A 57,114-nucleotide genomic window follows, 5' to 3' on the forward strand; every position below is an offset into this window, starting at 1 on the left:
CAGCATCGCGGCCGCGGTGATCGGCAACAGCTTTTGCATCTTGATATTCATGTAAGTCTCCAGTTTCGGTCCCAATAAACGCCATCGCCCGGTGCCCCGCTGCCATCCCTGTGTTTGCAATCACTGGACGATTCGCCGGTTGCATCGTTCATGCACTTGGCCTCAAGCACGTGAAAACCGCCGCTTTTAGCAGCCGCCCATCCGTACTTGCGCGCAAGTGTAGGTGATCAAATTAATTTGTGGGACTTTTTTGGGGTAGTGGTAACACTACCGATATGCGTCCATTGGAACGACTACTCGAATATCGCCGCAAGCCCCGCCGGATAAGGGTTTCCGCTAATTCCAGGCGACTCGCTGAAAGGTCGTTTTAAAACATTCCGGGGGCATTTCGATTCGGTATTTTGTGCCCGCGATCATTGAATGAAACGCGCGTGACAACGCGCGTTTCGTCGTCCGATATGAACGATTCAGGCAGCCGCCGCGCGCCATTCGGCCTCGAGCGCGGCGACGAGCTGCGACGTCGTCAGCGCATCGCCGCGCCGCCGTGCGAGCGGCGCGCCCTGCCCGGCCCAGAGCGACAGGTAGTCGCCGTCGTTCGCGCGCGCGGCGGCCTGGCGCAGCGGCTGGGTCAGCGCGTTCTGCACCGGGTACGGCGCGGCGTCGGCCACGCGTTCGCCGAGCCGGGCCATCAACGTGTTGCGCAGCCCGCGCGCGTGGCGGCCGGTGATGGCGCGCGTGACCTGCGTCGACGTGTCGGCGCTCGCGAGCAGGCGCGCCTTCCAGTCCGCCGCGATCGCGCTTTCCGTGCAGGTGAGGAACGCGGTGCCGAGTTGTGCGCCCTGCGCGCCGAGCGCAAGCGCGGCCGCGATCCCGCGGCCGTCCATGATGCCGCCCGCGGCGAGCACGGGCAGGCCGGTCGCGTCGACCAGTTGCGGCACGAGCGCGAGCGTGCCGATCAGCGCATCGTCGGCGGCACCGATGAACGTGCCGCGATGGCCACCCGCCTCGGCGCCCTGCGCGGACAGCGCATCGGCGCCGGCCGCCTGCCACGCGAGGCCCTCGGCCACGTGCGTCGCCGTGCCGATCACGTAAGTGCCGGCGGCCTTCAGGCGGGCGACGTCGGCTGCATCGAGCACGCCGAACGTGAAGCTCGCAACGGGCACGCGCAACGCCACGAGTGCGTCGAGCTGCGCGCGGAAGTCGGGCGCGTAGCGCGCGGGCGCGGTGCCCGGCGGCAACCCGAGCGCTGCGTTCAGCGGGTCGATCGCGGCGAGCGCGCGGGCGACGGTCGCCGCGTCGGGCGCGGCATCGGGCAGCACGAACAGGTTGACCGCGAACGGGCGATCGGTCGCCGCGCGGATGGCGTCGACTTCGGTCGCGAGGCGCTCGGGCGCGAACGCGGCGGCGCCGAGACTGCCGAGCGCGCCGGCATTCGACGCGGCGGCGACCATCGCGGTCGTGGTCGCGCCGACCATCGGCGCCTGCACGAGCGGCAGGCGCAGGCCGAAGCGTTCGGAAAAGGGCGTGGCAAACAGACGGGCGGACATGGCGAATCCTTCGGTGACGATGCGCGAAAGCGCTTTGTAAAGGCCGGTACATCGACTCTATCGAAGCGGCGCAGCGCCGAAAAATGAATAATCGAGATCGAAACGATCGCTGCGCGAGAAGCGGGCGCGTGCGCTGCACCGTCACACGATCGGTGGCACACTAAGCCGCCCTCTTCCACCCCGGGGCGCGCATCGCGCACCCCGTTCGCCAGGAGTTCAGAACGTGACTGCCCAATGGATCGACATTCCCGCCGGTAACGACACTTTCGGCGGCTATCTCGCGCTGCCCAAGCGCGGCACGGGCCCTGCCGTCATCATCATCCAGGAGATCTTCGGCGTGAACGCGCACATCCGTGCGGTCGCCGACCAGTACGCGTCCGACGGCTTCGTCGCACTCGCGCCGGACGTGTTCTGGCGCACGCAGCCGCGCGTCGAGCTGACCTACGAAGGCGCGGATCGCGACAAGGGTATCGAGCTGATGAAAAAGACCGACGTGGGTCTCGCGGTCGCGGACATCGGCGCGGCAGCCGATGCGTTGCGCGCGCGCCCCGAAGTGGCCGGCAAGGTTGCCGCGATCGGCTACTGCTTCGGCGGCCAGCTCGCGTACCGCGCGGCCGCGACCGGCAAGATCGACGCGGCCGTGGCCTACTACGGCGGCGGCATCCAGAACGCGCTCGATCTGGCCGGCCAGATCAAGCAGCCGATCCTGTTCCACTACGCGGGACACGACCACGCGATCCCGCCCGAGGCCGTCGACCAGGTGAAGGCCGCCTTCGCCGGCCACGGCCACGCGTCGTTCCACGACTATCCGGGCGCCGAGCACGGCTTCAACTGCACGGATCGCGCGTCGTACAACCAGCGCGCGTCGGCGCTCGCGCACGGCCGCACGCTGGCTTTCCTCGCCGAGCACCTCTAAAAACGGCCGGCCGCGGGCCCCGCGCACCGGGCCCGCGTTATGCTGCTGTCATCGCCACGAGCCACCACGGGGATGACAGCGATGCACTCGGACTATCTCGCGCATGACGCGATCGGCCTCGCCACACTGGTACGCGAACGCAAGGCGAGCCCGCGCGAACTGCTCGACGCCGCGATCGGCCAGGCCGAAGCGGTCAACGGCGCGATCAACGCGATCGTGCTGCAGGACTACGAAGCCGCACGCCAGCGCGCGGCCGCCCCACCCGACGGCGGCGCCGACGCGCCGTTCGCCGGCGTTCCCTATCTCGTGAAGGATCTCGGCGCGGCGGTCGCCGGGCTGCCGCTGTCGATGGGCAGCCGGCACTACCGGTATTTCGTGCCCGCCGACGATTCGCCGGTGATCGCGCGCAGCCGCGCGGCCGGTCTCAACGTGTTCGGCAAGACCAACACGTCGGAGATCGGCCAGATGCCGTACACGGAACCCGAACTGTTCGGCGCGTGCCGCAACCCGTGGAATCTCGATCACACGCCCGGCGGCTCGAGCGGCGGTGCGGCGGCGGCCGTCGCGGCCGGCATCGTGCCGATCGCGCATGCGTCCGACGGCGGCGGCTCGATCCGCATTCCGGCGTCGTGCTGCGGGCTGTTCGGCCTGAAACCCAGCCGCAACCCGGTACTCGTCGACCTGCCGTCGAACGGCGAGCTGGTCGTCCAGCATGCGGTCACGCGCAGCGTGCGCGACAGCGCGCTGCTGCTCGACGTGACGACCGGCCAGACCTTGCCGGCGGGCGCGCCCGGCACGTTCCTCGGCGAACTCGACACGCCGCCCGGCCCGCTGCGGATCGGCCTCGTGCTCGACCCGATGCTCGCGCCGGCACTGGCCGACGACACGCGCGCGGCGCTCGACGACGCGGCCGCGCTGCTCGAATCGCTCGGCCACCATGTCGAGCCGGCGACGCTGCAGGTCAACTACGCGCGCGCGGCCGAAACCTTCCTCACGCTATGGGCGACGATCGCCGAGGAGATGGTGCTCGGCGCGCGTGCACTGACCGGCCGCACGCCGAAGCGCGGCGAATTCGAGGCCGCGACGTGGGCGATGGCCGTCGTCGGCCGGCGCCTCGCGCGCACGCGCCTGCCGGACGTGCTCGAATGGCAGCGCCAGCTCACCGTGCAGGTGGCCGGCCTCGTGTCGCGCTACGACGCGATCCTGTGCGCGTCGCTCGCGGGCCCGCCGGTGAAGATCGGGGAATTGCAGCCGACGCCGTTCGAAGCGGCGCAGATGAAGGTGCTCGCCGCGCTGCCGGTGAAGCCACTGCTGAAGGAGATGCTCGCGAAGTCGTCGGAAAAAGCGTTCACGTGGGCCGGCTGCACCGAACTGTTCAACCTGACCGGCCAGCCGGCGATGTCGGTGCCGCTCTACTGGAACGCGCGCGGGCTGCCGATCGGCGTGCAGTTCGCCGCGCGTCACGCCGACGACGGGCTGCTGCTCCGGCTCGCCCGGCAGCTCGAACAGGCGCGGCCGTGGTTCGAGCGTCGACCGCCGCTGATGCAGGCGCAGCGCTGACGCACGCGGCCGCGCGCCGCCGTCATCGAAAAAAAGGCCCCACCGATACAACCGGCGGGGCCTTTACGCATGCCTTCGCGTGAGCGCGCTTACATGACGAGCCGTTCACAGATCGTCCGCGTGGCGGCCGCCGTGTTCAGCGTATAGAAATGCAGCCCCGGCACGCCCGCGTCGACCAGACGCTGGCACAGGCTCGTGACGACGTCCGCGCCGAACGCGCGGATCGACTCGCGATCGTCGCCGAAGCTCTCGAGCCGGCGCGCGACCCAGCGCGGCACTTCCGCGCCGCACATCTCGGAGAAGCGCATCAGCTGCGAGAAGTTCGTGATCGGCATGATGCCCGGCACGATCGGCACCTCCACGCCCAGCTTGCGCGCATCGTCGACGAAGCGGAAATACGCGTCGGCGTTGAAGAAGTACTGCGTGATCGCGGAATTCGCGCCGGCTTTCACCTTGCGCGCGAAATTCTCGAGATCGGCCTTCGGCGAGCGCGCCTGCGGGTGGTACTCCGGATAGCCGGCCACCTCGATGTGGAACCAGTCGCCGTGCTCGGCACGGATGAAGCTGACGAGCTCCGACGCATAGCGCAGTTCGCCGACTTCGCCCATCCCCGACGGCAGGTCGCCACGCAGCGCGACGATGTGGCGGATGCCGTACGAGCGGTACTGGTCGAGGATCGCGCGCAGGCTGTCGCGCGACGAGCCGATGCACGACAGGTGCGGCGCGGCCTCGAGGCCGTCCTTCTGCATGTCGAGCACCGTATCGAGCGTGCCCTGCTGCGTCGAACCGCCGGCGCCGAACGTGCAGGACACGAATTTCGGCTTCAGCGGCAGCAGTTGCGCACGCGTGGCGCGCAGCTTCTCGACGCCTTCCGCCGTCTTCGGCGGGAAGAATTCAAACGAGAGTTCGATCGGTTTCATGATTCGAAAAGGTCAGCCGATGTCGCGCTGCCCGAAGATCAGCGCGGACAGCAGCCACGACACGATGCTGTACAGGATCGAACCGAAGAACGCGGACCAGAAGCCCGACACCTCGAAGCCCTTCAGCAGCGACGACGCGAACCAGAAGCACAACGCATTCACGACGAGGATGAACACCCCGAGCGTGACGATCGTGACGGGCAGCGTCAGCAGGATCAGCACCGGACGGATCACCGTGTTGATCAGGCCGAGCACGACCGCGATGATCAGCGCCGTGCCGAAGCTCTTGATGTGAATCGACGGCACGAGGTAGGTGATGATCAGCAGCGCGAGCGCGTTGATGACCCAGGTGAGGATGACGCTCATGGAGTGCTCCGGTTCGGTTGTCGATCGGTACGATCAGTGGCCGCCGCCGGCCGCCGCGGGTGCCCGAAGGCGCGCCGCCGCAGCCGGCGATCCCGCGCCGTGCCGCCGTGCCGGGTGCGCGCGGGTGACGCGCGCCCGGCACGGCGGCACGGCGCATCGGATCAGTAGCGGTAGTGGTTCGGCTTGAACGGGCCGTCCTTCTGCACGCCGATGTACGAAGCCTGCTCGTCCGACAGCACGGACAGGTTCGCGCCGATGCGCGCCAGGTGCAGGCGCGCAACCTTTTCATCGAGGTGCTTGGGCAGCACGTACACCTTGTTCTCGTACTCGTTGCCGCGCACGAACAGCTCGATCTGCGCGAGCGTCTGGTTCGCGAACGAATTCGACATCACGAACGACGGGTGGCCGGTCGCGCAGCCGAGGTTCACGAGGCGGCCTTCCGCCAGCAGGATCACGCGCTTGCCGTCCGGGAAGATGATGTGGTCGACCTGCGGCTTGATGTTTTCCCACTGGTACTGGCGGGTCGACGCGACGTCGATTTCCGAGTCGAAGTGGCCGATGTTGCAGACGATCGCGTTGTGGCGCATCGCCTTCATGTGATCGTGGTTGATCACGTGGTAGTTGCCGGTGGCCGTCACGAAGATGTCGGCCTTGTCGGCCGCGTATTCCATCGTCACGACGCGGTAGCCTTCCATCGCCGCCTGCAGTGCGCAGATCGGGTCGATTTCGGTGACCCACACGGTCGCGCCCAGGCCGCGCAGTGATTGCGCGCAGCCCTTGCCCACGTCGCCGTAGCCCGCGACGACCGCGACCTTGCCCGCGATCATCACGTCGGTCGCGCGCTTGATGCCGTCGACCAGCGATTCACGGCAGCCGTACAGGTTGTCGAACTTCGACTTCGTGACCGAATCGTTCACGTTGAACGCCGGGAACGGCAGGCGGCCGTCCTTTTCCATCTGGTACAGGCGGTGCACGCCGGTCGTGGTTTCTTCGGTCACGCCCTTGATGTGCGCGAGGCGCGTCGAGTACCAGGTCGGGTCCGCGTCGAGGTGCTTGGCGATCGACTTGTACAGCGCGACTTCTTCCTCGTTGGTCGGCTTCGCGATCACCGAACGGTCCTTCTCGGCCTTCGCGCCGAGGATCAGCAGCAGCGTTGCGTCGCCGCCGTCGTCCAGGATCATGTTCGCGAATTCGCCGTTCGGCCATTCGAAGATGCGGTGCGAGAACTCCCAGTATTCGTCGAGCGATTCGCCCTTGAACGCGAACACCGGCGTGCCGGCTTCGACGATCGCGGCAGCGGCGTGATCCTGCGTCGAGAAGATGTTGCACGAGGCCCAGCGGACGTCCGCGCCGAGCGCCTTCAGCGTCTCGATCAGCACGCCCGTCTGGATCGTCATGTGCAGCGAACCGGCAATGCGCGCGCCCTTCAGCGGCTGCTGCGCCTTGTATTCGTCACGGATCTGCACGAGGCCCGGCATTTCGGTCTCGGCGATGTTCAGTTCCTTGCGGCCCCAGCCGGCCAGCGCCATGTCGGCGACGACGTAATCGTTGGAAGCTTTGGAATCGATAATGGCGTTCATCACGCCCTCCTTTCTAAAAAGTTTCTAGATTGGTGACGTGAGCGCCGTTCAGGAAGCGGGGCCGACGCGGTTGTGCCGCACGGCTGCTTGGTGAAGCCTTCCGAGCCTGGCGGACGCAGGGTGGTCCGTCGCAACGCTCCTCGGAAAGCGGAGAGGATTGTAGCAAATCGGCGCGCAGAATGCGCAAGCGCGCATACACATGGCGCGCATCGGCACACGCGCGCGGCGTCGGCGCGCGCGGCCGTCAGTAAAGGGTCAGGACTCCGCGCCGACCCACGCCTGTTCGCGCAGCCGTGCGCGCAGGCGCGCGACGGCCTGGCTGTGCAGCTGGCACACGCGCGATTCGCTCACTTCGAGCACCGCGCCGATCTCGCGCAGATTCAGACCCCGTTCGTAGTACAGCGACATCAGCAGCTTCTCGCGCTCCGGCAGCCGCTCGATCGCCTCGACGAGCGCTTCGCGCAGGTGCTCGTCGAGCAGCGCCGACAGCGGATCGGCGTGATCGACGCGGTAGCGGTCGAGGAACGGCTCGTCGTCGGCCGCGCGGTCGAAATCCTCGTAGTAGATCAGCTGGCTGCCGTGCAGGTCCTGCAGCATCCCCTGGTATTCGTCGAGCGGCATGTTCAGGTGCTGCGCGATCTCGGTCTCGCTCGCGGAGCGGCCGAGATGCTGCTCGACCTGGTGCACCGCGTGCTCGACCTCGCGCGACGTCTTGCGCAGGCTGCGCGGCAGCCAGTCGTTGCTGCGCAGCTCGTCGAGCATCGCGCCGCGGATACGCTGGGTCGCGTAGGTCTCGAACTGCGCGCCCTGGTCTTCCTTGTAGCGGCCGGCCGCGTCCATCAGGCCGATCATGCCGGCCTGGATCAGGTCGTCGAGGTCGACGCTCGCCGGCATCTTCGCGACGAGCTGCAGCCCGAGGCGTCGCACGAGCGGCGCATATTGCGCGAGCACGTCGGCCTGGGACATCTTTCCTTGAGCGTTGTACATCATGGCTCTCTCCTTGCGGTGGCGCTCACGCGGCGTGTGCCGCGCCCGCCTCATACGACGGCTTGCCGCCCGCGTGCACGGCGCGGCCGGCACCCGAGTGCGGGCGCATCGGCCAGTACAGCAGGTCGGCGGCAATCTGCCGGTAGTCACGCGCGGCGGCCGACGACGGGAACGCGTCGACCGCGGCACGCGTCAGCTCGCGCGCATGCTCGACGAGCGGATCGGCGCTCACGCAGCCCGCGTCGGCGATCGACACCGTCAGGTAGCGGCTCGCGACGCCCGCGAGGTTGTCGAACGCGACCTTCGCGTCCGCGTGGCTGCCAACGTGATTGGTCAGCACGCGGAACTGCGCGAACGCGTGCGCGAAATGCAGCCGCTTCATGTATGCATACGCCTCGGTGATCGCCTGCGCGGCGACCCGCGTGACGACCAGCACGTCGTGCGCTTCGCGGGCGAGCGCCGAGAACGAGCCGTCGGCGCCGAGCTGCGCGTCGACGAGGACGATGTCGGCCGGGCCGTCGATGAAATCGCTCAGCTGCGCGTCGGTGTAGCCGGTGCGTGCGAGCCGCGCCGCGGCGCACAGGCCGAAGCCGGCCGCGACCCGCGTGCGCTCGCCGTCGCGCAGCCACGCGCCCGCCAGCGTCGCGCTGGCCGAATGCACGTCGGTACGCTCGTCGACGACGAGCACATCCTTGCCGAGCGACGCGAGCGCCGCCGCCAGGTTCACGACGGTGGACGTGCAGCCGACCCCCGCCGGCCCGCCCGCCACCGCGACGATGCGTGACGCGCGCCCGGCCAGCAGGCGCCGCAGCCCTTCGGCCTGGTCGATGATTCGTTTATCCAAATCGCACCTCGTGAAGCTCGGCGGTGGAACGTGCGGTCAGTGCGGAAAGCAGCGTCGGCATGTCCTCGTCTTGCGGCACGAAGGGGGAGCCGTCACGCGGTACGCAGAACGCGCTCTTCAGCAGGAATTTGGTCGACGCGACGTACAGGTTCTCCGGCACCTTCTGGCCGGTCGACACGTAATGGATCGGCAGCTTGTAGCGGATCACCGTGTCGAGCACGCCGCCGAGGTGGGTCGCCTCGTCGAGCTTCGTGAGGATGCAGCCGGCCAGGTCCGGATGCTCGCCCGCGCTGCGGTATGCCTGCACGACTTCGTTGAGCGTGTCGCCGTGGCTGGTCGCGTTGAGCAGCAGCAGGCGCTGCACCGGCGCGTTCGCCCCGTGCAGCATCGCGATCTGGTCGGACACCGCGCGGTCGCGCTGGCTCATGCCGATCGTGTCGATCAGCACGATGTGCTTGTTGCGCAGCTCGGACAGCGCGAGCGCGAGGTCGCCCGCATCCTTCACCGCGTGCACCGGCACGCCGAGGATCTTGCCGAAGATGCGCAGTTGCTCGTGGCCGCCGATCCGGTAGCTGTCGGTGGTCAGCAGCGCGACCTTGCTCGCGCCGAAGCGCATCACGCAGCGTGCGGCCAGCTTCGCGGTGGTGGTCGTCTTGCCGACGCCCGTCGGCCCCATCAGCGCGAACACGCCGCCGCGCTCCATCAGCGCATCTTCGCTGTCGAGCACCGGCAGGTTCGACGCGAGCACCGACTGCGCCCATTCGGCGGCCTGTTCGAAGGTCTGCGCGCCGTCGCCGGCCGGCATGTTGTCGACCAGCATCCGCACGAGCTGCGCGGAGAAACCGGCCGCGAACAGGTGCTTCGTCAGCGCGCCATGCACGGCGCTGCGACGCTGGCGGTCGTGCCACATCAGGCTGTCGAACTGCTCGGCCATCATCCCGCGCAGTTCGCCGAGCTCCTGCATCACCGTATCGTTGACGATCCGCTCGATGCGCGACTTCACGGCGTCGGCCACCGCGGCGGCCGCGTCGGCGGACAGGCGCGTGCGCTCGGCCGCCTTCGCGGCGTACGCGGCGCTCGTGTTCGTATCGGGCGCGCGGGTGGCGGCGGCCGGCATCCGGCGTTCGGCGTCGCGCACGATGTCGCGCGCCCAGTTGGGCGGCGTCGCGCTCGCGGCGGTCTGCGGGGCAGGCGCGCTCGCAGGCGGCGCGGCGGGCGTCGCCTGCGCACGCGCCATCAGCGCGTCGCGCTGCTGCGTCAGGCGCTTCGCGTGCTCGACGAGCCACGGCGCGGGTTCGGAGGCGGCGGCCGGTGCGGCGGCGGCTGGAGCGGCGGCCGCGGAAGACGGCGCTGCCGCTGCCGGCGCTTCGTCATCGAGCGCCGAAGGTTGCGCCGTCGCCTCGTCCGCGTCGGCGCTTGCACCGAACACCGACGAGAACACGTCCGGCAGCCCGCCTTCGCCTGCCGCATACGGATTGACCGTCGGGCGGGCCAGCGGCGCGCCCGGGCGCGACACGATGCCCGGCACGGCGGCAGCCGGCACCGATTCCGGCGTGCGCGACGCGGCGACGCGCGGGCGTGCCGCGGCCGGCGGGGCCACGGCGGCCAGGTCCGAATCTGCCAGGGCGACGATTTCCACGCTGCCGTCATCGAGCGTGCGGTTCGACAGCACGACCGCGTCGGCGCCGAGCGCCTCGCGCACCAGACGAAGTGCGTCGCGGCTCGTTGCGCCGGTGAATTTGCGAATGTTCAAGCGGAACCCCCGATGACGTTAACGACTTTGATCGTGCGTGTGTCCGGCACTTCGGCATACGACAGCACTTTCAATTGCGGCAGGCTGCGGCGCAGGAAACGCGCGAGCATCGCGCGCAGCGCGTGCTGCACCAGCAGCACGGGCGGCAGCCCGAGATTCTGTTGACGCAGCATCGCCTGTTGCGTGCCGGTCAGAAGGTTGTGCGCGAGGCCGGGTTCGAGGCCCGGGTTCGCGCCGGTGGCGAGCGCCTGCGACAGCACGCGCTCGAGATTCGAGTCGAGGCCCATCACCTGCATTTCGCCGGTGCCCGGATACCACTGCTGCGTGATCGCGCGGCCGAGCGACAGCCGCACCGCGGCCGTGATCTCGAACGCGTCGCCGCGGCCCGCGTGTTCGGACACGGCTTCGAGAATCGTGCGCATGTCGCGGATCGGCACGCCTTCCTCGAGCAGGTTCTGCAGCACCTTCTGCAGCGTCGTCAGCGAGATCGTCTTCGGCACGAGGTCCTCGACGAGCGACGGCGCATCCTTGCCGGTGCGCTCGATGAGCGACTGCACTTCCTGGCGGCCGAGCAGCTCGGCCGCGTGCTGGACGACCAGATGGTTCAGGTGCGTCGCGACGACCGTGCTCGCGTCGACCACCGTGTAGCCGTACACCTGCGCCTGTTCGCGCATCGCGACGTCGATCCACACCGCCGGCAGCCCGAACGCGGGATCCTGCGTGACGGCGCCCGGCAGCGCGGCCGTCACCTGGCCGGGGTTGATCGCGAGCCACTGGCCCGGGAACACTTCGCCCACGCCGATCTCGACGCCCTTCAGCGCGATCCGGTACGCGTTCGGCCGCAGCTCGAGGTTGTCGCGGATATGGATCACCGGCGGCAGGAAGCCGATTTCCTGCGCGAATTTCTTGCGGATGCTCTTGATGCGCTTGAGCAGTTCGCCGTCGCTGTTCTTGTCGACGAGCGGGATCAGGCGGTAACCGACTTCCAGCCCGAGCGGGTCGATCAGCTGCACGTCGTCCCAGGTCGCCTCGTGGCTGTCCGCCGGCAGCACCGCGGGCGGCGCGATGTCGGTCAGGTCGCCGGCCGCCTTGCGGGCCGCCGCGCGCTTGGTCTGCGTGCGGGCCAGCCAGATCGCGCCGCCGCCGAGTGCGAGGAACGCGAAGTGCGGCATGCCCGGGATCAGCCCCATCAGCACGATGATCGCGCCGGTGATGTTCAGCACGCGCGGGTTCGTGAACAGCTGGCCGGTGATCTGCGTGCCGATGTCCTCGTCGGTCGCGACGCGCGACACGATCACGCCGGCCGCGGTCGAGATCACCAGCGACGGGATCTGCGCGACGAGGCCGTCGCCGATCGTCAGCAGCGTGTAGTTCGTGCCGGCCGCGGCGAAACTCATGTCGTGCTGGACCATCCCGACGATCAGCCCGCCAATCACGTTGATCGCCATGATGATCAGGCCGGCGATCGCGTCGCCGCGCACGAACTTCGACGCGCCGTCCATCGACCCGTAGAACTCGGCTTCCTGCGACACGGCCAGGCGGCGCTTGCGCGCCTGCTCTTCGTTGATGAGGCCCGCGTTCAGGTCGGCATCGATCGCCATCTGCTTGCCGGGCATCGCGTCGAGCGTGAAGCGCGCGGACACTTCGGCGATCCGCCCCGCGCCCTTCGTGATCACCATGAAGTTGATGATCATCAGGATCACGAACACGACGATGCCGACCGCGAAGTTGCCGCCGACCAGGAAGTGGCCGAACGCCTCGATCACCTGGCCGGCCGCGTCCGGGCCCGTGTGGCCTTCGAGCAGCACGACGCGCGTCGACGCGACGTTCAGCGACAGGCGCAGGAGCGTGGAGAACAGCAGCACGCTCGGGAACGCCGCGAAGTCGAGCGGCTTCATCGTGTACATGCTGACGAGCAGCACCATCACGGACAGCGCGATGTTGAACGTGAACAGCAGATCCAGCAGCATCGGCGGCAGCGGCAGGATCATCATCCCCAAAATCATGCAGATGAGGATCGGGCCCGCGAGCGCGCGCAGGTTGGTACCCGCGAGCATGTTCGGGCGCTTCGCGAACAGGCCGGTCGGGGTGCTCATGCTGCCTCCTGCCGGGCCGCCCCAAGGGAGGCAGCCGCCCCCTCGGGGGGCAGCGAACGAAAGTGAGCGTGGGGGCTAATCATGCAGTGCCTCCCTTGCCGAGCGTGTCTTCCTGTTCTTCGCGCTCGTCTTCGGCGGACACCGACGCGCCCTTGTCGAGGTCGGCCGGCACCTCCAGATCGACCGGCATCGCCGGGAACGCGCCGCCTTCCGAACGGAAGCGCTTGAGCTGGTAGACCCACGCGAGCACTTCGGCGACGGCCGAGTACAGCGAGCCGGGAATCTCGCGTTCGAGTTCGACGTTGTGATACAGCGCACGCGCGAGCGGCGGCGCTTCGAGCAGCGGCACGTTGTGTTCGGCCGCGAGTTCGCGGATGCGCGCGGCGACGAGGTTCACGCCCTTCGCGACGACCTTCGGCGCGCGCATCTCGCCGTCCGTGTATTGCAGCGCGACGGCGAAGTGCGTCGGGTTCGTCACGACCACGTCGGCCTTCGGCACGGCCGCCATCATCCGGCGGCGCGCGATCGCGCGCTGCTGCTGGCGAATCCGCCCCTTCACGTGCGGATCGCCTTCGTTCTCGCGATGCTCGCGCTTCACTTCTTCCTTCGTCATGCGCAACTTCTTGTTGTACTGCCAGATTTGGTAAGGCACATCGAGTGCGGCGACCACCAGCATCCCGGCGACCGTCGTGCCGCAGCACACGGCGATCAGGTGCAGCGCATCGGGCAGCGCCACGCGCAGCGGCTGCGTCGCGAGGGCGAGCAGCTCGTCCTTGCTGCGCCAGATCGCGATGCTGCCGATGCCGCCGACGACCAGCGTCTTCGCGAACGACATCCCGAGCTGGATCGGCCCCTGGATCGAGAAGATCCGGCCGAGGCCAGAGATCGGGTTCAGGCGGTCGAACTTCAGCTCGAACGTCTTCGACGAGATCAGCCAGCCGCCGAGCGCCATCGGCGCGAGCAGCGCGGCGACGCCGGTGAGCGCGAGGATCGGCAGCAGCGCGGCGAAACCTTCGAGGCTCGCGCTGCCGGCCGCCGTCAGCATCCGGCTCGTGTCGAACGCGGTCGCGCGATCGAACGTGAACGCGCCGCGCAGCATCGCCTGCAGATGCCCGCCCGACGGGCCCGCGAGCAGCCACGCGCCGTAGAACCCGGCCGCGAGCAGCGCGAACGAAGCCAGCTCGCGCGAACGCGCGACCTGCCCCTCCTCGCGCGCCTTCTCGCGGCGCCTTGGAGTGGCGGCTTCGGTCTTGTCGAGATCGCTCTCGTCTGCCACGGGGCCTCCAGTCGGGTACGGCGGAATGCCGCTTTCCAGTGACACCGATTATTCATGGAGGCGTCAAACGCCGATCGGTCGAGCAAAGCCGGGAAAGGGGGGTATTTCGGAGAATCGGCGAGCCGGTGCGAACGCGGGCCGGACGAGGGACGGAACGGGGTGCGGCGCGGCGGAAAAACGTGCCGGCGGGGGCGATGACGGGTGTCGGCTCCGGGCGGAGCGGCGACGGCGTGAAGCGGGGAAAAACGCGGAAACGGTGAGGCAGTAAAGCGGTGCAGCGGGGGCGACGCGAAATCGGGCCCCGACGCGGCGGCGTCGCGCGTCGGGGCAGGCGTCGGTCAGGCCGCCACGATCGGGTCCGCGCCGAAGCGGTTCGGGCCTTCGGTGCCGCGCGAGCACGTCCATACCAGCAGCAGGATGCCGCCGACGACCGGAATCAGCCCGAGCAGCAGGAACCAGCCCGAGCGGCCCGTATCGTGCAGGCGGCGAACGCTGACCGCGATGCCCGGAATGATCAGCGCCAGCGAAATCAGGGCGAGCACGCCGAGCAGCAGCAGCGTGATCAGGCCGCCGTCGCGGCCGGCCACGCCGATGATCTGCGCGGCGATCGACAGCACCGTGGTCAACAGCACGAAATACCAGTATTCAGCACGACGCGCACGGCCTTCGAATGTTGCGTATTTATTGAGTACGGCACGAACGGCTTCGGAAAAATTCATTTTATTACCCTCATGTTTTATATAGACGACCCCGGAAACAACGCCGGCATTATATGTTTGAATGTCGGCGGACTCCATCTCTTTTCACATGCCGGGTAGTGCGCGCACCGGCCGTCTCGCCGCCCCGCATGGTGCGGGAATGGCTGCAATAGCGGAATCCGGGGCCATCGACTTGCATGCCGCGTCATTTTAATAATCTTGAAGACCTGACAGAAACGACAGCCCCGGATAATCCAGCATTTGATTACGTCCGCATGAAATCGAGTGCAATCGATAATCGGCGGCGAGTGTGCCGCATTCGATTAACCGGCCGGCATTACGCGGGCGTGCAAAGCACGCTACGCTTCGCCATGACTCGCCGATTCCGGTCGAACCGCACCCTGCTCCGTCATCCGCTCGTTACGTTGCTGTCGCTTGCCTGCGCGCTGGCCGCCTGCAACGGATTCCCGCCGCCTAGCCCGCCTGGCCCGCTGCCCGCTGCAGCGCGTCGAGATCGAGCTTCTTCATCGTCATCACCTGCGCCATCACGCGCTCCGCGCGCGCCGGATCGCCCGTCATCAGCTCGCTCATCTGCGCCGGCACGACCTGCCACGACACGCCGAAGCGGTCGCGCAGCCAGCCGCATTGCTGCGCACGCTCGTCGCCGCCTTCCGACAGGCGCGCCCAGTAGCGGTCGATTTCGTCCTGGTCCCGGCAGTTGACGACGAACGACACAGCCGGCGTGATCTGGAACGCGGGGCCGCCGTTCAGCGCGACGAAGGCCTGCCCGTCGAGTTCGAACGCGACGGTCATCACCGCGCCCTCCGCGCTGCCGGACGCGTGCGCGCCGGCCTTGCCGTAGCGTGCGACGTGCACGATGCGCGCGTTGTCGAACACCGATACGTAGAAACCGGCGGCCGCCTCGGCGTCGCGATCGAACCACAGGAACGGCGTGATGCGTTGTATGCGCGGGTTCATGGCGCTGCCTCCTCGATGTCGTGCCGGCATGGGTGCCGGTATTACATCGTAGGCGCTGTGCCCGCGCGCGGCGGCGCGCCGGTCGGACCCGTCGTGCCACATACGGCCGCCGAATAAAAAAAAGGGGGCGATCGCTCGCCCCCTTGGTCCTGCGTGTCGCCGTGCCGCGTCAGAACGCGACGAAAGGCGCCGCGCCGCCGCTCGCGGTCTTGTCCATCCCGAAATAGATCGTCCGGTTGTAGAAGTGCGGCATGCCGATGTCGAGCCAGCCGGACGAACCGAACGGGCCCGCGATGTCGTCGAACGCGAACGTCGACGGGTTCGAGAACAGCGAATCCGCGTTCGCGACGGGCATCGTCACCGTGCCGCTCACGCCGTTCTGGCCGGTCAGCGTCGCCGAATTGCTGATCGTCGTCGACGGGCAGTAGAACTGCGTGTTCTTCGGGCAGGTCGGCAACTGGCCCGACGTATCGTTGAAGAAGTACGCATTCGAACCCGTATCGAAGAACGCGGTCACGTTGCGCCCCTGGAACGTCGCGCTGACGTCGCCCGTCGTGGTCGACGTCATCACCGTCTTCCCGGTCAGGTCGGGCAGGCCGAACGTCAGCGTCCCGGTTGCACTGGCTTGCCCACTGTCCGAAATCTTCGACATGCTCACGCTCACCCCGCTGCTGTCGGCGAAGCGATGCACCGGGTTGGCCACCTGTTGCGCCACCGGCACGAGCGCGACCGTGCAGTTCGCGTTGTTGCCGTTCGGGCACGCGTAATAGTTGTTGTTCGTCGACGTCGACGTCGCGCAGGTCGTGCCGCAGTCGACCGGCGCCGGCCCGATGCCGAGGATCCCGTTCGCGCCGAGCGCGCTCGCCGAGTTGGCCGACGCGCCACCGTTCGTGCACGAGCTCGGCACGTTGGTCGTGCCGAGGTCGCCGATGATCTGCACGGGCAGCGAACTCGCCTGCTCGGAGCCGATCGACAGGTCGACCGTGCGCACCGAGCCCCACGTGTAGCTCGACACGAACTTGCCGCACTCGGCGACCGGCGCGCCGCCGCTCGTCACCTGCGGGAGGCTGCCGAGCACGCCCGACACGGCGCTGCCGACGAGCCGCAGCCCGTAGGACGCGGTATCGACGAGCACGTTGTTGACCACCTGGCAGTTCGACGTACCCGGCGCGCAGACCTTCAGGCTGATGGTCGGGATGTTGATCACGTTCGCGACGCCGGCGTTGACGGTGATGACGGCCGTGTTCCCGGAATTGCCGTCCGAGCCGCCGTTACCGTTGTTGCCGCCGTTGCCGTTGCTGCCCGAGCTGCTGCCGCCGCCGTCTCCGCCGCCGCAAGCCGTCACGAGGACGGCCGTCGCCGCCGCGAGGCCCAGCACGCCGAGCCAGCGCTTGAATGTACGAGGAATTCTCAAGATCGCTCTCCCGCTGTCACTGGATGTCGGTGCCGGTCAGGCCGGCAGGCAGCACCGCCGGCAGCCATGCCTGGCCCGAGAAGGCGCCCATGTGGCCGCCTGTCCGGATCACGAGGCCGCTGGTGTCGACGGACACGGGCGCGCGCCAGCCGCGCGCCTGGTGCGCCGCCTGGACGCCTGCGGTGTACTGCGGGAAATAGCTGCCGAGCAACGACGCGAGATCCGGCATCGTCGGCCCTTGCCATGCGAGGCCGAACACGCTGCCGGCGGCCGACGTGTATTCGTGGATGACGGTGCCCGATCCGAGCGTGATCTCGCGGACGGTATAGGCGGCCGTGCTCGTCTGCATGCCGTCTGCCGAACGCATCGCGCGCTGCAACGCGCGCACGGTTGCGGCCTGATCGTCCGCCGGCGGCGACATCGGCGCGCCGCCCAGTTCAGCGTATGCGTGGACGCTCCACAGCACACCCATTGCAGCCGTCGCGTGCGCGACGGCCCAGCCCAAGCGTTTCAGCTTCACGTTCCCCCCCAAGGGACTGGCTTTGTTGCCGGCGGTGCGGCCATCGCGCCCGCGCCACCTGCCAACAGATGAAATCGTACGAATGTCGCTACGTTGCTGCTGACGCGTAGTATGCCTGCTGAGGGTGTCGAAGTGTCAATTTGACGCAGGATCGCGCTGCGCAACGCGGGGCCGCGTGCGCGGTGAAGCAGTGGGGGAGGGGGTGAAGCGGGCATCGGGCGCCGCTGCGAGATGCGGCGCACCGATGCCTACGGCAGGGTCAGAAGCCCAGGCTGGCGAGCAGGTCGTCCACCTGCCCCTGGTCCTGGACCACGTCGGTCTTGCCTTCCGGCGCGATCTGCGGGCCGTTCAGCAGCGACTCGGGGCTGCCGGTCGGGCTGATCTGCTCGGCCGCGAGCAAAGCCGCGGTGGCCGCGAACTGCTCGCGCCGCTCGGGCGCGATGTTCTCGACGAGCACCGTGAGGAGCTGCTGCTCGATCAGGTAGACCATGTCCATGATCTTCTTGATCACCTGCCCGGTCAGATCCTGGAAATCCTGCGCGAGCATGATCTCGAGCAGTTGCGCGCGGGTGGCCGAAGCCGATTCGGGCAGCGTGCGCAGGAACGTGCGCGTATCGTCCATCAGCTCGCGCACTTCCGCGTGCTCGATCGGTGCCGCGTACCACTGCGCCCAGCGCGCGTCGAGTGCCTCGGCCTCGTTCTGGATGCGCTCCTGCATCGGCTTCGCGACCTCGATCGCGTTCAGCACGCGCACGGCGGCCTGCTCGGTCATCGTCGCGACGTAGCGCAACCGGTCGCGCGCATCGGGCACGGCTTCCGCCGCCCGCTCGACATGCTTGTCGAGCCCGAGCTCGCGCATCGAATCGCGCAGCGTGCGCGTGACATGGCCGATGCGCGCGAGAATGCGGTCGCTCGCGAAATCGGCGCCTTCGGCCTGGCCGTCGGCGCTGAACCCGGCGCCGGTCAGCGCGGCATGGATCGGCTCGTTCACGTCAGCTCCCGGTCTTCGCCATCTTGTCGATGATCTTGTTCAGCTTCTCGTCGAGCGTCGCGGCCGTGAACGGTTTCACGACGTAGCCGCTCGCGCCGGCCTGCGCCGCCGCGATGATGTTCTCCTTCTTCGACTCGGCCGTGACCATCAGCACCGGCAGGTGCGTGAGCGTCGCGTCCGCGCGGATTTCCTTGAGCATCGCGAGGCCGTCGAGGTTCGGCATGTTCCAGTCGGAGATCACGAAGTCGAAACCGCCGCCGCGCAGCCGCGCGAGGCCGGCCGCGCCGTCCTCGGCCTCGTCGACGTTCGAATAGCCCAGTTCCTTGAGCAGGTTGCGGACGATCCGGCGCATCGTCGGGAAATCGTCCACCACCAGGATTTTCATGCTCTTGTCCATCGTCGTTCCTTTCCAGATTCGTTTCCGTCGGGACGCGTATCGTGGCACGCGCCCCGTGACATTCCATTCAAACGCGCTGCACGCGGTCGCCCATCGTCGCCAGGCGCGCCATCACGCGACGGCTCATCTCGGCGAGCGGCACGATCTCGTCCGCGCCGCCGAGCGCGATCGCCTCGCGCGGCATCCCGAACACGATGCAGCTTGCTTCATCCTGCGCGAACGTGTGAGCGCCCGCGCGTTTCATCTCCAGCAGGCCGGCCGCGCCGTCGCGGCCCATCCCGGTCAGGATCACCCCGAGCGCGTTCTTGCCCGCGTGCGTCGCCGCCGAGCGGAACAGCACGTCGACCGACGGGCGGTGCCGGTTCACCGGCGGCTCGTCCGACAGTTGCGCAATATAGTTCGCCCCGCTTCGCGCAAGCAACAGGTGCGCGTGGCCCGGCGCGATATACGCGTGACCCGGCAGCACGCGCTCGCCGTGCTCGGCTTCCTTCACCGCGATCCGGCACAGGCCGTTCAGCCGCTGCGCGAACGACTTCGTGAAGCCCGGCGGCATGTGCTGCGCGATCAGCACGGCCGGCGCATCCGGCGGCAGCGGCGTCAGCACTTCGCGGATCGCCTCGGTGCCGCCCGTCGACGCGCCGATGATGATCAGCTTCTCGGTACTGACGAGCGGGTTGTTGATCATCGGCGCGGCCGGGTGGCTGTCCGTCGCGCGCGCGGCGGCCTGCGGCTGCGGCGCCTGGCGCACGCGCGCCCGCGACGCCGCGCGGATCTTGTCGGCGAGCTTTTCCGCGTAGTCGAGCATCCCGTCGCGAATCCCGACGCGCGGCTTCGTGACGAAATCGACCGCGCCGAGCTCGAGCGCGCGCAGCGTGATTTCCGAGCCGCGCTCGGTCAGCGACGACACCATCACGACCGGCATCGGCCGCAGCCGCATCAGCTTCTCGAGGAAGTCGAGCCCGTCCATGCGCGGCATTTCGACGTCGAGCGTGAGCACGTCGGGGTTGTGCTGCTTGATGAGCTCGCGCGCGACGAGCGGATCGGGCGCGGTCGCGCACACCGTCATGTCGGGCTGGCTGTTGATGATCTCGGTCATCAGGCTGCGGATCAGCGCCGAATCGTCGACGCACAACACTTTGATCTTCTGCACTGCGGTCATGCCTCCTGCTTTCTTGATAGGTTCGCCGGCCGCACGCCGGCGGCCGGCGCCGCGCTGCGCGCGCCGAACAGCTCGATGCGCGGGCGCGTCGGCTGCGGCGGCGCCGGACGCTTCGCCGCGAACAGCTCGACCTGCGGACGCGGCCGTGCGGCGCGGGCGCGATCGGCCTCGCGGGCGAGCGCGGCTTCGCGCTCGGTGACGCCCGGCACCTGCAGCCGCAGCTTCTTCACCGCCGCGCGCCCCGTGGCCGCCATGAACGCGACCTTGCGCGGGTGCACGCCCTGCAGGTCTTCCGCCGTGATGCGGATGCGCTCGAGCGCGAGGTAGCGGCGCACGAAATCCGCGTTGCGGTCGCCGATGTTGATCGTCGTCATCCCGGCCAGCACGGCGGCGCCCCCGAACACCTTCGCCTCGAAGCGTTCGCGGCGCCCGCCGGCCTTGATCATCTCGTTGATCAGCACTTCCATCGCATACGCGCCGTAGCGCATCGATTCCGACGCGGCCGCGCCCGGATCGGCGCCGTCGTCGGGCAGCATGAAGTGGTTCATCCCGCCGATGCCCGCGTACGGGTCGTGCAGGCACGCGGCGACGCACGAGCCGAGCACGGTCATCAGCACCATGTCCTCGGACGTCGTGTAGAACTCGTTCGGCAGCAGCTTCACGCCTGGACGGCCGAAGTGGTTGTCGAAGTAGCGATTGGTGGCGATCGGCAGGGCGCTCATCCGCGCTCTCCAAGAGCGGATGCGGCGCCCGCGGCATGCCTGCGCGCGGCAGACGGCATCGCGCTCGCCTGCGCGCCCCGCGGCCGCGCGCCCTGGGCGGCGTCGCGGGTCAGTTCGTACACCGTCTGCCCGCGCAGCCGGAATGCCTGCGTGACATACGTGAAGTTTTCCGAATGGCCGGCGAACAGCAGCCCGCCCGGCTTCACGAGCGGCTCGAAGCGCGACAGCACCTGCCCCTGGGTCGGCTTGTCGAAATAGATCATCACGTTGCGGCAGAAGATCGCGTCGAACGGCTTCGCGATCCCGTAATCCGCATCGGTCAGGTTCAGTTGCTCGAAGCGGATCATCGCGCGCAGCTCGGGACGCACCTTCACGCGCCCGGCCTGCGCGCCCGTGCCCTTCAGGAAGAAGCGCTTCAGCCGCTCCGGCGACAGGTGCTTGACCTGGTCGTACGTGTAGATGCCCGCCTCCGCCTTCGCGAGCACCTGCGTGTCGAGGTCGGTCGCGAGGATCGACGCGCCGCGCGCGGCCGATTCGCCGAGCGCCTCGATCAGCGTGATCGCGATCGAGTAAGGCTCCTCGCCGGTCGACGCCGCCGAGCACCAGACCGAGACCGGCGCCGGCCGCCCTTTCACGAAATCCGACAGGATCGGGAAATGGTGCGACTCGCGGAAGAACGCGGTCAGGTTCGTCGTCAGCGCATTGGTGAACGCTTCCCACTCGAGCGGATCGTCTTCCTGCTCGAGCAGGTCGAGGTAGTCGCGGAACGTGTCGAGGCCGCGTGCCCGCAAGCGGCGCGCGAGACGGCTGTACGCCATGTCGCGCTTGTGCTCGGACAGCGAGATCCCCGCGCGTTGATGAATCAGCGCGCGAATGCGTGCGAAATCCGCGCTGGTGAACGCGAAGTCGCGCCCCGGCTCGCTCGCGCGAGGCGAGGCATCCGGTGCATCGGGTCGAAACGGCGCGCGCGCGTGCGGCATGGTTTAGAAGGTCTCCCAATCGTCGTCGGACGTGCCGGCCGTGGCCGCCGCCGGCTTCTCGCCGTTCAGCGCCGGGCGCACGAGCGCGGGCTTCGCGGCCGGCTTGTCGGCCGGTGCGGCGGTTTTCGCGAGACGCGGCCCGTAGCCGCCCGCAGCCGTGCCGCGGGCAGCCGGTGCCTCCTTGTGCGCGTGCACGCCGGTATCGGCCGCACGCTTCGTTTCATGGCCCGCACCCGCGGCACCCGATGCAGCCGATGCAGCCGCGGCGGCGGCACGCGGCGCCGGCGCGGCGCGCCGTGCCGGTTGGGCGGCAGCCTGCGGCGCCGGCAGCGCGGCGACCGGCGCCGCATCGAAACGCGGCTCCGACGTCAGCGCCGGCGCGGGCTCATGCGCGAGCGGCCGCGCGACCCCGCGCGACGGCGCGAGCACGATGCCGCCCGCCACGCGCCAGCCCGACACGATCGCCTTCATCTGGCGCGTCTGCTCCTCGAGCGACGCCGCCGCGGCGGCCGCCTGCTCGACGAGCGCCGCGTTCTGCTGCGTGACCGAATCCATCTGGCCGACCGCGCGGTTGACCTGCTCGATGCCGGTCGACTGCTCGTCCGACGCGGCGCTGATCTCGCCCATGATGTCGGTCACGCGGCGCACGGCCTGCACGATCTCGTCCATCGTCGTGCCGGCGCGCGACACCAGCGCCGACCCGCTTTCGACCTTCTCCGCCGAATCGCCGATCAGCTGCTTGATTTCCTTCGCGGCGCTCGCGCTGCGCTGCGCGAGCGAGCGCACCTCGCCCGCGACCACCGCGAAGCCGCGGCCCTGCTCGCCGGCACGGGCGGCTTCGACCGCCGCGTTCAGCGCGAGGATGTTGGTCTGGAACGCGATACCTTCGATCGTGCCGATGATGTCGACGACCTTGCCCGAGCTCGCCGCGATGTCCTGCATCGTCGACACGACCTGGCCGACCACCTCGCCGCCCTGCGTCGCGATGTCCGATGCGTTCACCGCGAGCTGGCTGGCCTGCCGCGCGTTTTCCGCGTTCTGCCGCACGGTGCCCGTCAGCTGCTCCATGCTCGACGCGGTTTCCTGCAGCGATGCGGCCTGTTCCTCGGTGCGCTGCGACAGGTCGGTGTTGCCGGTCGAGATCTCGCGCGCGCCGACGTCGATCGACTCGGTACCGCGATGCACGGCCTGCACCATCGTCGTGACGGCGTCCTGCATCCGCTTGATGCCGCCGAACAGGCGGCCGATCTCGTTGGTGCTGAACACGTTGACCGGCTGCGTGAGGTCGCCGCCGGCGATGCGCTCGAAGTGCGCGATGGCGTCTTCCAGCGGCTGCACGATCAGCCCGCGCAGCGCGAAGCGGATCGCGATCACGACGACGAACGCGATCGCGATGCCCGCCGCGATCAGCCCGATCATCAGCGAGATCTGCGATTGCGTCGCGGCCTGGCGATCTTCCGCGCGCTTCTGCAGCGCGGCGATCACGGCCGCCGCCGTCTGGTCGAACGCGATGAACATCGGGCTGATCTTCGTGTCGGCCACCGCGTGGTACGCCGCCATGTCGCCCGCGCGCGCCGCCGTGAATTCGGGCTCGACGCCTTCCTTCACGATCGTCGTGTAGCGCGTGGAAAGCTCGTCGAGGAGCGCCTGCTCGACGCCGAGCTTCGGCAACGACTGGAACGCCTGCCAGTTCTGGTTCGACTTCGCGAACAGCTCCTGCGCGCGATCGAGCACCTTCGTGGCGTCGGCCCCGTTACCGGATTCGGTCAGCGTACGGAAGCGATCGAGCGCCACGCGCGAGCGCAGCAACTGCGCGGCCGTGTCGTCGAGCGCATGGATCGCCGGCAGGTCGACGTGCGCAATCTCGTCGAGCGAGCGGCTCGCGTGATTGAGCGCGTAGAGGCCGAGCCCGCCGACGGCGGCGGCCAGCGCCACGAGGATGAGTCCGATCGCCGTAAGCGTCGTGCGGATCGACCAGTTATGCAACATTGCAGATTCTCCCGAAATTCCTGCGCGCGCCGCGCGCTTACCCGCCGAGCGTCTCGATCAGCGCCATTTCACGGCTCGACATCAGCTTCTCGATATCCATCAGGATCAGCATCCGGCCGTCGACCGTGCCGAGGCCCGTCAGGTACTCGGTCGTCAGCGTCGCGCCGAATTCCGGCGCCGGCATGATCTGGTCGGTCTGCAGCGTCAGCACGTCCGACACGCCGTCGACCACCATCCCGACCACGCGATGCGCGACGTTCAGGATGATCACGACGGTCTGGTGGTCGTACTCGACGCGGCCGAGATGGAACTTGATCCGCATGTCGACGATCGGCACGATGATCCCGCGCAGGTTGATCACGCCCTTGATGAACTCGGGCGCGTTCGCGATGCGCGTGACGCTGTCGTAGCCGCGGATTTCCTGCACCTTCAGGATGTCGATCCCGTATTCCTCGTCGCCGAGCGTGAAGACGAGGAACTCCTGGCCCGTCGCGTCGCCTTGTTCCGCGTCGCGGCGGCTCGTTGCCGCGTTCGCCGCGGCCGGATTGATCATTTGGACTTCAGCAGACACGTTTGCCCCCAATCGGTTGAATGGCGAGTGACATCAGAACATCGCGAGCTCGGCGCCGGCTCGGGCGCCGTGCGTCGCACGGGTTTCGCGGTTCAGCGCCGCGACGTCGACGATCAGCGCGACGCTGCCGTCGCCGAGGATGGTCGCTGCCGAGATGCCGTGCACCTTGCGGTAATTGGTTTCGAGGTTCTTCACGACCACCTGCTGCTGGCCGACCAGCTCGTCGATCAGCATCGCGAAGCGGCGCCCCTCGGTTTCCATGATCGTGACGATCCCCTGCGTCGGGTCGGTGCGTGCGTCGTCGACCGAGAACACCTCGTGCAGCGCGACCAGCGGCAGGTATTCGCCGCGCACGCGCACCACGCGCTCGCCGTTGCCGACCGTGTAGATGTCGTCGTTCGACGGCTGCAGCGACTCCATCACGAAGTTCAGCGGCAGGATGAAGATCTCGTTGCCGACCTTCACCGACATCCCGTCGAGGATCGCGAGCGTGAGCGGCAGCACGATCCGCGTGGTCGTGCCGCGGCCGGCCACCGACGTGATTTCCACGTGGCCGCCCATCGACTGGATGTTGCGCTTCACGACGTCCATCCCGACGCCGCGGCCCGACACGTCGGTCACCGTCTCGGCGGTCGAGAAGCCCGGTGCGAAGATCAGTTGCCAGACTTCGTCGTCGCTGATGTTGTCGGACACCTGCATGCCCTGTTTCGCGGCCTTCGCGAGGATGCGCTCGCGGTTCAGGCCCGCGCCGTCGTCGCTCACCTCGATCACGATGTTGCCGCCGTGATGCGCGGCCGACAGCACGAGCTGGCCCACGGCGTCCTTGCCGGCGGCCACGCGCTTGTCGACCGTCTCGATCCCGTGGTCGAGGCTGTTGCGCACGAGGTGGGTCAGCGGATCGATGATCCGTTCGATCAGGCTCTTGTCCAGCTCGGTCGCCTGGCCGAACGTGACGAGCTCGACCTGCTTGCCGAGCTTGCCGGCGAGGTCGCGCACGAGACGCGGGAAGCGGCTGAACACGTAGTCCATCGGCATCATGCGGATCGACATCACCGCTTCCTGCAGGTCGCGCGCGTTGCGCTCGAGCTGCGCCATCCCGTTGAACAGGCGGTCGTGCAGCGCCGGATCGAACGCGCTCGCGGTTTCCGCGAGCATCGCCTGCGTGATCACGAGCTCGCCGACCAGGTTGATCAGCTGGTCGACCTTCTCGACACCGACGCGGATCGAGCTGCCTTCGGCGCCCGATGCCGCGGCGGCGGCCGGGCGCGCGCGCTTGTCGTCGTGATGCGCGGCGGCCTGCGGCGCGTGGTCGGCGGGCGCCGGCTGGGCAGGCTGCGGCGCTTGCGCGGCGGCGGCGGCGGCCGGCTCGACGGGCGCGGGTGCGGCCGGCGCCGGTGCCGCCGGTTGCGGTGCCGCGGCCTGCGGCGCGAATACCTCGGCGCGCGCCGGTTGCGCGGCGGCGACCGGTTCCGCTGCCGGCACCGCGGCGTCCTGCGCGGCAGCCGGTGCGGCCGGCGCCGTGCCGTGCCCGACGCGGATCTGGCTTTCGTCGATCACGAAGCAGCACACGGCGACGATGTCGTCCGACGGCACGTCCGATTCGACCCACAGCGTCAGGTCGGCGCCCACTTCCTCGCGGCCGACGATCCGCCCGAGGTTGCCGAGTTCTTCGGTGAGCAGTTCGCGATCCTTCGCGTCGACGCCCACGAGCGTGATCTTCAGGTGCGGGCCGCCTTCGCCTGCGTCGCCCGCCGGATGCGCGGCCGCGACGGCCTGCTCGATCACGTGGTCGGGCACGCGATCGTCGCCGGCGGCCGGTTCCACGGCCGGCGCAGCCGGGGCGGCGACGGCAGCGACCGGCGCCACGGGCGCAGCAGCAGCGGCAGCCGGCGCACCCGCGCCGCTCTCGGCCTTCAGCCGTTCGAGCTTCGCGCAGATCGTCGCGGCGGCGGCCGCATCCGGTTCGGCGCTCGCGCGGTAGTCGACGAGCTGGTCGGACAGCACGTCCTTGGTCTCCAGGAACGCGTCGACCATTTCCTTGGTCAGCGTCAGCTCATGGTTGCGTGCGCGGTCGAGCAGCGATTCGAGGATGTGCGTCGTATCGGTCAGCGCGGAAAAGCCGAACGTCGCCGCGCCGCCCTTGATCGAATGCGCGGCGCGGAAGATCGCGGCCAGATCCTCGGGGTCGGGCGAACCGACGTCGAGGTTCAGCAGCAACTGCTCCATCTGTGCGAGCAGCTCGTCCGCTTCGTCGAAAAATGTCTGGTAGAACTGAGTGATGTCGAGAGTCATGCCCGGTCCCGGGTTGAATGCGTCGCGTGAATGTCAGGAGGCGGCCGGCTCGGACAGCGACGCGACCAGGTCGACCAGCACGGCGGGGTCGATCGGCTTTTCGATCCAGCCGGTCGCGCCCGCGTCGCGTGCGGCGTCCTTGAACGCGTCGCTGCCTTCGGTCGTCAGCACGAGGATCGGCGTTTCCGAATAGGCAGTGAGCTTGCGCAGCGCGGCGATCACTTCCAGCCCGCTCTTGCGCGGCATGTTCTGGTCGGTCAGCACCAGGTCGTACGGCACGGTGGCCGCCAGGTCGAAGCCGGCCTCGCCGTCCGGCGCCACCGTCACGTCGTAGCCGGCCTGCATCAGCGTTGCCTGCAGCAGCGCACGCATGGTCGCGGAGTCGTCGATGGCGAGAATGGTTCGGATCATGTCTGTCTCGGAATCTTGTCGATATCAGGGTTTCGGCACGGCGACGGCGGACGCCGCGAGCGCCGGGCGCACGGCCGGCGCCGGGGCCAGCTGCTGCGCGAGCTGCTGCGAGCCGGCCGCATCGGCCGACAGCGTCGTGGTCGTCGCATCGTCGCGCATCAGCGCCTCTTCGGATTTGCGGTTCAGCACGATCACGCTGATCCGGCGGTTTTCCGGATCGAGCGGGTCGGCCTTGTTCAGGTTCTGGGTCGACGCGAGGCCGAGCACGCGCAGCACTTTCGCCTCGCCCATGCCGCCGGCGATCAGCTCGCGGCGCGACGCGTTCGCGCGGTCGGCCGACAGCTCCCAGTTGCTGTAGCCGCCCTCGCCGCCCGCGTACGGCACGGCGTCGGTGTGGCCCTGGACGATGATCCGGTTCGGCACGTCGTTCAGCGTCTTGCCGATCTCGCGCAGGATGTCGCGCATGTACGGCTCGACGTGGTCGCTCGACATCGCGAACATCGGCCGCTTCTGCGAATCGACGATCTCGATGCGCAGCCCCATCAGCGTGGAATCGATGCGGATCTGCTGCTTGAACTGGCGCAGCGTCGGGTTGGCCTCGATCGCGGCCATCAGCTTGATCTGCAGGTCGTGCAGGCGCGCCTGCTCGAGCCGGTCCTGCGCGGCCTGCGCGTTCTGCTGCGAGCGGGAATGCTCGTCGCCCATCTTCGCGAGGCGTTCGGCGAGCTGCGTGGTGCCGTCGGTGCGGCGCAGCGTGCCGGCGTCGACGCTCGACAGGTCGCGGCCGCCGCCGTTGATGATGCTGGAATCCTGCGAGCTGCGGTCGCCGCTGCCGAACAGCGCGGCCTTCAGCGGCGTGTTGAAGTATTCGGCGATCCCCTTCAGCTGCACCGGCGTGACCGAGCTCAGCAGCCACATCAGCAGGAAGAACGCCATCATCGCGGTCATGAAGTCCGCGTACGCGAGCTTCCAGGCGCCGCCGTGGTGGCCCTTCTTCGCCGGGGCCACCCGCTTGACGACGATTGCGCGATCCTTGCTCTTGCTCATTGGGCGCTCCGCGTCACTTCGCCTTCACGCGGCGCACATGTTCTTCGAGCTCGGAGAACGACGGGCGCTCGGTCGAGAACAGCACCTTGCGGCCGAACTCGACCGCGATCGCCGGCGCATAGCCGTTCAGCGTCGCGAGGATCGTCACCTTGATGCACTGGAACATCTTGGTCGACTCGGCGACGCGCTGCTCCGCGAGGCTCGCGAGCGGCCCGATCAGCCCGTACGACAGCAGGATCCCGAGGAACGTGCCGACCAGCGCCTGCGCGATCATCGCGCCGAGCACCGCGGGCGGCTTGTCGGCCGACGCCATCGTGTGCACGACGCCCATCACGGCCGCGACGATACCGAACGCCGGCATCGCGTCGCCGACGCGCATCAGCGCATGCGCGGGGCCTTCGCCTTCCGCGTGGTGCGTCTCGATCTCCTCGTCCATCAGGCTCTCGATCTCGAACGCGTTCATGTTGCCGCCCACCATCAGGCGCAGGTAGTCGGTCAGGAATTCGACGATGTGGTGATCGGCGAGGATCTTCGGGTATTGCGTGAAGATCGGGCTCTTTTCCGGGTCGTCGATGTCGGCCTCGAGCGTGAGCGTGCCTTCCTTGCGTGCCTTCGCGAGCAGCACGTAAAGAAGCGCCATCAGCTCCATGTAGACATCCTTCGTGTATTTCGAGCCCTTGAAGAGCGTCGGCAGCACGCGCAGCGTGGCCTTGATGGTCTTGCCGCCGTTGCCGAGGATGAACGCGCCGACACCCGCGCCCACGATCATCAGGATCTCGACGGGCTGGATCAAGGCGCCCAGATGCCCGCCTGCCAGCGCATAACCGCCGAAGACGGACAACAGCGTCACGAGTGTTCCCACGATAATCAGCACTGCCTGTCCCTCACGAATGACCGGCGGGGAGACCGCCGTTAAACAGGTTTACGGCAGTCGGCAGGAAAACTTTCGCGGGCGGCCAGGCGGCGGCCCGACGGTGTTTACCAGCAATTCGCAGACGATTCGCGCCATCCGGCGCGGCCTGAACGCCCCGCCCGGCGCTGCTCAGGCCGCGGCAGCGGCCAGTTCGGCGCGCGCGGCGGCGGCCTTGCGGGTCTTGCCCGCGCGCGACGGCGGCTGGCAGAGGCCGCAGACGAAACCTTGATGTGGATCATGCGCATGCGCGACGAAGTGACCGCCGCAGCGCGTGCACGGGGTCATCTGCAGCATCCCCGAATCGAAGAAGCGCACGAGCGTCCACGCGCGCGTGAGGCTCAGCGCGGCCTCGTCGCCGGACAGGTTCACGTGCTCCAGATAGAGCCGGTACGCCTTCACGATCGACTGGATCGGCTCGCAGCGGCCGTGGTCCTGCATGAACCGGTAGATGTTGTAGAACAGCGACGAGTGGATGTTCGGCTGCCACGTCATGAACCAGTCGGTCGAGAACGGCAGCATCCCCTTCGGCGGCGACACGCCCTTCAGTTCCTTGTACAGCTTGATCAGACGGTCCCGCGACAGGCTCGTCTCCGCTTCCAGCAGTTGCAGCCGGGCGCCCAGTTCGATCAGTTCGATGGCGAGGGTGATTTCCTTCACCTCGATCACGACGCTTTTGCTTGCCATGGTGATAACCGTCCGCTTGACGTTATTCGGATGGATGGCCAATACGCTGCCCACCGGCGCGGCACGCCGGGACACACGCAAGGCGGGATGGATCAGCGGACGCCTTCGACCTGCTGCCCGGCCATCAGGATGGCCGAGTGGGCGTGCGCGACGACATCGCTGCGGCCCTTGTCGGCGAGCGACGAGAGCAGCGCATGATCATCGAAGCGGAAGCGGCACAGCATCTGGTTCGACGCGGCCAGCTTCACGGTCTGTGCGAGCGTGAGGTTGGCGAGCACGTCGGCGAGTTCCTGGGAAATGCCCATGCGGAACATGCCCATCGCTTTGTCTTCCCGCAGCAGGCGTTGCGCGAGGAGGAGGTACGACAGGTTGACCTCTTTGATCTCACTGAGCATTTCGCTGGTAGCGCTCATGATTCCCCCGTTAAAGAGCTTTGCTTTGGCCATTCGTGTTATGAAAACGTTTGCTCGATCAGAGCGCTCTTGGCGCTCAGTCGGCTCGTTTATAGTCTTACAGGGCGAATTTTGGCCAAACGGCATTTATGCCGGTATCAGCGAAGTGGCGTATGCCATGCAGGATTTGTCTGTAAACCGTGTAGGAATTTTTCCGACAAGGCGAATTGGAAGGGGCAAGCGGGGAAGCGCGTGGCAGCAAGGATTCGGCTGCGATGTGTCCGATGGCCTCCATTCATTACCGGAAGGCTTGCCGACAAGGCTGCCGGCAATCGGATCGGTAAAAATTATAGTGCTTTTTCACGAAGACGCAACAATAGTTGCGTCTATCTCCATTCCTGTTTCCGCGCCCTTTTTATCGGGGTTTTCGCGTATTTCATCGTGTAACAAGCCTTAAGTGTTTGAAAAAACACTCGAACCCCTCAGGGCGATATCGATAATGGACTCCAATGGGCGGCGGCGCGAGCCGTGCCGGCCCGCCCCGCAGCTTGCCGTCCGGCGCCCCGCGCACCCCGCCCAGGGCACGGCCACGTACCGCCAACCGCGTACGCCGGCGAGTTCCGCAACGTTGCACGGGATCCGCATCGGCGCCCCCGCGCCCCCGGATCGAAACAGGAGAACATCCATGCGAATTGCCCAGATCGCGCCGCTTTACGAAGCCGTCCCGCCGAAACTCTACGGCGGCACCGAGCGTGTCGTGTCCTACCTCACCGAAGCGCTCGTCGATCTCGGCCACGACGTGACCCTGTTCGCCAGCGGCGACTCCGTCACGTCGGCCCGTCTCGAGGCGGCCTGGCCGCGCGCACTGCGGCTCGACCCGTCGATCCGCGATTCGATGGCGCCCCATATGCGGCTCCTCGAAAAGGTGGCCCGGGTCGCGCACGAATTCGACGTGCTGCACTTTCACCTCGACTACCTGCCGTTCCCGCTGATGTCGCGCCTCGACACGCCGTACGTGACGACGCTGCACGGCCGCCTCGACCTGCCGGAACTGCAGCCGGTGTTCGACGCGTTCCCGGACGCGCCGGTCGTGTCGATCTCGAACAACCAGCGCAAGCCGCTGCCGCAGGCCGCGTGGGCCGGCACCGTGTATCACGGGCTGCCCGACACGCTGCTCACGCCGCAACCGGGCGTGAAGCCCGAGTACCTCGCGTTCCTCGGCCGGATCTGCCCGGAAAAGCGCGTCGACACCGCGATCCGGATCGCCGCGCAAAGCGGGCTGCCGCTGAAGATCGCCGCGAAGGTCGACAAGGCCGACGCCGACTACTTCAAGGAAGTGATCGAGCCGTTGCTCGACCAGGCGCACGTCGAATTCATCGGCGAGATCAACGAGGCGCAGAAGCCCGCGTTCCTGTCCGGCGCGAAGGCGCTGCTGTTCCCGATCGACTGGCCGGAGCCGTTCGGCCTGGTGATGATCGAGGCGATGGCCTGCGGCACGCCGGTCGTCGCGTTCAACCGCGGCTCGGTGCCCGAGGTGATCGAGGACGGCGTGACCGGCTTCATCGTCGAGGACGTGCAGGGCGCGGTCGGCGCGCTGCACCGGATCGACAGCCTGTCGCGCACCGCCATCCGCGAACGTTTCGATACGCGCTTCAGCTCGAAAGCCATGGCGCAGCGATATGTCGAAACTTACGAATCGCTTTGCACGGGAGCCCGTCAACCGGCATTGCGCCGGGTCGCCGGCGCCTGACACGGAATGCCGCAAGGAAATATGTCGTAATCCAATCCCGCGCCGAAATTGGCGCGGATAACAAAAGAGCCGCATCTCGATGCGGCTCTTTTGTTTGGGCTTTCGGTCATTCGATGAGGAAACGATCGCGGTTTTTACCGACGATCCAATTCGGCGGCTTGCCTCGCCCGCTCCAGGTCGCACCCGACTTCGGATCGCGATATTTCGGGGGCAGCGGCGCCTTCTTCGGCGGACGACCGCGCTTCGCTCGCTCCGCGAAGCCCAGATCCTGGGCGGTCAGCCCATATTCGGCAATCTTTTGCTGGACTTCCGCAATCACCGCCGCCACTTCCTGGCGGCGTACATCGTCCGCCTGGGCTTGCAGATCGGCGATCTGCGCCTTGAGTTTCGCGTATTGAGACATTGTTTGACTCCCCTTTTGATGATGCGGACCCGGCGAATCCGGCCGGGACACCAACATCCGTTACGCCATCCGCACTGCCGCCCTGCCCTTCGAAATTAATGCTGTCATCTTTAACCGAATCGGCTATATCGAGAATGCGGACTTATTCTAATAAAAGGCATTCGTCAGCTATTCAAATTTAACAATCGTTGACCCTCCCCCACCCGATTCATTTCCTATAATCCAGACCAATTCCGGGTGACGGTTTAAATCCGTCGCGTCGTCCGGTTGTCTTCAATCCACTTGAACGAGGTCCTTACATGAATCTTTCTCAGCGTCTCGCTGCAGAGGTATTCGGCACGTTCTGGCTGGTGCTCGGCGGGTGCGGAAGCGCCGTGCTGGCCGCCGCCTTTCCGGGCCTCGGCATCGGCTTTGCCGGCGTCGCACTTGCCTTCGGCCTGACTGTGCTGACGATGGCATTCGCAATTGGCCACATTTCGGGCTGCCACCTGAACCCGGCGGTGAGCGTCGGCCTGACGGTCGCCGGCCGCTTCCCCGCCCGCGATCTCGTGCCGTACATCGTCGCGCAGGTGGTCGGCGCGACGCTCGGCGCGTTCGTGCTGTACCTGATCGCGACCGGCAAGCCGGGCTTCGACGTCGTCGGCAGCGGCTTTGCGACGAACGGCTTCGGCGAGCGCTCGCCCGGCCACTACGCACTCAGTTCGGCGTTCATTTGCGAAGTCGTGATGACGGGCTTCTTCCTGTTCGTGATCCTGGGCGCCACCGACAAGCGCGCGCCGGCCGGCTTTGCGCCGATCGCGATCGGCCTGTGCCTGACGCTGATCCACCTGATCTCGATTCCGGTCACCAACACGTCGGTGAACCCGGCCCGCTCGACCGGCCCGGCGCTGTTCGTGGGCGGCGATGCGATCGGCCAGCTCTGGCTATTCTGGGTGGCGCCGATCATCGGCGCGGCACTCGCCGGGATCATCTATCCGCTGGTCGCGGGGCGTGACAACGCCGTCGACCTGCTGCCGGCATCGGCTCGCACAAGCGAATAAAACACTACGGGGTCAAGCGAGCAGAGCAGCGAGCCTCACGCTGTCGAAGAAGATCGAGGCAGGTTATTTCGACGGGCGCCACTGGCGCCCGTTTTTCATTTCCGCCCCGGCAGGGCGCTCAGGAAGCGGCGACGTTGTCTTCGAGCGAGAACAGCGTGCGCAGGTGGCGGGCCACGCCCGCATCGAAGTTGTTGCCGATCCGCGGGATGTGCGGGAGCCGCGCGATCAGGTCGGGATTCGCGTTGTTCATCATGAACGCGTGGCCGGCGGTTTCGAGCAGATCGATATCGTTCATGTTGTCGCCGAACGCGATGCAGTGGCCGGTGTCGACGCCGAGCCGTGCGAGCACCGAGCGCAACGCGCGGCCCTTCGACACGTTCGCGGTCATCACCTCGAGGCAGTCGGGCAGCGAGTAAGTGACGTACAGCGCATCGCCGAAGCGCACGCGCATCTGCTCGGCGACGGCCGCCAGATCGGCCGGATCGCCGATGTACAGCACCTTCGCGATATCCGCGCCGTCATGCGCGGGCATGTCGATCACGTCGTAACGGAAGCCCGAATCCTGGTGGAATTCGAGCAGGTGCGGCGCATCGCGGTCGATCAGCCAGCCCTGGTCGGTGAACAGGTTGACGATCACGCGACCGTGCGCGCCGACGACCTCGGGCTGCACCAGGCCGCGGACGATTGCCGGATCGATGTCCTGCGCATGGATCGTCGTGTCGTCCGGCGCATGCACGCGCGCGCCGTTCGACGTGATCAGGTACGGCCGGATGCCGAGCACGTCGCGAATGCCGGCGACGTCCGCGTAATGGCGCCCGGTGGCGATCACGAACTGCAGGCCGTCGCGGTCGAGCCGGCGGACGGTGTCGATCGTGTACGGATCGAGCTGGTGATCGCTGTTCAGCAGGGTACCGTCGAGATCGGTGGCGATGACTTTGTACATGGGACGGGAGAAAGGCGCTCAGGGCTCTGCGGAACGGCCATTTTAACGTCGGGCCCGGCTGCCCGCCGGATGGTTCCCGGCCGACTGCCGCCTGCGGCGCGGTTGCGGTGTGCTGCCCTCCCGCCTCGACACGCCGTCAGCGCCCTTCCGCCGCCCGCAGCGCCTGCAGCGCGAGCCGCAGCGCGCCGTGCGCGGAATCGTCGAGCGGTGCGCGCAGCCGGGCGGCATGACACGCCGGCACGGCCGGTGCGAGGGCATCCGCCAATCCGCCGCACAGCGCGACCGGCAGCGCCTGCTGCGGATCGAGCGCGTCGATCATCTTGCCGATCTCGTCGCCCGCCTGCGCGATCAGCGCGCTCGCGACCGGATGCGCACGATGCGCGAACACGATCGGCGCAAGCCGCGCGTAGATCGTCTGGTTCGCATCGCACGACCACTGGACGAGCGCGTCGCGATCCTGCGCGCCCGTTTCCGCCAGCAGCGCGCTGGCGAACGCATCGCGCGGCACGCGGCCGTCGAGCGCCTGCTGCGCATACGCGAGCGCGCGCATGCCGAGCCATGCGCCGCTCGCCTCGTCGCCGGACGGGAAGCCGAAGCCGCCGGCGATCCGGCACGCGCCGGCCGCATCGAGCGCGGCGGCGATGCTGCCGGTGCCGAGCGCGACGATCAGCCCCGGCGCGCCGCCGTGGGCGCCGACGACGGTCGTATAGGCGTCGCTTTCGACCGCGAGCGCGCCGAGCGGCGCCTGCGCGCGGAACGCGGCCAGCCACGCCGCATTGTTGACGCCCGCGAGCCCGCAGCCGAGCGCGCACTGCGACCAGTCGAACGCATAACCGGCCTGGGTGAATGCGTCCGCGCAGGCTGCGCCGATCGACGCCCACGCGCGCTCGATGCCGAGCCCGAGCCCCGACGGGCCGCCGCGCCCCTGCGCGAGCTCGCGCCCGTGCCGGTCGGCCAGCACCGCGCGCGTGCCCGTGCCGCCGCCGTCGATGCCGATCGCAAAAAGTAATGCCGCCATGCCTTCATCCCGCTGATTCGAACAGGCGCCAAGCTTAACCGGATCGGCGCCGTGCGCCCATCTGCCGTTCGGCCGGCTGTTCCATGAAAAGGGCTTCCGCTATGCTGACGCGATCGAATCGAAACGGAAAGCGAGGCAGACGATGTCGCAGCGGTGCAACTGGGTGAAGACGGAAGCGGATGCTCACTATCACGATACCGAGTGGGGCGTGCCGTCGCACGACGATCGCCACCTGTTCGAAATGCTGATCCTGGAAGGCGCGCAGGCCGGGTTGTCGTGGTCGACGATCCTGAACAAGCGCGCGGGCTATCGTGAAGCCTTTGCGGATTTCGACGTCGATGCCGTCGCGCGCTTCACGCCGAAACGTATCGAGAAGCTGCTGGAGAATCCCGGCATCGTGCGCAACCGCGCGAAGGTCGAATCGGCGGTCACCAATGCGCGCGCCGTGCAGCGCATCCGCGAAGAGCACGGGTCGCTCGCCGCGTTCCTGTGGTCGTTCGTCGGCGATACGCCGGTCCAGAACGCGTGGCAGTCGTACCGCGACGCGCCCGCGTCGACCGAACAGTCCGACGCGCTCAGCAAAGCGCTGAAGGCGTACGGCTGCAAGTTCGTCGGGTCGACGATCTGCTATGCGCTGATGCAGGCCACCGGCATGGTCAACGATCACGAGGTCGGTTGCCCGTGCCACGCGCAATGCGCGGCGCTCGGCGGCAAGCCGGCCGCACGCCGGCGCAAGGCGGGCTGACGGGGCGAGGCGGGCCGGAGCCGCCACGGCCCCGGGATTTTCCCGGACCCCAAAAGCAAAACGGCGGAGCGGCTTCTTTCGAAGCACGCTCCGCCGTTTCGCGGCGAACCGTAAGACGCTCTTAGTGGAGCTTCTTCGGCAGCATCTGGCTGCGCAGGCGCTTGTGCAGGCGCTTGACGGCTGCTGCCTTCTTGCGCTTGCGGACTGCGGTCGGCTTTTCGTAGGACTGGCGTTCGCGCAGTTCAGCGATCAGGCCATTTTTTTCGATAGCACGGCGAAAGCGGCGAATCGCCACTTCGAACGGCTCGTTTTCTTTCAGAAGAATCGTCGTCATGTCGTTCCTAAATTGCTTAAACGGTCAAAAACGTAGCGGCCAAGCGCCACGCACCGGCCATCCGAGCGTCCCCACAAACAGGCGAAACGAGCGGAAATACGGCCTCGGAGGCCGGAAAAGAGAGGCGGAAAGCACCGCGAGTACGCTTCACAACCGCGTGCAGCGCCGCGTTTGACTGCCAGCAGACATGCCGAAAACGGCAGAGGCTTGACAGAAATCTCAATTCAGCCCGCCATCATAGCAGAGAATCACAGACAAAACTACCCTTTTGCATTCCCCGGTTCGTCGCTCCGCGTGGCGCAGCCGCTCACCGCGTCGAACGGGGCCGGGCGCCGCGCCTGCCGGCGGCCCGGCCGGCCAAGCCGGGCGGGCCTTTCGGCCGACAGCCATCCTTCCGTCCCGAATTTACCCAAACATCCCTCTAAAGTTTTCGCCGGGTGCCGCCGTCAACCAGGAAAGGCGGGCAGCGCCAGTCGCGATAAAGCGCAACGCCGAAATCAGAACCTGTCTGTATCCCAGGCATTTTCCAAAACGAGGAAGCAAATGCTGAACATCAACACCAACATCCTTTCGCTGACGACGCAGACGAATCTGTCGGGCTCGCAAAGCGCACTGTCGCAAGCAATCAACCGCCTGTCGTCGGGCAAGCGCATCAACACCGCTGCTGACGATGCAGCCGGCCTGGCGATCTCGACGTCGCAAACGGCGGCAATCAATGCGCTGACGCAAGGTGTTGCAAACGCGAACAACGGCATCTCGATGATCCAGACCGCCAACGGCGCGCTGCAATCGACGGTCGACAACCTGCAGCGTATCCGTACGCTGGCGCAACAAGCCGGCGACGGCTCGCTGGATTCGAGCGCTCGCGCGAACCTGCAAGCTGAAGTGTCGACGCGTCTCGGCGAAATCGACCGTGTCGCATCGCAAACGACGTTCAACAGCCAGACCATCCTGGGCGGCGCAGGCAGCGTCACGTTCCAGATCGGCGCAGCAGCGAACCAGGTCGTTACCGTCGACTTCGGCACGGCGAACTGGAACAGCACGGGCATGAGCGTGAACACCCTGAGCGTCGCCACCCAGTCGGGCGCGCAATCGGCGATCACGGCAATCGACGCGGCACTGAAGCAAGTCAACACGTTCCAGGCAACGCTCGGCGCAGCACAGAACACGTTCCAGGCTGCGATCTCGACGACGCAAACCCAGGCAACCAACATGACCGCCGCTCGCTCGCAGATCACCGACGCGGACTTCGCGACGGAAACGGCGAACCTGAGCAAGGCGCAAGTGCTGCAACAAGCCGGTATCTCGGTTCTGGCGCAAGCGAACTCGCTGCCGCAGCAAGTCCTGAAGCTCCTCGGCTAATCGAGCAGCACCCGCGGCGGGCCACGCGCCCGCCCGCCTCCGGGCCCGGCGGCGTCGCCATGCAACGCATCGCGACACCGCCGAACCCGCCCGGACCAGAATTTTCCAGGGAGGCACGCCTCCCTCTTTGCATTGAACCGCGGCGCCCCGCCGCATCGCGCACGTTGATTGCGCGGACGACCGGAGCAACGGCATGGCCACCACGACCCCCGTCAGCAGCACGGACATCACCACCCTCCTGTCGCAGGCCGGACAGTCGATCATCAGCGGCGCGACCAATTCGTCGCTCGACGTCAACACGCTCGTCACGACGCTGGTGAACGCGAAGACGGCCGGGCAATTGCAGACCCTGCAGACCCGCCAGACGAACGACAACACGCAGCTGTCCGCGATCGGCCAGTTGAAGGGTGCGCTGTCCGCGCTGCAGACCGCGCTCACCGGCCTCTCGAACGGCACCACGCTCGGCAGCCTGGCCGCGACGGCGAGCGGCAGCGGTGTCGCGACGACGGTCACGAGCGGCAGCGGCGCGGTGGCCGGTTCGTATTCGGTCAATGTCACGCAGCTCGCGACCGCCAACAAGCTGTCGTCGGCCGGCGTGACGTCGGCGGACACGATCTCGGCCGGCTCGCTGAGCATCACGTTCGGCAGCAACCCCGCGTTCAACGTCAACGTGGCGGCCGGCGCATCGCTGTCCGACATCGCGTCGTCGATCAACTCCGCGTCCGGCAATGCCGGCGTCACCGCGTCGGTCATCACCGGTTCGGACGGCCAGCATCTCGTGATGCAGTCGAACGCCACCGGCGCGGCCAACACGATCTCGATCTCGGGCACGGGCGTCAACTCGAAACTGACGTCGGGGTACACGACGGTCACGCCGGCCGCCGACGCGAAGCTGACGATCGACGGCACGCCGGTGTCGAGCGCGTCGAACAACGTGACGGGCGCGCTGACGGGCGTCACGCTGGCGCTGTCGCAGGCCGCTGTCGGCACGACGCAAACCGTCACGCTGTCGCAGGACACGGCCGCGGCGACGACCGCGATCACCAATTTCGCGACCGCGTATACCAACTTCGTGACTACCGCGAAATCGCTGACGAGCTACGACCCGACGGCGAAGACCGCCGGCCCGCTGCTCGGCGACGCGATGATGAACACGATCAGGAACACGCTCGCGACGACGCTCAGCAGCGGCGTCACGACGGGCGGCACGACCTATGCGCTCGGCAGCATCGGCATCAACGTGGACTCGACCGGCGCGATGTCGGTCGACACCGCCGCGCTGACCACCGCGCTCAAGTCGAACAGTTCCGCGGTGACGGCGATCTTCAACCAGACGAACGGCATCGCCCAGGCGCTCAATGCGAACATCAACACGTACACGCAGACGTCCGGCCTGATCGACCAGCGCACCACCGCGATCAATGCCGACCTGACGAGCGTGCAGAATCAGGCCACGCAACTGCAGACCTACTCGAACCAGCTGACCACGCAATACACCGCGCAGTTCACCGCGCTGAACACGCTGATGGCGCAGATGGCAAACAACACCCGCTACCTGACCCAGCTGTTCGGCGGCCAGAACAGCGCGGGCGCGATGGCCACCAACAAGTAAGTCGCAACCGCACCGAACGGAACTGACCATGACGAACGACACCCTGTCCCGCGCCTTCGACCTGACCCGTGCCATGCAGTCGGCGGCGGACGCACGCGACTGGGTGCGCGTCGCGGCCCTCGTCGACGAACGCTCGCCGCTGCTGATGAACCTGACCGGCGAGCAGACCCCGGACGCGCTGGACCAGGTGCGGCAGATCATGGCGATCGACGCGTCGATCACCGAGCATGCGCAGACGGACCGTGACCGCCTGGCTGCGGAATTTGCGCAGTCCCAGGAGCGAATCAAGGCCGCGAGCCAGTACCAGCAGGCCGGCTTGCTGTGACCGGCCGGGCGTCGCGCCCGCCGCGCAGGTCGAATTAAAAGACGCCGCCAGTCGAGCGGACCGTTGTCGCCGTACCGTCGAGCCGCTTCAATGCGGCTTTTTTTTTCGCCGACGGGCGGCAGCGCGAGCCGGATCGCGCCGGCTACGCCCGCGTCGCCCGCTTGACGGCCGCGTCGATCATCTCGGGCCGCCGGCCCGATGATGCGCGAGCGTGGCTTCCAGCCGTGGCGCGATCCCCGCTCGTCACGCGCCCCCGGGCGCCGTCTCGCCGGCCGCGTAGCGGGCCCACATGCCGTGCAGCGCGTCCTCCAGGTTGCGCGCGAAGCGCGCCGCGTCGCACAGCGGCGACGCGAGCGCGCGCTCGCGCAGCGTTGCACGCAGCGTCGCCAGCCCGTCGCGGTCGCGCGCGAACGCGACGGCCTTCGCGAGGTACGCCGCCTCGTCTTCCGCGATCCATTCGCCCATGCCCGCCGCGTGCAGCAGGCTCTCGCAAATGTGCGTGACGAAGCGGCTGCCCTTCATCCCGAGCACCGGCACGCCCATCCACAGCGCTTCGGCGGTGGTCGTGCCGCCCGGGTACGGGAACGGGCTCAGCGCGATGTCGATGCGGTTATACGCGGCGAAATACTCCGCACGCGGCGAACCGCCTTCGAGAATCAGCCGCTCCGCGCCGATGCCGTGCCGCGCGAAGCGCTCGAGCGTCGCCTGGTTCACGTCGCCGGCGCCGAGCTCATGGGCCTTCAGCAGCAGGCGCGCGTCCGGCAGCGCGTGCAGGATGCGCGACCACAGCGCGACGACCTCGTCGCTGATCTTGATCAGCTTGCCGAAACAGCCGAACGTGACGCCGCCATGAGCCGCCATCGGCAGCGGGCCGACCGCGACATCGTACGGCGGCGGCGTGAAGCACAGGTAGCTGTCCGGCAGCCGCCACGGCCGCTCGGTGAAGTGATGCGCCTCGTCGGCCGGTAGCGTATGCGCATCGCCGATGAAATAGTCGATCGCGCGGCAACCGGTCGTCGCGAAGAAACCGAGCCAGCTCGCCTGCACCGGCGCGGGCTTGTGCCCGAAGATCGGCAGGCCGCTCCAGTTGGTATGGCCTGCCATATCGATCAGGATGTCGATGCCGTCGTCGCGAATCAGTTGCGCGGCCTCCTCGCGGCCCAGGCTGACCACCTTCTTCCAGCTCCCGAAGTTCGGCCGGAGCCGCGTGGTCACATCGTCCTCGCCGACGAACGTCACATAGGCGTGCGGCTCGATGCGCAACCGGTCGATCCGCGCGAGCACGCTTTCCAGGAAGATGCCGACCGGGTGCTGGCGCAGGTCGCCCGACACGAAGCCGACGCGTAGCGGCCGCCCCTGCGCCTGCGCGACGCGCTGCGCGCGGTCGTGCTCGAACGGACGCGCGTCGCGCTCGAGATGCTCGCCGTAGCGGCGCGCTTCGGCGACCCACTCCTGCGGCTCGAACGCGGGCGAACTCGACATGTTGAACAGCATCCGCGAGTACGCGCGATGCAGGTCGAACCGAATCGCCGCGCGGAATGCGTCCAGCGCGCCGGCGAGATCGCCTTTCGCCCACAGGATGTCGCCGAGCGTCATCTGGACCTTCAGCGGATCGATGCCGAGCGCCCGCGCGATCTCGGTGTGCTTCATCGCTTCGTCGAGCTTCTCGAGCCGAAACAGCGCGGCGGCGAGGTTGTGATGCGCGTCGGCATCGTCCGGGTTCAGGTCGATCGCATGCCGGTGGCTCAACTCCGCGGCGGCCAGCAAGTTGAGGTTGTGATACGCGAAGCCGAGGAAGTTGTATGCGTCGGCCAGTTCGGGATCAAGCTCGATCGCACGCCGGCACACCTGCACCGCCTGCCCGTATTCGCCCTGCTGGTTGCGCAAATCGCCGAGCCACGCCCATGCCCGTGCATGCGCAGGGTCGATCGCGACCGCCTGCTCGAGCAGTTCGAGCGCCTTGTCGAAATCGCCGATGCGCTGCAGCAGCCTGGCCAGTACGCAGTGCGCGTCCGCGTCGCCCGGATCGAGCCCCTCGCGCGCATGGTCGACCGCACCCCGCAGATCACCCGCCGCGCGCAGCGTCGCGCTCAACCCCTGGTGCGCGACGCGGAAGCCCGGTTGCAGCGCGATGGCGCGACGATAGGCCTCCGCGGCATCGTCGAATTTCTCCTGCGCATGCAGCGCGTTGCCGAGATTGCAGTACGCATCCGCGTACTGCGGCTGGTGCGCGACCGCCTTGGCGTAGCTCGCGGCCGCCGCTTCGTGCTCGCCCAGATCCTGCAGCGCGTTGCCGAGGTTGTTGTATGCCTGCGCGTAACCGGGCCGCAGCTCGATCGCGCGCGCACAGCTCTGCATCGCAGCCGTCGGTTCGCGCGCGTCGCGCAACGCGTTGCCGAGGTTGTTGTGCGCTTCCGGATAGTCCGGCCGCAGCCCCACCGCGCGACGATAGTGCGCGATCGCGTCATCGAGCCGGCCGCTTTCGCGCAGCATGTTGCCCAGGTTGTTGAAGTACGACGCGTCCGGCCGCGCGACGAGCGATTGCTCCATCAGTGCGAGCCCCGCGTCGTACTGCTTCAGCTGGCACGCCAGCAGCCCGAGGAAATGCAGCGCATCCGGCTGGCCCGGCTGCGCGGTGAGGATCGCGTCGTACAGCGTCTTCGCTTCGGCGAGACGCCCTGCCTGGTGATGCGCCAGCGCCGCCTGCAGCGTGTCGTGGATATCGTTCATGCTTCGTGTTCCGAGTTCGTATAGCGTTGCCACATGCCGATGAACGCCGCTTCGAGATGCGCGGCGAACCGGCGCGCGTCGCACAGCGGCGACGCGAGCAGCTGCGCGCGCAGCCCGGCGCGCAGCGTCGCCAGCTGCTCGCGATCGAGCACCGCCGCGATCGCCTTCGCGACGTAGGCGTCCTCGCCGTCAGCAACCCATTCGCCCATGCCCGCCGCGTGCAGCACGCTCTCGCAGATGTGCGTAACGAACCGGCTGCCCTTCATGCCGAGCACCGGCACGCCCATCCACAGCGCTTCGGCGGAGGTCGTGCCGCCCGGGTACGGGAACGGGCTCAGCGCGACATCGATGCGGTTATAGGCGCCGAAGTATTCCGCGCGCGGCGAACCGCCCTCGAGGATCAGCCGGTCCGCGTCGATGCCATGCCGCGCGAAGCGTGCGGCGGTCGCGTCGCGCACGCCATCGCGGCCGAGTTCGTGCGCCTTGAGCAGCAGCCGCGCGTCCGGCAGCGCGTGCAGGATGCGCGACCACGCGCGCACGACGTCGTCGCCGACCTTCACGAGCTGGCCGAAGCAACCGAACGTCGGACGGCCGCTCGCCGCCATCGGCAGCGGGCCGACCTCGACGTCGCAGGCCGGCGGCGTGAAGCACAGGAAGCTGTCCGGCAGCCGCCATGGCTGCTCGACGAAGTGATGCGCTTCGGCGTCCGGCAGCGTGTAGCGATCGCCGATGAAGTAGTCGATCGCGTCGCAGCCGGTCGACGCGAAAAAGCCCAGCCAGCTCGCCTGTACCGGCGCGGGTTTCCAGCCGAACACGGCCAACCCGCTCGACTGCGTATGGCCCGCGAGGTCGACGAGGACGTCGATTTCGTCGTCGCGAATCATCCGCGCGGCCGCGTCCGGACCCAGCGCGGCGATCGAGCGCCAGCCGCTCGCGTGCGGCTTCAGTTTCGCGGTGATCGCGTCCTCCACGTCCGTGGTCACGTACACGCGCAGGTCGATGCGCGTGCGCTCGAGGTGCGCCAGCACGCTTTCCAGGAAGATGCCGACCGGATGCAGGCGCAGGTCGCCGGACACGAAGCCGACACGCAGCGGCCGCCCCTGCGCGCGCGCGGCCCGCTCGCGCGGATCGTGCGTAAAGCGCGTCGAACGCGCGGCCAGGTGCCGGCCGTAGCGCCGCGCGTCGGCCAGGTAGTCGGCGGGGTTCACGCAAGCAGACGCCGCCGCGCTGAACAGCAGCCGGTTCAGCACGGTCGCCGCGACGTCGTCGGCGTCGTCGTGCACCAGCGCAAGCGCATCGCGATACGCGTGGACCGCGGCATCGACGTTGCCCTGCGCGCGCAGGATGTCGCCGAGATTGACGTGCATCAACACGGCCGGCGGGCCGGCCTGCAACGCCTGCCGGCAATACACGAGCGCCTCGTCGAGCCGCTGCAGCTTCAGCAGCACGACGGACAGGTTATGGCACGCGCCGGCGTCCGCCGGATTCAGCGTGACGGCCGTGCGATGGCTCGCCTGCGCCGCGTCGAGCCGATCCAGTCCGTGATACGCGTTGCCCGCGTGGTTGTGCGCTTCGGCGAGGTTCGGCGCGAGCCGGATCGCGTCCTGCGCATGCGCGAGCGCTTCCGCGCAGCGCAGTTGCTTGTGACGCACGGCGCTCAGGTTCGCGTGGGCCATCGCCATCGACGGGTCCAGCTCGATCGCGCGGCCGTAATGCGTGGCGGCGCCGTCAAGGTCGCCCAGATCCTGCAGCGCGTTGCCGAGGTTGTTGTATGCCTGTGCGTAATCGGGCCGCAGCTCGATCGCGCGTGCGCAGCTCGCCATGGCAGCCGTCGGCTCGCGCGCGTCGCGCAACGCGTTGCCGAGGTTGTTGTGCGCCTCCGGGTAATCCGGCCGCAGCGCCACCGCGCGACGGTAGTGCGCGATCGCGTCGTCGAGCCGGCCGCTTTCGCGCAGCATGTTGCCGAGGTTGTTGAAGTACGACGCGTCCGGCCGCGCGACGAGCGATTGCTCCATCAGTGCGAGCCCCGCGTCGTACTGCTTCAGCTGGCACGCCAGCAGCCCGAGGAAATGCAGCGCATCCGGCTGGCCCGGCTGCGCGGTGAGGATCGTGTCGTACAGCGTCTTCGCTTCCGCGAGACGCCCGGCCTGATGATGCGCGAGCGCCGCCTGCAATGCCTGTCCTGTTCCGTCCATCTCGTCTGCTCTGCTCAATAGGGATGCGTTTCGCGTCGTCCGAAGTCGATCAGCCGGCGGCCGTGCCCGATCGTCACGGCCGATGCCGCCGTCCCATCGCGCACCATCCCGACGACGGTGTCGCGCACGCGCCACCGGCCGGAATGACGATCACGTCGGCCGGCGCGGTGTTCAGCGCGAGGGGCGCGATGTTCCGCTTGCCGCCGGCGTGGAAATGCCCACGCGCGTCACGTCGTGAGCGGCCTCACACGGAGGCGCCCGGCGCGGCTTCGACGTGCTGCGCCCACATGCCGTGCAGTGCATCCTCGAAGTGGCGCGCGAAGCGGGGCGCGTCGCACAGCGGCGACGCGAGCACCTGCGCGCGCAGCGTCGTGCGCAGCGCCGCCAGCTCGGCAGGCTGGCCGACCCGCGCGACGGCCTGCGCAACATATGCGTCATCGTCGTCCGCGATCCACTCGGGCAGCCGCGCCGCATGCAGCAGGCTCTCGGCGATGTGCGACAGGAAGCGCTCGCCGCGCCGGCACAGCACGGGCACGCCCATCCACAGCGCTTCGGCGGTCGTCGTGCCGCCCGGATACGGGAACGGGCTCAGCATCAGGTCGACGCGCCGGTACGCGGCCAGGTACTCGGCGCGCGGCGAGCGGCCTTCGAGGATCAGGCGCCGCGCGTCGATGCCGTGCGCCGCGAAGCGCGCGGCCAGCGCCTGCTGCTCGCGCGGATCGTCGAGATGCTCGGCCTTCACGAACAGCTTCGCGCCCGCGACCGATTGCAGCACGCGCGACCAGACCGCGACGACGCGATCGGTGATCTTCGCGAGGTTGCCGAAATAGCCGAAGGTCGGATGGCCGTTCGCGAGCATCGGCAGCGCGCCGACGTCGACAGGCTCGGCCGGCGGCGTGAAGCACAGATAGCTGTCCGGCAGATGCCACGGCCGCTCGGTGAAATGCGCGGCCTCGGCGGGCGGCAGCACGTGACGGTCGCCGATCACATAGTCGATCGCGCGCACGCCGGTGCTCGCGAAATAACCGGGCCAGCTCGCCTGCAGCGGCGCCGGCTTCCACGCGAACAGCGGCAGGCGGTTGTGGACCGTGTGGCCCGCCGCGTCGAGCAGCACGTCGATGCGGTCCGCGCGGATACGCGCGGCCGCCGCTTCGTCGCTCAGGCCGGCAATGCAGGTCCACGTCGCGAAGGCCGGCTTCAGGCGGGCGGTCACGTCGTCCTCGACGTCGCGCGTCGGGTACGCATGCATCTCGATCCGGTTCGCGTCGAGATGCTTCAGCATGCTCTCGATGAAATAGCCGACCGGATGCGCCTTCAGGTCGCCCGACACGATGCCGACCTTCAGCGGCCGCCCGGCGCGGGCGGTCAGGTCGACGAGCCAGTCCGTCCGCGGCGTCGCGCTCCGCGTGACGACTTCGTCGTAGCGCGCGGCCTCGGCGAGATAGGCGTCCTGATCGAACCCTTCGCTGCAGTGGCTCGCGAACAGCAGGTTGCTGCGCGGCTCCGGCAATTCGGGGCGCAGCGCGACCGCGTGCCGGTAAGCCTCGAGCGCGGCCGGAATCTCGTTCAGGTCGAACAGCGCGTTCGCAAGGTTGTTGTAGGCCTGGCCGTTGTCCGGCTTCAGCGCGATGGCCTGGCAGAACGCATCGACGGCCGCGCGGGCGTCGCCGGCGAGCCGCAGCGCGTTGCCGCGGTTGTTGTACGCATCGACGTAATCGGGTCGCAGCTCGATGGCGAGCCGGAAGCACTCGGCGGCGGCGGCGTGACGGTTGTCCGCCTGCATCACGTTGCCGAGGTTGTAGTAATAGATCGCGTCGGGCTTGACCTCGATCGCCGCCATGATCAGGTCGGATGCCTCCCGATAGCGCCCGTACTGATGGCCGATGAGGCCGAGGAGGTGAAGCGCGTCCGCGTGCCGGGGATCGGTGTCGAGGATCCGCCGGTACAGCGTCTCGGCCTCTTCCAGCCGGTCGGCCTGATGGTGCGCCAGCGCCTGTTCGATCGTGGCGGCGGCGGGGGAGGTGGGCATCATGATGCTTAGGTCGTCCTGGTAGCCAATACGGGATTCGAATCGCGGCCGGCACCGCTGCGTCGGCGCACGCCTTCGCTCGCGGACGCACGCACCGACGGTCTCCGACGTGTCCGAATTCTCCCCGCGCACGCCGCGTTCCAATCGGGCGAGCAGGTGCTGGAATTGGTCGCAATTCCCGCGACTGCGAGCCGCACCCGCGGCCGCCCTGAATGCGCGCCGGACACCCGCGAATCCATCGAAATGCGGGGTGAAACCACCCGCTAATCCGACATTCGATCCTGGCGGCGCTCGCTAGACTTGATCGCAGAAAGATGACCGACCTGCGACGCTCGAACGGTTGCGCATTCCGATGCCGCCGCGCCGACGCGCGCTCGTCCGGTCACACCCTTTGTGCCTGGAGCCCTGTGTATGCACGAATCAGCGATCATCACCAACGCAGATGGCGATCAGCTCGCGGCGCGCCGCGAACTGTTCGACCTGATGCAGACCTACCCCGCGACGCGCGAGGAACTGGAACGGTCGCTCGGCCTGTTCGTGCGCGGCTCGCTCCTCGCACGCATGCTCGCGACCTTCGAGATCTATCAAAAAATCGTGCCGCTGCCGGGCGCGATCCTCGATCTCGGCACGTGGCGCGGGCAGACCGCCGTGCTGTGCGAGAACTTCCGCGCGATTCTCGAGCCGCTGAACTTCCAGCGCCGCATCCACGCATTCGATACGTTCACCGGCTACACGGGCTTCGCCGAGCACGACACGCGCGACCGCAAGCTGTTCTCCGACGGCACGTACTCGCTGTCCGGCGAGTACGCCGACCTGCTGCGCAAGCTGCTGAACCTCCACGAGCGCAGCAACGCGATGGGGCACGTGCATGACAAGCACCACGTGTGGGAAGGCGACTGCCGCGACACGCTGGCGGCATTCGGCGAAGCGCATCCCGGCGAGATGGTCGCGCTCGCGTGGTTCGACCTGAACGTGATCGAGCCGACCCGGCACGCGTTCGACGCGGTGATGGAGCGGCTGGTGCCCGGCGGCATCGTCGCGTTCTGGCAGCTCACCCGCGGCGGCCAGCTGCCCGCGGAAGGCATCCATTACCTGCGCGACCTGCTCGGCAACCGTCCGCACCAGATCCACAAGGCGGCGGCATATCCGTCGCTGTGCTACCTGTCATTTCCCGAGGGTGGAGGCACACGCAAATGAAAATCGCGATCCTCGGCAACGGCATTCTCGGCCTGATGACGGCCCGCGCATGGCAGCGGGCGGACCCGGGCGTCGAGCTCGTGATCGTCGGCCACGCGCATCGCCCCGGCTCGGCCACGCGCGCCGCGGCGGCGATGCTCAATTCGTTTACCGAACTGGAAGGCGATTCGCTCGGCACGCCGATCGACCGCTTCAAGTTCGAGCTGAGCCGCGGCGCGACGGCGGCCTGGCCCGCCGTATTCGCCGAAATCTGCACGCCGGCGCGCGCGATCGCGTACGGCTTCGGCACCTTCGTGCTGAACAACGCGGCGACCGACGCGCTCGACGACGAGAACTTCGCGGCCATGCAGCGGTTCTGTCGCGAATTCGAGGAGCCCTGCGAGGCAGTCGATCCGTCAGGGATCCCGAACTATCATCCGGACCCGCGCTATCGCGCGCTGAAGGCGGTCTTCCTGAAACGCGAAGGCTGGGTCAATCCGAAACAGTTTCTCGACGCGCTGACCGAGTCGGTCGCGCAAGCCGGCAACGTGCGCTTCATCGACGCCGAGGTCGAGCGGCTCGACACCGCGGCCGGACGCGTCACCGGGGCGCGCCTGTCCGATGGCAGCGTGCTCGGCGCGGACCGCTTCATCCTCTGCAACGGCGCCAACGTGACGCGCGTGCTGCAGGCGAGCCTGCCCGAGCTGCCGGTGCAGCGGATGTTCTACGGCATCGGCATGTCGATCGAACTGCAGAGCGCGGAGAACGTACACACGCACTGCGTGCGCACCACCAACCGCGGCCTCGCGTGCGGCGTGTATTCGGCGCCGCACGGGCCCGACCGGACCCTCGTCGGCGCCAGCAACTACATCAGCCCGGTGCCGCACGACCACGGCCACGCCGGCAGCGCGTACACGCTGCTGAAGTCCGCGATGGACCAGATCAACACCCGCTTCTCGCGCGCGAACCTGCTCAACGTCAACGTCGGCTGGCGGCCGACGACGTCCGACCTGTATCCGCTGTTCGGCGAAACCAGCGTGCGCGACCTTTGGATTCTCGGCGGCACCAAGCGTGACGGCTTCCACCTGTCGCCGGTGCTGTGCCGCGATCTCGTCGCGGCGATGCGCGGCGAGCCGATCGATCCGCGCTACGCGGAACTCGCGCCCGAACGCAAGCTGATCCGCAACATGACGCGCGAGGCCGCGATCGCGAAGACGGTACGCCATCAGATCAACGCCGCGTACCAGCACGACTTCGTGCCGGCGCGCAACCGCATGGTCGAACAGCTTCAGAACGCGATCCGTACGGATCTCGAGGCGCTGCACGACAAGCTGGGCGCGACGGACTGGGGCATTCCGCCCGAGCTCGTCGACATGTACCGGTACGGCCACATTCCGGCATGAGCGGTGCGACCATGAACCGCGACGCGAAGCGGGTGGCGATCGTCCAGTCCAACTACATTCCGTGGAAGGGCTACTTCGACCTGATCGCCGCCAGCGACGAGTTCATCCTCTACGACGACGCGCAGTACACGCGCCGCGACTGGCGCAACCGCAACCAGATCAAGACGCCGCAGGGCGTGCAATGGCTGAGCGTGCCGGTGAAGGTGAAGGGCAAGTATCACCAGTCGATCCGCGAAACCGAGATCGACGGCGCCGACTGGGCGCCGCTGCACTGGAAGGCCCTGCAGCAGAACTACGCGCGCGCGCCGCACTTCGCCCGCTATGCGGACGAGCTCGAAGCGCTCTACACCGGCCGCACCTACGGGATGCTGAGCGAGCTGAATGTCGCGATGCTGACGTGGATCCTCCGGCAACTGGAGATCGGCACGCGTGTGTCGTCGACGTCGGACTACGCGCTGCACGGCGACCGCACCGAGAAGCTGCTGAACCTGTGCGTGCAGGCGGGCGCGACCGAGTACCTGTCCGGCCCGGCCGCGCGCAGCTACCTCGACGAGAACCTGTTCGCCGATGCCGGCGTCGCGGTGCGCTGGTTCGACTATCCGACCTATCCCGAGTATCCGCAGCAGTGGGGCGACTTCGTCCACGGCGTGACGGTGCTCGACGTGCTGTTCAACTGCGGTCCCGAAGCGCGCCGGTACGCGCTGACCTCGAAAGACTGAGGCGATGCCCATGAGCGAATCCCCGCATGCGAGCCTGCTGGAAGAAGTGGCCGCGTACTACAGCGCGCGGCTGGCGGAGCACGGCGCGACCGCGCGCGGCGTCGACTGGAACGGCGAAGCCGGCCAGTTCCTGCGCTTCGAACAACTGACGAAGATCCTGCCTGCGTCCGGCGGCCATTCGGTGAACGACATCGGCTGCGGCTACGGCGCGCTGGTCGATTTCCTGAAGGCGCGCGCGCTGCCGGACGGCTTCGCGTATGCGGGCTACGACATCTCGTCCGACATGGTCGACGCCGCGCGGCAGCGCTACCGCGACGACGCGAACGTCGCGTTTCATGTCGGCGCGGTGCCGCAGGCCGCGTCGGACTACGGGATCGCATCCGGCATCTTCAACGTCAGGCGCGGTCACGGCGACGACGCGTGGCTCGACTACATCCACGCGACGCTCGACACGCTGCACGCGACGAGCCGACTGGGCTTCTCGTTCAACTGCCTGACGTCGTATTCCGATCCGCCGTTCATGCGCCCGGACCTCCTGTACTACGCGGACCCGTGCGCGCTGTTCGATCGCTGCAAGCGCCGCTATTCGCGCCACGTCGCGCTGCTGCACGACTACGGCCTGTACGAATTCACGATTCTCGTCCGCAAGGACATTTGAGCGGCGCCGCGCGCGAGCCGCGCGGCCGGACGTCCCACCCCTTGATGCGGAGCCTGACCATGTTCGGCCCACCCAATCTCGACTGCATTCCGTTCGGCCGCCCGTTCGTGGTCGGCAAGGAGCTCTACTACATCGCGAAAGCGGTCGAGCAGGGCGGCCTCGCCGGCGACCAGGCGTTCACGAAGCTCTGCCACCGCTGGCTCGAAGCGCGCATCGGCTGCCAGCGCGCGCTGCTCACGCACTCGTGCACGGCCGCGCTCGAGATGGCCGCGATCCTCGCCGACGTGCAGCCCGGCGACGAAGTGATCATGCCGTCCTACACGTTCGTGTCGACCGCCAACGCGTTCGTGCTGCGCGGCGCGACGCCGGTGTTCGTCGACATCCGCCGCGACACGCTGAATCTCGACGAGACGCAGATCGCCGCCGCGATCACCCGGCGCACGCGCGCGATCGTGCCGGTGCACTATGCGGGCGTCGCCTGCGACATGGACGTGATCGGGCAGCTCGCGGCCGACCACGACCTGTGGGTGATCGAGGACGCCGCCCAGGCGCTGCAGTCGACGTGGAACGGCAAGCCGCTCGGCAGCCTCGGCCACCTCGCGTGCCTCAGCTTCCACGAGACCAAGAACGTGATCTCGGGCGAAGGCGGCGCGCTGCTGGTCAACGACCCGCGCCTCGTCGAGCGCGCGGAGATCATCCGCGAGAAGGGCACCAACCGCAGTCAGTTCTTCCGCGGGCAGGTCGACAAGTACACCTGGGTCGACGTCGGCTCGTCGTTCCTGCCGGGCGAGCTGATCGCGGCATTCCTGTACGCGCAGTTCGAGCACGCGGACGTGATCACCGCGCAGCGGCGCGCGACCGTGCAGCGCTACCAGGACGCGCTGCAGCCGCTGCACGCGGACGGGCTGCTCGAGCTGCCCGCGATTTCGCTCGCCGAGCGCGGCAACGGCCACATGTTCTATTTCCTCGCACGCGACCTCGCCGAACGCACCGCGCTGCTGCAGCAGATCCGCGCGGTGGGCGTGAACGCGGTGTTCCACTACGTGCCGCTGCACAGTTCGCCGGCCGGCCAGCGCTACGGGCGCTGCGGGTCCGGCATGGCGGTGACGGACCTCGTCGCCGACCGGCTCGTCCGGCTACCGCTGTACCACGACATGACCGAAGCCGAACAGGATCGCATCCTCGACGTGGTCTTCGATTTCTACCGCACCCGATAACGATGACGACTCCCACACCTGGCGTGGCGCACAGCGGTTCGCGCATCTTTACGCGACTCGACCACCCGTACTACATACTCGCGCCGAATTTCCGGCAAACCTCCGGCGGGATCCGCGCGATGCACTACCTGTGCCACGTGCTGAACCAGCTCGGCCACGAAGCGTACGTCTGCACGGCGGTCGTGCATCCCGAGCTGCGCACGCCGCCGCTGACCAACGACATCGCACGGATGCATGCCCGCGCGAACCGCAGCCCGATCGTCGTCTACCCGGACGTCGTCACCGGCAACCCGCTCAACGCGCGCTGCGTCGTGCGCTACCTGCTGGCCGAGCCCGGCCGCATCAACGGCGAACCGATCGCGCTGCAGCCGGACGACCTCGTCTTCACGTTCGGGCCGTCGCTCGTGCCCGAAGAATGGCAGGCGGACCTGCTGCGCATGCCGCTGGTCGACACGCGCATCTTCAACAGCGACGGTGTCGACGACGCCCGCCGCAACGGCACGGCCGTCTTCATCAATCGCCACCTGCGGCGCGGCGGCACGCTGCATCCCGTCACCGCCGAGTCGATCGAAATCTCGACCCGCGTGCCGGAACGTTCGGCGCACGAACTCGCGGCGCTGTTCCGACAGGTCGAGTGCTTGTACACGTACGAATGGTCCACCGCCGTGTTCGAAGCGCTGCTGTGCGGCTGCCCGGTCGTGTGCATCATGAACGACGCGTCGCTGTCGGAGCCGACGCGGTGGGTGATGGACGGCAAGGGCATCGCGTGGGGGCTCGACGAACACGAGATCGCCCACGCGAAGGCCACCGTTCACGAAGCGCGCAGCGTCTACCTGAAGGAAGAGGAGACGTTCTGGCAGCAGTTGCAGCACTTCGTCGAGCGGACCCAGGCGCACGCGGACACGCTGGATGCGCAGGCCGTCGCGACGGGCGCTGCCGCCCAGGGACAGCCCGCGTCCACATCGCCTTCTTGCATCGCGGTCGTCACCGCCGAACCGGCCGATCACGCGCGCACCGGCCTGCGCTTCGCGCAGCCGTTCGCGCGGCTGGACCGCGAATGGGCACTGACGTTCCCGGTCACGCCAGCCGGCATCGATCCCGACGCGCTGCAGCGCGCGAACCTGATCGTGCTGCAGGGCGACACGCCGGGCCTGCTGTCCGCCGCCACCCTGGAACACCTGTTCTCGCTCGGCAAGCCGGTCGTCCTCGACATCGACGTGCCGCTCGACACGCTGCTCGCCGACCTCCCCGGCGCGGCCGACAACGCGCGCCGCAAGGCAGGCATCCGCAGCGCCGTGCAGCGTGCACATGCGATCGTCGTGCCGTCGGAAGCGCTGGTGCGGGAGTACCGTCATGTCAACGCCTCGGTGCACGCGCTGCCGACCGGCGTCGATCTCGAGCGTCTGCACCGCGCGGCGCCCGGCATGCGCGACCACGTGAATCTCGCGGTTTCCGGCACCGGGCTCGACGGCGCGGGTCTCGAGCAGGTCCGCCACGCGCTGGCCGAGCTCCGCCGGCGGTTTCCGGGGAAGCTCCGGGTGTCGTTCGTCGGCGCGGCGCTGCCGGCCGGCTGGGACCGCGAACCGGACGTCACGCTGATCGCGGAGCCTGCCCCTTACGGTAGCTACGCCGACGCGCTGAAGCGCGCGGACCTCGACATCGCGCTGGTCGCGGCGCCGGTCACGTTGCACGACGATGCGCCGCCGCGCGCATGGCTCGAATGCTCGGCGGCCGGCGCGGCCACGGTGCTCGTCGCCACGCCGGCGCAAGGCGGCCCGGTTGTCCACGGCAGCACGGCCTGGATCGTCGCCGACACCGCCGACGCGTGGATCGACGCGATCGCGCACCTGATCGAGCATCCGCCCACCCGCGCGCAACTCGCCGCGGCCGCGCAGGATGCGATCCGCGCGCAGCACGACATCGGCCGCAACGCCGCCCGCCACGGTGCGCTGTACGCGCGGCTGCTGGCGGAGAACCGGACGCTGGCGCCCGTCGCCGCGACTGCCGACGCCGCACCGCGCCGCAAGCGCCTGATCGTGTATTCGATCGATCCGGACGCATCCGCGTCGTCGCGAATTCGCCTCACGCTGCCGTTCGGTTTGCTGAACGACGAATGGGAACTCGTCCCGGGCATCCGGGACGGCCAGATCGACAGCAGCGTGCTGGCCACGGCCGACGCCATCCTGCTGCACCGGCTGACGCCCGGCATGCTGACGGGCAACGACCTGTACACGATCTTCAAGCATGAAAAGCCGGTGATCTACGAGACCGACGACCTGCTGACCGAGCTGCCGGCCACGCATCCGCTCGCCGCGCAAGGCGGGATGGCCCGCGCGGGGATCGAGCTCGTGCTGCGCAACGCGGACGCCGTGATCGTATCCACACCGTTCATCGCCAGCCGCTACCGGCTGTCGCACCCGCGTGTTCACGTGCTGCCCGACAGCGTGGACTTCGACCGGTTCTACCGGCCCGTGACGGCGCGCGGCGACGACTGCGTGACGATCGGCATCGCCGGCGCGTCGCTGCGCGCCGACAACTTCGCGCTCGTCGACGCAGCGCTGCACGCGATCTGCGCGCGCCATCCCGGCAAGGTCAGGGTGAGTTTCGTCGGCGCGGACGTCCCGCCGGGCTGGGCCGGCCACCCGGCCGCCGGGTGCGAGCCCGAGCTTCACGACTACGACATGCACGCGCAACGCCTGCCGGAACGGCGCTGGGACATCGCGCTGCTGCCGCTCGTCGACCACGACTACAACGCCGGCACGAGCACGATCCAGTGGCAGGAATACGCGGCGGCCGGCATCGCCTCGATCGTCAGCGACCGGCCGGCCTATCGCTTCGCGCTGCACGACGGCTGCGACGGCCTGCTGGTCCCGGATGCGCCGCAGGCGTGGGTCGACGCGCTCGAACGGCTGATCGCGAACCCGGCGCTGCGCCGCGGACTCGCGCGCACGGCGCAGGCGAAGGTCCGCAAGCATCACGCGCTGCAGCAGGCGCTGCCGCGCTATCGCCATGTGTATCAGCAGTGCATCGACAAAGGCGCGATCGGCAACCCGCCCGGCCGCCCCGATGCGCCGATCCCCGGCGCGCTGATCCTGGACGCCGACGGCGACCTCGACAAGGTCCGGCTGAGCCTGCAGGACATCGCACGGCGGCCGGAGCAGGATCTGCTGGCGGTCGTGGTGACCTCGTCGCAGGCGCCGCTGCCCGAATGGACCGACAAGGTGCGCTACCTGCACGCGCCCGCGCACGAGTACGCGGCCACCGTCGAGCAGGTCTGCGCACTGCCGGCGTTCGACTGGACGCTGATCGTCGAGGCGGGCGACGGGCATGCCGCGCAGGCACGCACGCCCGCCGATGCCGAGATCGCGTAGCTCGGCGCGCGCTGTGCTCAGTTGCTCGAACAGCCGCCGCAACTGCTCGAGCTGCATGAGCTCGACGAACTGCACGAACTCGAACTGCTGCTGTCTCCGGCGCCCGAGTCGAACGAACCGCTCGACCCGCCGGTATTCACGGCAACGGGCGGCGGCGCCATCAGCACTTTCGAATGCGCGGCCCACACGGTACCGGCGAGCGCGCCGGCGCCGAACAGCGCGGCCGTCCACAAGAGCCCGTCCGGCGTCGCGCGGTCGCTCCGGCGTTGGTCGCGGTGCGCATTGAGCGCCGCCTCGCCGCCGCGCGTCATGCCGGCGCACCCGACGCCGGGCAGGCGGCCGACCATGAAGTGGTACGCGACCATGAACGCCGCCATGACAATCATCAGCAGCAGCACGGGCCGGCCGCGGCTCAGGCCGACCGCGAGCTTCGCCGCGCCCGCGCCGAACACGAGCAGCAGGATCGCGCGCGCGGCCATCCGCGTCGCCCGCATCTCGCCCGGCGCCCAGAGCCAGCCTTTGCGCTGCAACGCTGCGGCGCAGTCGGCTTCGCGCCACGCGAGACGCTGACGAAACGCGTGGCAGCTCGTCTCGCCGCCGGGTTGCCGCCTCAGCCATTCCCAGTCGGCGCCATACGCGCCTGCGTGTAGCGGATCGCCGATCCGCACCCGCGCGTCGTGGCCCTTGCTCATCCGCAGCTCGATCGCACCGGCATGCGCGAGCGACAGCATCGCGACCTGCGCCATCCGCGCACCGCCGCCCGCGAGATACGCCGCTTCCTCCGCGCTCAGGTCGGGCGCCGATTCGGGGGCGCGCGTTCCCCACGCACGGCGGCGGTATTCGATCCACTGCAGGCCGGCGATCAGCAGCAGCGCGGCGACGCAGAGCGGCACGTAGAACAACCCGAGAAAGTCCGGACCCGAGAAGTCCAGCACATTGAAATCGCTCGCGCTCGCGCAGGTCGCCGCGACGCTGATCGCCGCCGTCGGCCACGCGAACTTCGCGATGCGTCGCCAGCGTCGCGGGCGCGCGGCGGGCTCGCTCGACGGGCCGTCGCGCAGTTCGGCGCGCTGCACCGGGGCGTCGGCAGGCTGGGCCTCGGCGACGGGGCGCGGCCAGATCGCTTCGGGCGGCTCGCAACCGAACAGCCTGCGGTAGCTGTCGAGCGTCTGCCGGTACTGCCGCGCGTACTGCGCGGCCTCGTCGGGCGCGCCCGCGCCCGGCACGTGATGCAGCGGCTCGCGCAGCACGTCCGCGCAGAACACGTCCCAGTATTCGCGGGTGTATTGGAGGTGCAGGTGCCAGGCGGCGTCGACGGCGTGCGACGGCGTGACCGGGTGTCCGGCCGCCTGCGCGAGGAACGCGAAGCGCTTGTATTCGTCGATCACGGCCAGCGCATGCGCATGCGACCAGCCTTCGGCTTCGGCCAGGCGCCGGCTGTACGGCAGCGGCGCGGTCGGATCGTCGGAGGAATAGGCGTGCAGACGCGCGAGCAGTGCCTGCTGCGCATCGGTCAGCGCGCGGGCATCGACTGCGGTCGAGGTAGACAGGATGGCAGCCATCGAGAGTCGGCGCGATGCGCGGACGGCCGCCGCGATCGTCGCTTGGAGTGGTCGTTGCGGGGGATTCTCGCACAACGACGAGGCAACACGACACCAGCGCGGCGGCTGCGGCCGGGGGCGCTCGGCATGCCCGGCGCGCTCGCCGGCCCGTGCGTCAGAAGTCGAGCTGCGCCAGCGTGATGCCCAGCGCTGCCGCGATCTTCCGGCGCAGCGGCTTGCGCAGCTTCTCGCGCTTCTCGCGTTTTGCGTAGTCCGAGCGACTGATGCCGAGCCGCTGCGCGACCTCGGCCCGCGTCAGCCCGAGATATTCGCGCCACGCACGCGCGGGCGAACTGCCGTCGAACACGGCGCGCGTCACGACTTCGTGCGGTATCGGAGCGGGCGTGACCCGCTGCTTCGCGACATAGTCGGCGTACGGAATCACGACGAAGGCCGGTGTGCCGTCCGGCCCGTTGATGAACTGAACGGGGAGTGATTTGCTCATGCGGTGATCGTCGCCCGCGGTGCGACGCGGCTATT

Annotated in this window: 50 protein-coding genes and 1 riboswitch (1 of these 51 only partly in view); of the genes, 14 read left to right on the top strand and 36 right to left on the bottom strand. The window is 68.2% G+C overall.

What is annotated here, in order from left to right:
* Together CFB34_RS23155 and CFB34_RS23160 are read right to left on the bottom strand one after the other, a co-directional pair.
* On the bottom strand, window positions 1-51 hold the 5' portion of the coding sequence (locus tag CFB34_RS23155; RefSeq protein WP_089438991.1) for a branched-chain amino acid ABC transporter substrate-binding protein. 1,092 nt of this gene lie to the left of the window's left edge; the window shows 51 of its 1,143 coding nt (coding positions 1-51); its start codon is at window positions 49-51; its stop codon lies off the left edge, out of view.
* A 416-nt stretch (window positions 52-467) separates the two neighbouring features.
* A complete protein-coding gene (locus CFB34_RS23160) occupies window positions 468-1,547 on the bottom strand; it encodes a nitronate monooxygenase (RefSeq protein ID WP_089438990.1) in 1,080 nt (359 codons plus the stop codon).
* Between the two features lie 223 nt (window positions 1,548-1,770).
* On the opposite strand from CFB34_RS23160, the gene CFB34_RS23165 reads away from it, so the two are divergent.
* Together CFB34_RS23165 and CFB34_RS23170 are read left to right on the top strand one after the other, a co-directional pair.
* A complete protein-coding gene (locus tag CFB34_RS23165) occupies window positions 1,771-2,463 on the top strand; it encodes a dienelactone hydrolase family protein (protein ID WP_089438989.1) in 693 nt (230 codons plus the stop codon).
* Window positions 2,464-2,544: 81 nt separating this feature from the next.
* A complete protein-coding gene (locus tag CFB34_RS23170) occupies window positions 2,545-4,023 on the top strand; it encodes an amidase family protein (RefSeq protein WP_089439032.1) in 1,479 nt (492 codons plus the stop codon).
* An 89-nt stretch (window positions 4,024-4,112) separates the two neighbouring features.
* Here CFB34_RS23170 and metF read toward each other — a convergent pair whose 3' ends face one another.
* The 25 genes from metF to flhD form a co-directional block, all read right to left on the bottom strand.
* A complete protein-coding gene (gene metF / locus CFB34_RS23175) occupies window positions 4,113-4,943 on the bottom strand; it encodes a methylenetetrahydrofolate reductase [NAD(P)H] (protein WP_089424248.1) in 831 nt (276 codons plus the stop codon).
* A 12-nt stretch (window positions 4,944-4,955) separates the two neighbouring features.
* Complete coding sequence (locus CFB34_RS23180; protein WP_006477367.1) at window positions 4,956-5,309, bottom strand: phage holin family protein; 354 nt, start codon at window positions 5,307-5,309, stop codon at window positions 4,956-4,958.
* A gap of 161 nt (window positions 5,310-5,470) precedes the next feature.
* The gene (gene ahcY / locus CFB34_RS23185; protein ID WP_089438988.1) at window positions 5,471-6,889 is read right to left on the bottom strand and encodes an adenosylhomocysteinase; all 1,419 of its coding nucleotides are present in this window, start codon (window positions 6,887-6,889) and stop codon (window positions 5,471-5,473) included.
* A gap of 32 nt (window positions 6,890-6,921) precedes the next feature.
* A riboswitch (S-adenosyl-L-homocysteine riboswitch) is annotated at window positions 6,922-7,037 on the bottom strand.
* Between the two features lie 107 nt (window positions 7,038-7,144).
* Window positions 7,145-7,879 (bottom strand): RNA polymerase sigma factor FliA, encoded by a 735-nt coding sequence (locus tag CFB34_RS23190; protein WP_006484033.1) that lies wholly within the window; start codon window positions 7,877-7,879, stop codon window positions 7,145-7,147.
* 22 nt (window positions 7,880-7,901) lie between these two features.
* Complete coding sequence (locus CFB34_RS23195; protein ID WP_089438987.1) at window positions 7,902-8,720, bottom strand: flagellar biosynthesis protein FlhG; 819 nt, start codon at window positions 8,718-8,720, stop codon at window positions 7,902-7,904.
* Window positions 8,713-10,473, bottom strand: coding sequence for a flagellar biosynthesis protein FlhF (gene flhF, locus CFB34_RS23200; protein WP_089438986.1), 1,761 nt, complete (start codon window positions 10,471-10,473; stop codon window positions 8,713-8,715). The genes CFB34_RS23195 and flhF overlap by 8 nt, the downstream gene beginning before the upstream one ends.
* Window positions 10,470-12,569, bottom strand: a complete 2,100-nt coding sequence (gene flhA, locus CFB34_RS23205; protein ID WP_089438985.1) for a flagellar biosynthesis protein FlhA — start codon at window positions 12,567-12,569, stop codon at window positions 10,470-10,472. The genes flhF and flhA overlap by 4 nt, the downstream gene beginning before the upstream one ends.
* Window positions 12,570-12,648: 79 nt before the next feature.
* The gene (gene flhB, locus CFB34_RS23210) at window positions 12,649-13,845 is read right to left on the bottom strand and encodes a flagellar biosynthesis protein FlhB (RefSeq protein WP_089438984.1); all 1,197 of its coding nucleotides are present in this window, start codon (window positions 13,843-13,845) and stop codon (window positions 12,649-12,651) included.
* Between the two features lie 338 nt (window positions 13,846-14,183).
* The gene (locus CFB34_RS23215; RefSeq protein ID WP_089438983.1) at window positions 14,184-14,564 is read right to left on the bottom strand and encodes a DUF805 domain-containing protein; all 381 of its coding nucleotides are present in this window, start codon (window positions 14,562-14,564) and stop codon (window positions 14,184-14,186) included.
* 453 nt (window positions 14,565-15,017) lie between these two features.
* Entirely contained in the window at window positions 15,018-15,521 is a 504-nt protein-coding gene (locus CFB34_RS23220; RefSeq protein WP_089438982.1) for a VOC family protein, read from the bottom strand.
* Between the two features lie 169 nt (window positions 15,522-15,690).
* Window positions 15,691-16,935 (bottom strand): DUF3443 family protein, encoded by a 1,245-nt coding sequence (locus tag CFB34_RS23225; RefSeq protein ID WP_089438981.1) that lies wholly within the window; start codon window positions 16,933-16,935, stop codon window positions 15,691-15,693.
* 16 nt (window positions 16,936-16,951) lie between these two features.
* Window positions 16,952-17,455: a DUF2844 domain-containing protein gene (locus CFB34_RS23230; RefSeq protein WP_089438980.1), complete on the bottom strand. Its 504-nt coding sequence runs from the start codon at window positions 17,453-17,455 to the stop codon at window positions 16,952-16,954.
* A gap of 259 nt (window positions 17,456-17,714) precedes the next feature.
* Window positions 17,715-18,446: a protein phosphatase CheZ gene (gene cheZ, locus CFB34_RS23235; RefSeq protein WP_089424238.1), complete on the bottom strand. Its 732-nt coding sequence runs from the start codon at window positions 18,444-18,446 to the stop codon at window positions 17,715-17,717.
* Between the two features lies 1 nt (window position 18,447).
* The gene (gene cheY, locus CFB34_RS23240) at window positions 18,448-18,843 is read right to left on the bottom strand and encodes a chemotaxis response regulator CheY (protein ID WP_039346818.1); all 396 of its coding nucleotides are present in this window, start codon (window positions 18,841-18,843) and stop codon (window positions 18,448-18,450) included.
* Between the two features lie 67 nt (window positions 18,844-18,910).
* On the bottom strand, window positions 18,911-20,002 hold the full coding sequence (locus CFB34_RS23245; RefSeq protein WP_089424237.1) for a chemotaxis response regulator protein-glutamate methylesterase: 1,092 nt from the start codon (window positions 20,000-20,002) through the stop codon (window positions 18,911-18,913).
* A complete protein-coding gene (gene cheD / locus CFB34_RS23250; RefSeq protein ID WP_089438979.1) occupies window positions 19,999-20,724 on the bottom strand; it encodes a chemoreceptor glutamine deamidase CheD in 726 nt (241 codons plus the stop codon). The genes CFB34_RS23245 and cheD overlap by 4 nt, the downstream gene beginning before the upstream one ends.
* The gene (locus CFB34_RS23255) at window positions 20,721-21,704 is read right to left on the bottom strand and encodes a CheR family methyltransferase (protein WP_089438978.1); all 984 of its coding nucleotides are present in this window, start codon (window positions 21,702-21,704) and stop codon (window positions 20,721-20,723) included. The genes cheD and CFB34_RS23255 overlap by 4 nt, the downstream gene beginning before the upstream one ends.
* Window positions 21,705-21,707: 3 nt before the next feature.
* The gene (locus CFB34_RS23260; RefSeq protein ID WP_089438977.1) at window positions 21,708-23,693 is read right to left on the bottom strand and encodes a methyl-accepting chemotaxis protein; all 1,986 of its coding nucleotides are present in this window, start codon (window positions 23,691-23,693) and stop codon (window positions 21,708-21,710) included.
* 37 nt (window positions 23,694-23,730) lie between these two features.
* Window positions 23,731-24,246, bottom strand: a complete 516-nt coding sequence (gene cheW / locus CFB34_RS23265; protein WP_043185043.1) for a chemotaxis protein CheW — start codon at window positions 24,244-24,246, stop codon at window positions 23,731-23,733.
* A 51-nt stretch (window positions 24,247-24,297) separates the two neighbouring features.
* Window positions 24,298-26,556 carry a chemotaxis protein CheA gene (cheA, locus tag CFB34_RS23270; RefSeq protein ID WP_089460166.1) on the bottom strand — a complete coding sequence of 753 codons (2,259 nt, stop codon included), beginning with the start codon at window positions 26,554-26,556 and terminating at the stop codon, window positions 24,298-24,300.
* A 33-nt stretch (window positions 26,557-26,589) separates the two neighbouring features.
* Window positions 26,590-26,967 (bottom strand): response regulator, encoded by a 378-nt coding sequence (locus CFB34_RS23275; protein WP_089438976.1) that lies wholly within the window; start codon window positions 26,965-26,967, stop codon window positions 26,590-26,592.
* Between the two features lie 24 nt (window positions 26,968-26,991).
* A complete protein-coding gene (gene motB / locus CFB34_RS23280; RefSeq protein WP_089438975.1) occupies window positions 26,992-28,014 on the bottom strand; it encodes a flagellar motor protein MotB in 1,023 nt (340 codons plus the stop codon).
* Window positions 28,015-28,027: 13 nt separating this feature from the next.
* Window positions 28,028-28,888, bottom strand: coding sequence for a flagellar motor stator protein MotA (gene motA / locus CFB34_RS23285; RefSeq protein ID WP_011350592.1), 861 nt, complete (start codon window positions 28,886-28,888; stop codon window positions 28,028-28,030).
* A gap of 168 nt (window positions 28,889-29,056) precedes the next feature.
* A complete protein-coding gene (gene flhC, locus CFB34_RS23290; RefSeq protein WP_034209584.1) occupies window positions 29,057-29,611 on the bottom strand; it encodes a flagellar transcriptional regulator FlhC in 555 nt (184 codons plus the stop codon).
* A 92-nt stretch (window positions 29,612-29,703) separates the two neighbouring features.
* Window positions 29,704-30,024 (bottom strand): flagellar transcriptional regulator FlhD, encoded by a 321-nt coding sequence (gene flhD, locus CFB34_RS23295; protein ID WP_011350590.1) that lies wholly within the window; start codon window positions 30,022-30,024, stop codon window positions 29,704-29,706.
* 664 nt (window positions 30,025-30,688) lie between these two features.
* On the opposite strand from flhD, the gene CFB34_RS23300 reads away from it, so the two are divergent.
* The gene (locus CFB34_RS23300; protein ID WP_046547453.1) at window positions 30,689-31,753 is read left to right on the top strand and encodes a glycosyltransferase family 4 protein; all 1,065 of its coding nucleotides are present in this window, start codon (window positions 30,689-30,691) and stop codon (window positions 31,751-31,753) included.
* A gap of 106 nt (window positions 31,754-31,859) precedes the next feature.
* Here the strand turns inward: CFB34_RS23300 and CFB34_RS23305 are convergent, their stop codons facing one another.
* Window positions 31,860-32,156, bottom strand: a complete 297-nt coding sequence (locus tag CFB34_RS23305; protein WP_021162849.1) for an H-NS histone family protein — start codon at window positions 32,154-32,156, stop codon at window positions 31,860-31,862.
* Window positions 32,157-32,455: 299 nt separating this feature from the next.
* Between CFB34_RS23305 and aqpZ the strand changes: the two genes are divergently transcribed.
* On the top strand, window positions 32,456-33,196 hold the full coding sequence (aqpZ, locus tag CFB34_RS23310; protein ID WP_089438973.1) for an aquaporin Z: 741 nt from the start codon (window positions 32,456-32,458) through the stop codon (window positions 33,194-33,196).
* 118 nt (window positions 33,197-33,314) lie between these two features.
* Here the strand turns inward: aqpZ and CFB34_RS23315 are convergent, their stop codons facing one another.
* Both CFB34_RS23315 and CFB34_RS23320 read right to left on the bottom strand, forming a co-directional pair.
* Window positions 33,315-34,139, bottom strand: a complete 825-nt coding sequence (locus tag CFB34_RS23315; RefSeq protein ID WP_089438972.1) for a Cof-type HAD-IIB family hydrolase — start codon at window positions 34,137-34,139, stop codon at window positions 33,315-33,317.
* A 136-nt stretch (window positions 34,140-34,275) separates the two neighbouring features.
* Window positions 34,276-35,157 carry a BadF/BadG/BcrA/BcrD ATPase family protein gene (locus CFB34_RS23320; protein ID WP_089438971.1) on the bottom strand — a complete coding sequence of 294 codons (882 nt, stop codon included), beginning with the start codon at window positions 35,155-35,157 and terminating at the stop codon, window positions 34,276-34,278.
* 142 nt (window positions 35,158-35,299) lie between these two features.
* Here CFB34_RS23320 and CFB34_RS23325 point away from each other — a divergent pair, with 142 nt between their 5' ends.
* The gene (locus CFB34_RS23325; protein ID WP_089430453.1) at window positions 35,300-35,902 is read left to right on the top strand and encodes a DNA-3-methyladenine glycosylase I; all 603 of its coding nucleotides are present in this window, start codon (window positions 35,300-35,302) and stop codon (window positions 35,900-35,902) included.
* A gap of 121 nt (window positions 35,903-36,023) precedes the next feature.
* Here the strand turns inward: CFB34_RS23325 and rpsU are convergent, their stop codons facing one another.
* The gene (gene rpsU / locus CFB34_RS23330; RefSeq protein WP_006401410.1) at window positions 36,024-36,236 is read right to left on the bottom strand and encodes a 30S ribosomal protein S21; all 213 of its coding nucleotides are present in this window, start codon (window positions 36,234-36,236) and stop codon (window positions 36,024-36,026) included.
* Window positions 36,237-36,779: 543 nt separating this feature from the next.
* On the opposite strand from rpsU, the gene CFB34_RS23335 reads away from it, so the two are divergent.
* The 3 genes from CFB34_RS23335 (at window position 36,780) to CFB34_RS23345 (ending at window position 39,535) form a co-directional block, all read left to right on the top strand.
* Window positions 36,780-37,598, top strand: a complete 819-nt coding sequence (locus CFB34_RS23335; RefSeq protein WP_089438970.1) for a flagellin domain-containing protein — start codon at window positions 36,780-36,782, stop codon at window positions 37,596-37,598.
* A 193-nt stretch (window positions 37,599-37,791) separates the two neighbouring features.
* Entirely contained in the window at window positions 37,792-39,210 is a 1,419-nt protein-coding gene (gene fliD / locus CFB34_RS23340) for a flagellar filament capping protein FliD (RefSeq protein ID WP_089438969.1), read from the top strand.
* Between the two features lie 28 nt (window positions 39,211-39,238).
* Complete coding sequence (locus CFB34_RS23345; RefSeq protein ID WP_089438968.1) at window positions 39,239-39,535, top strand: flagellar protein FliT; 297 nt, start codon at window positions 39,239-39,241, stop codon at window positions 39,533-39,535.
* 243 nt (window positions 39,536-39,778) lie between these two features.
* Here the strand turns inward: CFB34_RS23345 and CFB34_RS23350 are convergent, their stop codons facing one another.
* The 3 genes from CFB34_RS23350 to CFB34_RS23360 form a co-directional block, all read right to left on the bottom strand.
* Window positions 39,779-42,265, bottom strand: a complete 2,487-nt coding sequence (locus CFB34_RS23350) for a tetratricopeptide repeat protein (protein ID WP_089438967.1) — start codon at window positions 42,263-42,265, stop codon at window positions 39,779-39,781.
* Window positions 42,262-44,460: a glycosyltransferase family 41 protein gene (locus CFB34_RS23355; RefSeq protein WP_089438966.1), complete on the bottom strand. Its 2,199-nt coding sequence runs from the start codon at window positions 44,458-44,460 to the stop codon at window positions 42,262-42,264. Before CFB34_RS23355 ends, CFB34_RS23350 begins: the two co-directional genes overlap by 4 nt.
* Before the next feature lie 244 nt (window positions 44,461-44,704).
* Window positions 44,705-46,492, bottom strand: a complete 1,788-nt coding sequence (locus CFB34_RS23360) for a tetratricopeptide repeat protein (RefSeq protein WP_089438965.1) — start codon at window positions 46,490-46,492, stop codon at window positions 44,705-44,707.
* Between the two features lie 408 nt (window positions 46,493-46,900).
* Here CFB34_RS23360 and CFB34_RS23365 point away from each other — a divergent pair, with 408 nt between their 5' ends.
* Genes CFB34_RS23365 through CFB34_RS23390 form a run of 6 tightly spaced genes read left to right on the top strand, consistent with a single transcriptional unit; the run spans window position 46,901 to window position 55,033 of the window.
* Window positions 46,901-47,686 carry a class I SAM-dependent methyltransferase gene (locus CFB34_RS23365; RefSeq protein ID WP_089438964.1) on the top strand — a complete coding sequence of 262 codons (786 nt, stop codon included), beginning with the start codon at window positions 46,901-46,903 and terminating at the stop codon, window positions 47,684-47,686.
* On the top strand, window positions 47,683-49,068 hold the full coding sequence (locus tag CFB34_RS23370; RefSeq protein ID WP_089438963.1) for an FAD-binding oxidoreductase: 1,386 nt from the start codon (window positions 47,683-47,685) through the stop codon (window positions 49,066-49,068). The genes CFB34_RS23365 and CFB34_RS23370 overlap by 4 nt, the downstream gene beginning before the upstream one ends.
* The gene (locus tag CFB34_RS23375; RefSeq protein ID WP_089438962.1) at window positions 49,065-49,787 is read left to right on the top strand and encodes a WbqC family protein; all 723 of its coding nucleotides are present in this window, start codon (window positions 49,065-49,067) and stop codon (window positions 49,785-49,787) included. The genes CFB34_RS23370 and CFB34_RS23375 overlap by 4 nt, the downstream gene beginning before the upstream one ends.
* A gap of 10 nt (window positions 49,788-49,797) precedes the next feature.
* Window positions 49,798-50,445, top strand: coding sequence for a class I SAM-dependent methyltransferase (locus tag CFB34_RS23380; protein ID WP_089438961.1), 648 nt, complete (start codon window positions 49,798-49,800; stop codon window positions 50,443-50,445).
* A gap of 59 nt (window positions 50,446-50,504) precedes the next feature.
* The gene (rffA, locus tag CFB34_RS23385; RefSeq protein ID WP_089438960.1) at window positions 50,505-51,662 is read left to right on the top strand and encodes a dTDP-4-amino-4,6-dideoxygalactose transaminase; all 1,158 of its coding nucleotides are present in this window, start codon (window positions 50,505-50,507) and stop codon (window positions 51,660-51,662) included.
* Window positions 51,663-51,664: 2 nt separating this feature from the next.
* Window positions 51,665-55,033 carry a glycosyltransferase gene (locus tag CFB34_RS23390; RefSeq protein WP_089438959.1) on the top strand — a complete coding sequence of 1,123 codons (3,369 nt, stop codon included), beginning with the start codon at window positions 51,665-51,667 and terminating at the stop codon, window positions 55,031-55,033.
* 17 nt (window positions 55,034-55,050) lie between these two features.
* Here CFB34_RS23390 and CFB34_RS23395 read toward each other — a convergent pair whose 3' ends face one another.
* Together CFB34_RS23395 and CFB34_RS23400 are read right to left on the bottom strand one after the other, a co-directional pair.
* Window positions 55,051-56,595 carry a TIGR04222 domain-containing membrane protein gene (locus CFB34_RS23395; protein ID WP_089438958.1) on the bottom strand — a complete coding sequence of 515 codons (1,545 nt, stop codon included), beginning with the start codon at window positions 56,593-56,595 and terminating at the stop codon, window positions 55,051-55,053.
* 154 nt (window positions 56,596-56,749) lie between these two features.
* A complete protein-coding gene (locus CFB34_RS23400) occupies window positions 56,750-57,079 on the bottom strand; it encodes a helix-turn-helix transcriptional regulator (protein WP_089438957.1) in 330 nt (109 codons plus the stop codon).
* Between the last annotated feature and the right edge of the window lie 35 nt (window positions 57,080-57,114).

Origin of the sequence: Burkholderia sp. HI4860, from assembly GCF_002223045.2 — a bacterium.
Lineage (GTDB): Bacteria > Pseudomonadota > Gammaproteobacteria > Burkholderiales > Burkholderiaceae > Burkholderia.

Coding starts and splice junctions, on each gene's coding strand:
- CFB34_RS23160 (WP_089438990.1), bottom strand. CDS start 1,547: ATGTCCGCCCGTCTGTTTGCCACGCCCTTTTCCGAACGCTTCGGCCTG.
- CFB34_RS23170 (WP_089439032.1), top strand. CDS start 2,545: ATGCACTCGGACTATCTCGCGCATGACGCGATCGGCCTCGCCACACTG.
- metF (WP_089424248.1), bottom strand. CDS start 4,943: ATGAAACCGATCGAACTCTCGTTTGAATTCTTCCCGCCGAAGACGGCG.
- CFB34_RS23180 (WP_006477367.1), bottom strand. CDS start 5,309: ATGAGCGTCATCCTCACCTGGGTCATCAACGCGCTCGCGCTGCTGATC.
- ahcY (WP_089438988.1), bottom strand. CDS start 6,889: ATGAACGCCATTATCGATTCCAAAGCTTCCAACGATTACGTCGTCGCC.
- CFB34_RS23190 (WP_006484033.1), bottom strand. CDS start 7,879: ATGATGTACAACGCTCAAGGAAAGATGTCCCAGGCCGACGTGCTCGCG.
- flhA (WP_089438985.1), bottom strand. CDS start 12,569: ATGAGCACCCCGACCGGCCTGTTCGCGAAGCGCCCGAACATGCTCGCG.
- CFB34_RS23215 (WP_089438983.1), bottom strand. CDS start 14,564: ATGAATTTTTCCGAAGCCGTTCGTGCCGTACTCAATAAATACGCAACA.
- CFB34_RS23220 (WP_089438982.1), bottom strand. CDS start 15,521: ATGAACCCGCGCATACAACGCATCACGCCGTTCCTGTGGTTCGATCGC.
- cheY (WP_039346818.1), bottom strand. CDS start 18,843: ATGGACAAGAGCATGAAAATCCTGGTGGTGGACGATTTCCCGACGATG.
- CFB34_RS23245 (WP_089424237.1), bottom strand. CDS start 20,002: ATGACCGCAGTGCAGAAGATCAAAGTGTTGTGCGTCGACGATTCGGCG.
- cheD (WP_089438979.1), bottom strand. CDS start 20,724: ATGAGCGCCCTGCCGATCGCCACCAATCGCTACTTCGACAACCACTTC.
- CFB34_RS23255 (WP_089438978.1), bottom strand. CDS start 21,704: ATGCCGCACGCGCGCGCGCCGTTTCGACCCGATGCACCGGATGCCTCG.
- CFB34_RS23260 (WP_089438977.1), bottom strand. CDS start 23,693: ATGTTGCATAACTGGTCGATCCGCACGACGCTTACGGCGATCGGACTC.
- cheW (WP_043185043.1), bottom strand. CDS start 24,246: ATGATCAATCCGGCCGCGGCGAACGCGGCAACGAGCCGCCGCGACGCG.
- cheA (WP_089460166.1), bottom strand. CDS start 26,556: ATGACTCTCGACATCACTCAGTTCTACCAGACATTTTTCGACGAAGCG.
- CFB34_RS23275 (WP_089438976.1), bottom strand. CDS start 26,967: ATGATCCGAACCATTCTCGCCATCGACGACTCCGCGACCATGCGTGCG.
- motB (WP_089438975.1), bottom strand. CDS start 28,014: ATGAGCAAGAGCAAGGATCGCGCAATCGTCGTCAAGCGGGTGGCCCCG.
- flhC (WP_034209584.1), bottom strand. CDS start 29,611: ATGGCAAGCAAAAGCGTCGTGATCGAGGTGAAGGAAATCACCCTCGCC.
- flhD (WP_011350590.1), bottom strand. CDS start 30,024: ATGAGCGCTACCAGCGAAATGCTCAGTGAGATCAAAGAGGTCAACCTG.
- CFB34_RS23300 (WP_046547453.1), top strand. CDS start 30,689: ATGCGAATTGCCCAGATCGCGCCGCTTTACGAAGCCGTCCCGCCGAAA.
- CFB34_RS23305 (WP_021162849.1), bottom strand. CDS start 32,156: ATGTCTCAATACGCGAAACTCAAGGCGCAGATCGCCGATCTGCAAGCC.
- aqpZ (WP_089438973.1), top strand. CDS start 32,456: ATGAATCTTTCTCAGCGTCTCGCTGCAGAGGTATTCGGCACGTTCTGG.
- CFB34_RS23315 (WP_089438972.1), bottom strand. CDS start 34,139: ATGTACAAAGTCATCGCCACCGATCTCGACGGTACCCTGCTGAACAGC.
- CFB34_RS23320 (WP_089438971.1), bottom strand. CDS start 35,157: ATGGCGGCATTACTTTTTGCGATCGGCATCGACGGCGGCGGCACGGGC.
- CFB34_RS23325 (WP_089430453.1), top strand. CDS start 35,300: ATGTCGCAGCGGTGCAACTGGGTGAAGACGGAAGCGGATGCTCACTAT.
- rpsU (WP_006401410.1), bottom strand. CDS start 36,236: ATGACGACGATTCTTCTGAAAGAAAACGAGCCGTTCGAAGTGGCGATT.
- CFB34_RS23335 (WP_089438970.1), top strand. CDS start 36,780: ATGCTGAACATCAACACCAACATCCTTTCGCTGACGACGCAGACGAAT.
- fliD (WP_089438969.1), top strand. CDS start 37,792: ATGGCCACCACGACCCCCGTCAGCAGCACGGACATCACCACCCTCCTG.
- CFB34_RS23345 (WP_089438968.1), top strand. CDS start 39,239: ATGACGAACGACACCCTGTCCCGCGCCTTCGACCTGACCCGTGCCATG.
- CFB34_RS23350 (WP_089438967.1), bottom strand. CDS start 42,265: ATGAACGATATCCACGACACGCTGCAGGCGGCGCTGGCGCATCACCAG.
- CFB34_RS23355 (WP_089438966.1), bottom strand. CDS start 44,460: ATGGACGGAACAGGACAGGCATTGCAGGCGGCGCTCGCGCATCATCAG.
- CFB34_RS23360 (WP_089438965.1), bottom strand. CDS start 46,492: ATGATGCCCACCTCCCCCGCCGCCGCCACGATCGAACAGGCGCTGGCG.
- CFB34_RS23365 (WP_089438964.1), top strand. CDS start 46,901: ATGCACGAATCAGCGATCATCACCAACGCAGATGGCGATCAGCTCGCG.
- CFB34_RS23370 (WP_089438963.1), top strand. CDS start 47,683: ATGAAAATCGCGATCCTCGGCAACGGCATTCTCGGCCTGATGACGGCC.
- CFB34_RS23375 (WP_089438962.1), top strand. CDS start 49,065: ATGAGCGGTGCGACCATGAACCGCGACGCGAAGCGGGTGGCGATCGTC.
- CFB34_RS23380 (WP_089438961.1), top strand. CDS start 49,798: ATGAGCGAATCCCCGCATGCGAGCCTGCTGGAAGAAGTGGCCGCGTAC.
- rffA (WP_089438960.1), top strand. CDS start 50,505: ATGTTCGGCCCACCCAATCTCGACTGCATTCCGTTCGGCCGCCCGTTC.
- CFB34_RS23390 (WP_089438959.1), top strand. CDS start 51,665: ATGACGACTCCCACACCTGGCGTGGCGCACAGCGGTTCGCGCATCTTT.
- CFB34_RS23395 (WP_089438958.1), bottom strand. CDS start 56,595: ATGGCTGCCATCCTGTCTACCTCGACCGCAGTCGATGCCCGCGCGCTG.
- CFB34_RS23400 (WP_089438957.1), bottom strand. CDS start 57,079: ATGAGCAAATCACTCCCCGTTCAGTTCATCAACGGGCCGGACGGCACA.